This window comes from Azomonas macrocytogenes, assembly GCF_014191985.1.
GTDB lineage: Bacteria > Pseudomonadota > Gammaproteobacteria > Pseudomonadales > Pseudomonadaceae > Azomonas > Azomonas macrocytogenes.
In genome coordinates this window covers 173,015-228,036 of the sequence record NZ_JACHXI010000001.1, presented here as the reverse complement: position 1 = coordinate 228,036, position 55,022 = coordinate 173,015, and the positions used below count along the sequence as shown (strand labels likewise).

The 55,022-nt window shown below is 60.0% G+C and carries 63 protein-coding genes and 1 pseudogene (2 of these 64 running past the window's edge); 59 read left to right on the top strand and 5 right to left on the bottom strand.

The genetic code is table 11. The features are described 5' to 3' along the window. From mltG to FHR87_RS01060, 5 genes are all read left to right on the top strand, one after another. Positions 1-20, top strand: the 3' end of a protein-coding gene (gene mltG, locus FHR87_RS01080; RefSeq protein ID WP_183164844.1) for an endolytic transglycosylase MltG. Its footprint begins 1,066 nt before the window's first position; 20 of the gene's 1,086 nt are visible here — the last part of the coding sequence; the start codon falls outside the window, past its left edge; its stop codon occupies positions 18-20. Continuing rightward, positions 17-652, top strand: coding sequence for a dTMP kinase (gene tmk / locus FHR87_RS01075; RefSeq protein WP_183164843.1), 636 nt, complete (start codon positions 17-19; stop codon positions 650-652). The genes mltG and tmk overlap by 4 nt, the downstream gene beginning before the upstream one ends. Beyond that, a complete protein-coding gene (locus FHR87_RS01070) occupies positions 645-1,622 on the top strand; it encodes a DNA polymerase III subunit delta' (RefSeq protein WP_183164842.1) in 978 nt (325 codons plus the stop codon). The genes tmk and FHR87_RS01070 overlap by 8 nt, the downstream gene beginning before the upstream one ends. 39 nt (positions 1,623-1,661) lie before the next feature. Then, a complete protein-coding gene (locus FHR87_RS01065; RefSeq protein ID WP_183164841.1) occupies positions 1,662-2,018 on the top strand; it encodes a PilZ domain-containing protein in 357 nt (118 codons plus the stop codon). 117 nt (positions 2,019-2,135) lie between these two features. Further along, on the top strand, positions 2,136-2,918 hold the full coding sequence (locus FHR87_RS01060) for a TatD family hydrolase (protein WP_183164840.1): 783 nt from the start codon (positions 2,136-2,138) through the stop codon (positions 2,916-2,918). A gap of 45 nt (positions 2,919-2,963) precedes the next feature. Here FHR87_RS01060 and FHR87_RS01055 read toward each other — a convergent pair whose 3' ends face one another. Continuing rightward, positions 2,964-4,097, bottom strand: coding sequence for an aminotransferase class V-fold PLP-dependent enzyme (locus FHR87_RS01055; RefSeq protein ID WP_183164839.1), 1,134 nt, complete (start codon positions 4,095-4,097; stop codon positions 2,964-2,966). A gap of 188 nt (positions 4,098-4,285) precedes the next feature. Between FHR87_RS01055 and FHR87_RS01050 the strand changes: the two genes are divergently transcribed. Together FHR87_RS01050 and FHR87_RS01045 are read left to right on the top strand one after the other, a co-directional pair. Then, positions 4,286-4,888: a DUF4823 domain-containing protein gene (locus tag FHR87_RS01050; RefSeq protein WP_183165117.1), complete on the top strand. Its 603-nt coding sequence runs from the start codon at positions 4,286-4,288 to the stop codon at positions 4,886-4,888. A gap of 11 nt (positions 4,889-4,899) precedes the next feature. Continuing rightward, positions 4,900-5,475, top strand: coding sequence for a DUF1285 domain-containing protein (locus tag FHR87_RS01045; RefSeq protein WP_183164838.1), 576 nt, complete (start codon positions 4,900-4,902; stop codon positions 5,473-5,475). 48 nt (positions 5,476-5,523) lie between these two features. Here FHR87_RS01045 and FHR87_RS01040 read toward each other — a convergent pair whose 3' ends face one another. Further along, a complete protein-coding gene (locus FHR87_RS01040) occupies positions 5,524-7,179 on the bottom strand; it encodes an electron transfer flavoprotein-ubiquinone oxidoreductase (protein ID WP_183164837.1) in 1,656 nt (551 codons plus the stop codon). 510 nt (positions 7,180-7,689) lie between these two features. On the opposite strand from FHR87_RS01040, the gene FHR87_RS01035 reads away from it, so the two are divergent. The 5 genes from FHR87_RS01035 to FHR87_RS01015 all read left to right on the top strand — a co-directional run bounded on the left by FHR87_RS01035 (position 7,690) and on the right by FHR87_RS01015 (position 11,634). Next, positions 7,690-8,439, top strand: coding sequence for an electron transfer flavoprotein subunit beta/FixA family protein (locus tag FHR87_RS01035; RefSeq protein WP_183165116.1), 750 nt, complete (start codon positions 7,690-7,692; stop codon positions 8,437-8,439). Then, complete coding sequence (locus FHR87_RS01030) at positions 8,440-9,369, top strand: electron transfer flavoprotein subunit alpha/FixB family protein (RefSeq protein ID WP_183164836.1); 930 nt, start codon at positions 8,440-8,442, stop codon at positions 9,367-9,369. 293 nt (positions 9,370-9,662) lie between these two features. Next, entirely contained in the window at positions 9,663-10,499 is an 837-nt protein-coding gene (locus tag FHR87_RS01025) for a substrate-binding periplasmic protein (protein ID WP_183164835.1), read from the top strand. Between the two features lie 23 nt (positions 10,500-10,522). Further along, positions 10,523-10,852, top strand: a complete 330-nt coding sequence (locus FHR87_RS01020) for a DUF4398 domain-containing protein (protein WP_183165115.1) — start codon at positions 10,523-10,525, stop codon at positions 10,850-10,852. Continuing rightward, positions 10,849-11,634, top strand: a complete 786-nt coding sequence (locus tag FHR87_RS01015; RefSeq protein WP_183164834.1) for an OmpA family protein — start codon at positions 10,849-10,851, stop codon at positions 11,632-11,634. The genes FHR87_RS01020 and FHR87_RS01015 overlap by 4 nt, the downstream gene beginning before the upstream one ends. Before the next feature lie 68 nt (positions 11,635-11,702). Here FHR87_RS01015 and FHR87_RS01010 read toward each other — a convergent pair whose 3' ends face one another. Beyond that, a complete protein-coding gene (locus FHR87_RS01010; RefSeq protein WP_183164833.1) occupies positions 11,703-11,885 on the bottom strand; it encodes a DUF2897 family protein in 183 nt (60 codons plus the stop codon). Between the two features lie 130 nt (positions 11,886-12,015). Between FHR87_RS01010 and pyrF the strand changes: the two genes are divergently transcribed. From pyrF to FHR87_RS00835, 35 genes and pseudogenes are all read left to right on the top strand, one after another. Continuing rightward, positions 12,016-12,711: an orotidine-5'-phosphate decarboxylase gene (gene pyrF, locus FHR87_RS01005; protein WP_183164832.1), complete on the top strand. Its 696-nt coding sequence runs from the start codon at positions 12,016-12,018 to the stop codon at positions 12,709-12,711. A gap of 134 nt (positions 12,712-12,845) precedes the next feature. Beyond that, positions 12,846-13,172 (top strand): flagellar hook-basal body complex protein FliE, encoded by a 327-nt coding sequence (gene fliE, locus FHR87_RS01000; protein WP_183164831.1) that lies wholly within the window; start codon positions 12,846-12,848, stop codon positions 13,170-13,172. Between the two features lie 13 nt (positions 13,173-13,185). Beyond that, positions 13,186-14,961, top strand: coding sequence for a flagellar basal-body MS-ring/collar protein FliF (gene fliF, locus FHR87_RS00995; protein ID WP_183164830.1), 1,776 nt, complete (start codon positions 13,186-13,188; stop codon positions 14,959-14,961). Next, complete coding sequence (gene fliG / locus FHR87_RS00990) at positions 14,954-15,970, top strand: flagellar motor switch protein FliG (protein ID WP_183164829.1); 1,017 nt, start codon at positions 14,954-14,956, stop codon at positions 15,968-15,970. The genes fliF and fliG overlap by 8 nt, the downstream gene beginning before the upstream one ends. A gap of 7 nt (positions 15,971-15,977) precedes the next feature. Then, on the top strand, positions 15,978-16,787 hold the full coding sequence (gene fliH / locus FHR87_RS00985) for a flagellar assembly protein FliH (protein ID WP_183164828.1): 810 nt from the start codon (positions 15,978-15,980) through the stop codon (positions 16,785-16,787). Then, positions 16,777-18,129 (top strand): flagellar protein export ATPase FliI, encoded by a 1,353-nt coding sequence (gene fliI / locus FHR87_RS00980; protein ID WP_183164827.1) that lies wholly within the window; start codon positions 16,777-16,779, stop codon positions 18,127-18,129. Before fliH ends, fliI begins: the two co-directional genes overlap by 11 nt. Before the next feature lie 12 nt (positions 18,130-18,141). Continuing rightward, positions 18,142-18,597: a flagellar export protein FliJ gene (gene fliJ, locus FHR87_RS00975; protein WP_183164826.1), complete on the top strand. Its 456-nt coding sequence runs from the start codon at positions 18,142-18,144 to the stop codon at positions 18,595-18,597. A gap of 130 nt (positions 18,598-18,727) precedes the next feature. Beyond that, positions 18,728-19,033: an STAS domain-containing protein gene (locus tag FHR87_RS00970; protein ID WP_183164825.1), complete on the top strand. Its 306-nt coding sequence runs from the start codon at positions 18,728-18,730 to the stop codon at positions 19,031-19,033. Further along, complete coding sequence (locus FHR87_RS00965) at positions 19,033-20,739, top strand: ATP-binding SpoIIE family protein phosphatase (protein ID WP_183164824.1); 1,707 nt, start codon at positions 19,033-19,035, stop codon at positions 20,737-20,739. The genes FHR87_RS00970 and FHR87_RS00965 overlap by 1 nt, the downstream gene beginning before the upstream one ends. A 3-nt stretch (positions 20,740-20,742) precedes the next feature. Beyond that, positions 20,743-21,078, top strand: a complete 336-nt coding sequence (locus tag FHR87_RS00960) for an Hpt domain-containing protein (RefSeq protein ID WP_183164823.1) — start codon at positions 20,743-20,745, stop codon at positions 21,076-21,078. 99 nt (positions 21,079-21,177) lie between these two features. Beyond that, a complete protein-coding gene (locus FHR87_RS00955) occupies positions 21,178-22,464 on the top strand; it encodes a flagellar hook-length control protein FliK (RefSeq protein ID WP_183164822.1) in 1,287 nt (428 codons plus the stop codon). A 128-nt stretch (positions 22,465-22,592) separates the two neighbouring features. After that, entirely contained in the window at positions 22,593-23,120 is a 528-nt protein-coding gene (gene fliL / locus FHR87_RS00950; RefSeq protein WP_183164821.1) for a flagellar basal body-associated protein FliL, read from the top strand. A gap of 15 nt (positions 23,121-23,135) precedes the next feature. After that, entirely contained in the window at positions 23,136-24,107 is a 972-nt protein-coding gene (fliM, locus tag FHR87_RS00945; protein ID WP_183164820.1) for a flagellar motor switch protein FliM, read from the top strand. A 37-nt stretch (positions 24,108-24,144) separates the two neighbouring features. Beyond that, positions 24,145-24,618 (top strand): flagellar motor switch protein FliN, encoded by a 474-nt coding sequence (gene fliN, locus FHR87_RS00940; RefSeq protein ID WP_183164819.1) that lies wholly within the window; start codon positions 24,145-24,147, stop codon positions 24,616-24,618. Position 24,619: 1 nt separating this feature from the next. After that, a complete protein-coding gene (fliO, locus tag FHR87_RS00935) occupies positions 24,620-25,042 on the top strand; it encodes a flagellar biosynthetic protein FliO (RefSeq protein WP_183164818.1) in 423 nt (140 codons plus the stop codon). A 5-nt stretch (positions 25,043-25,047) separates the two neighbouring features. Next, entirely contained in the window at positions 25,048-25,806 is a 759-nt protein-coding gene (gene fliP / locus FHR87_RS00930) for a flagellar type III secretion system pore protein FliP (RefSeq protein ID WP_183164817.1), read from the top strand. An 11-nt stretch (positions 25,807-25,817) separates the two neighbouring features. Further along, on the top strand, positions 25,818-26,087 hold the full coding sequence (fliQ, locus tag FHR87_RS00925) for a flagellar biosynthesis protein FliQ (protein ID WP_183164816.1): 270 nt from the start codon (positions 25,818-25,820) through the stop codon (positions 26,085-26,087). Between the two features lie 10 nt (positions 26,088-26,097). Further along, positions 26,098-26,874: a flagellar biosynthetic protein FliR gene (fliR, locus tag FHR87_RS00920; RefSeq protein ID WP_183164815.1), complete on the top strand. Its 777-nt coding sequence runs from the start codon at positions 26,098-26,100 to the stop codon at positions 26,872-26,874. 12 nt (positions 26,875-26,886) lie between these two features. Then, positions 26,887-28,023: a flagellar biosynthesis protein FlhB gene (gene flhB, locus FHR87_RS00915; protein WP_183164814.1), complete on the top strand. Its 1,137-nt coding sequence runs from the start codon at positions 26,887-26,889 to the stop codon at positions 28,021-28,023. A 209-nt stretch (positions 28,024-28,232) separates the two neighbouring features. Next, positions 28,233-28,337: pseudogene (locus FHR87_RS00910) on the top strand (hypothetical protein); the annotation flags it as partial. A 243-nt stretch (positions 28,338-28,580) separates the two neighbouring features. Continuing rightward, positions 28,581-30,701: a flagellar biosynthesis protein FlhA gene (gene flhA / locus FHR87_RS00905; protein ID WP_183165113.1), complete on the top strand. Its 2,121-nt coding sequence runs from the start codon at positions 28,581-28,583 to the stop codon at positions 30,699-30,701. A 14-nt stretch (positions 30,702-30,715) separates the two neighbouring features. Continuing rightward, positions 30,716-32,071, top strand: coding sequence for a flagellar biosynthesis GTPase FlhF (flhF, locus tag FHR87_RS00900; protein ID WP_183164813.1), 1,356 nt, complete (start codon positions 30,716-30,718; stop codon positions 32,069-32,071). An 88-nt stretch (positions 32,072-32,159) separates the two neighbouring features. Next, entirely contained in the window at positions 32,160-32,996 is an 837-nt protein-coding gene (fleN, locus tag FHR87_RS00895; protein ID WP_338021216.1) for a flagellar synthesis regulator FleN, read from the top strand. Further along, positions 32,993-33,736: an RNA polymerase sigma factor FliA gene (locus tag FHR87_RS00890; protein WP_183164812.1), complete on the top strand. Its 744-nt coding sequence runs from the start codon at positions 32,993-32,995 to the stop codon at positions 33,734-33,736. The genes fleN and FHR87_RS00890 overlap by 4 nt, the downstream gene beginning before the upstream one ends. A gap of 51 nt (positions 33,737-33,787) precedes the next feature. Then, positions 33,788-34,162, top strand: a complete 375-nt coding sequence (locus tag FHR87_RS00885; RefSeq protein WP_183164811.1) for a chemotaxis response regulator CheY — start codon at positions 33,788-33,790, stop codon at positions 34,160-34,162. A gap of 21 nt (positions 34,163-34,183) precedes the next feature. Beyond that, positions 34,184-34,975, top strand: a complete 792-nt coding sequence (locus FHR87_RS00880) for a protein phosphatase CheZ (protein ID WP_183164810.1) — start codon at positions 34,184-34,186, stop codon at positions 34,973-34,975. Between the two features lie 11 nt (positions 34,976-34,986). Then, positions 34,987-37,257: a chemotaxis protein CheA gene (locus tag FHR87_RS00875; protein ID WP_183164809.1), complete on the top strand. Its 2,271-nt coding sequence runs from the start codon at positions 34,987-34,989 to the stop codon at positions 37,255-37,257. A 57-nt stretch (positions 37,258-37,314) separates the two neighbouring features. Continuing rightward, on the top strand, positions 37,315-38,418 hold the full coding sequence (locus FHR87_RS00870; protein WP_183164808.1) for a protein-glutamate methylesterase/protein-glutamine glutaminase: 1,104 nt from the start codon (positions 37,315-37,317) through the stop codon (positions 38,416-38,418). A gap of 9 nt (positions 38,419-38,427) precedes the next feature. After that, on the top strand, positions 38,428-39,168 hold the full coding sequence (locus FHR87_RS00865; RefSeq protein ID WP_183164807.1) for a flagellar motor protein: 741 nt from the start codon (positions 38,428-38,430) through the stop codon (positions 39,166-39,168). Positions 39,169-39,172: 4 nt separating this feature from the next. Beyond that, positions 39,173-40,009 carry a flagellar motor protein MotD gene (gene motD, locus FHR87_RS00860; RefSeq protein ID WP_183164806.1) on the top strand — a complete coding sequence of 279 codons (837 nt, stop codon included), beginning with the start codon at positions 39,173-39,175 and terminating at the stop codon, positions 40,007-40,009. A gap of 46 nt (positions 40,010-40,055) precedes the next feature. Beyond that, a complete protein-coding gene (locus FHR87_RS00855; protein ID WP_183164805.1) occupies positions 40,056-40,844 on the top strand; it encodes a ParA family protein in 789 nt (262 codons plus the stop codon). 93 nt (positions 40,845-40,937) lie between these two features. Continuing rightward, a complete protein-coding gene (locus FHR87_RS00850) occupies positions 40,938-41,741 on the top strand; it encodes a CheW domain-containing protein (RefSeq protein WP_183164804.1) in 804 nt (267 codons plus the stop codon). Between the two features lie 93 nt (positions 41,742-41,834). Then, on the top strand, positions 41,835-42,317 hold the full coding sequence (locus tag FHR87_RS00845) for a chemotaxis protein CheW (protein ID WP_183164803.1): 483 nt from the start codon (positions 41,835-41,837) through the stop codon (positions 42,315-42,317). Between the two features lie 3 nt (positions 42,318-42,320). After that, entirely contained in the window at positions 42,321-42,725 is a 405-nt protein-coding gene (locus FHR87_RS00840; protein WP_246335745.1) for a DUF2802 domain-containing protein, read from the top strand. A gap of 179 nt (positions 42,726-42,904) precedes the next feature. Next, positions 42,905-43,345: a rhodanese-like domain-containing protein gene (locus FHR87_RS00835; protein ID WP_183164802.1), complete on the top strand. Its 441-nt coding sequence runs from the start codon at positions 42,905-42,907 to the stop codon at positions 43,343-43,345. On the opposite strand, the gene FHR87_RS00830 is transcribed toward FHR87_RS00835, so the two are convergent. After that, positions 43,326-43,670, bottom strand: coding sequence for an EscU/YscU/HrcU family type III secretion system export apparatus switch protein (locus FHR87_RS00830; protein WP_183164801.1), 345 nt, complete (start codon positions 43,668-43,670; stop codon positions 43,326-43,328). The two genes, FHR87_RS00835 and FHR87_RS00830, sit on opposite strands and share 20 nt — an antisense overlap. Further along, positions 43,667-45,205, bottom strand: a complete 1,539-nt coding sequence (fliK, locus tag FHR87_RS00825; RefSeq protein ID WP_183165109.1) for a flagellar hook-length control protein FliK — start codon at positions 45,203-45,205, stop codon at positions 43,667-43,669. The genes FHR87_RS00830 and fliK overlap by 4 nt, the downstream gene beginning before the upstream one ends. A 563-nt stretch (positions 45,206-45,768) precedes the next feature. On the opposite strand from fliK, the gene ccmA reads away from it, so the two are divergent. The 12 genes from ccmA to FHR87_RS00765 all read left to right on the top strand — a co-directional run. Beyond that, the gene (ccmA, locus tag FHR87_RS00820) at positions 45,769-46,425 is read left to right on the top strand and encodes a cytochrome c biogenesis heme-transporting ATPase CcmA (protein WP_183164800.1); all 657 of its coding nucleotides are present in this window, start codon (positions 45,769-45,771) and stop codon (positions 46,423-46,425) included. Continuing rightward, positions 46,422-47,093 carry a heme exporter protein CcmB gene (ccmB, locus tag FHR87_RS00815; protein ID WP_183164799.1) on the top strand — a complete coding sequence of 224 codons (672 nt, stop codon included), beginning with the start codon at positions 46,422-46,424 and terminating at the stop codon, positions 47,091-47,093. The genes ccmA and ccmB overlap by 4 nt, the downstream gene beginning before the upstream one ends. Positions 47,094-47,157: 64 nt before the next feature. Continuing rightward, positions 47,158-47,913 carry a heme ABC transporter permease gene (locus FHR87_RS00810; protein ID WP_183165108.1) on the top strand — a complete coding sequence of 252 codons (756 nt, stop codon included), beginning with the start codon at positions 47,158-47,160 and terminating at the stop codon, positions 47,911-47,913. Then, a complete protein-coding gene (gene ccmD / locus FHR87_RS00805; protein WP_183164798.1) occupies positions 47,910-48,086 on the top strand; it encodes a heme exporter protein CcmD in 177 nt (58 codons plus the stop codon). Before FHR87_RS00810 ends, ccmD begins: the two co-directional genes overlap by 4 nt. After that, entirely contained in the window at positions 48,083-48,550 is a 468-nt protein-coding gene (gene ccmE, locus FHR87_RS00800; RefSeq protein WP_183164797.1) for a cytochrome c maturation protein CcmE, read from the top strand. The genes ccmD and ccmE overlap by 4 nt, the downstream gene beginning before the upstream one ends. After that, a complete protein-coding gene (locus FHR87_RS00795; protein WP_183164796.1) occupies positions 48,547-50,529 on the top strand; it encodes a heme lyase CcmF/NrfE family subunit in 1,983 nt (660 codons plus the stop codon). Before ccmE ends, FHR87_RS00795 begins: the two co-directional genes overlap by 4 nt. Next, complete coding sequence (locus FHR87_RS00790) at positions 50,526-51,056, top strand: DsbE family thiol:disulfide interchange protein (RefSeq protein ID WP_183164795.1); 531 nt, start codon at positions 50,526-50,528, stop codon at positions 51,054-51,056. Before FHR87_RS00795 ends, FHR87_RS00790 begins: the two co-directional genes overlap by 4 nt. Further along, positions 51,053-51,520 carry a cytochrome c-type biogenesis protein gene (locus FHR87_RS00785; protein ID WP_183164794.1) on the top strand — a complete coding sequence of 156 codons (468 nt, stop codon included), beginning with the start codon at positions 51,053-51,055 and terminating at the stop codon, positions 51,518-51,520. Before FHR87_RS00790 ends, FHR87_RS00785 begins: the two co-directional genes overlap by 4 nt. Continuing rightward, positions 51,517-52,716, top strand: a complete 1,200-nt coding sequence (gene ccmI, locus FHR87_RS00780) for a c-type cytochrome biogenesis protein CcmI (protein ID WP_183164793.1) — start codon at positions 51,517-51,519, stop codon at positions 52,714-52,716. Before FHR87_RS00785 ends, ccmI begins: the two co-directional genes overlap by 4 nt. Positions 52,717-52,775: 59 nt before the next feature. Next, entirely contained in the window at positions 52,776-53,189 is a 414-nt protein-coding gene (locus FHR87_RS00775; RefSeq protein WP_183164792.1) for a hypothetical protein, read from the top strand. Between the two features lie 125 nt (positions 53,190-53,314). After that, positions 53,315-53,611, top strand: a complete 297-nt coding sequence (locus FHR87_RS00770; RefSeq protein WP_183164791.1) for a flagellar protein FliT — start codon at positions 53,315-53,317, stop codon at positions 53,609-53,611. A gap of 145 nt (positions 53,612-53,756) precedes the next feature. Beyond that, positions 53,757-55,022: the 5' portion of a sigma-54 dependent transcriptional regulator gene (locus tag FHR87_RS00765; RefSeq protein WP_183164790.1), read on the top strand. 204 nt of this gene lie beyond the right edge of the window; 1,266 of the gene's 1,470 nt are visible here — the first part of the coding sequence; it begins with the start codon at positions 53,757-53,759; its stop codon lies off the right edge, out of view.

The following is a 55,022-nucleotide window of genomic DNA, read 5'->3' as shown; positions in this document are numbered from 1 at the left end:
CCAGTGAGACCCCCGAGTGAAACAAGGACTCTTCATCACCCTGGAAGGCCCCGAAGGGGCAGGCAAAACAACCAATCGCGACTATCTGGCTGCGCGTCTACGCGCCCATGGCGCCGCTGTGGTGTTGAGTCGTGAGCCGGGTGGTACTCCGTTGGCGGAGCAGATTCGCGAGTTGCTGCTGGCGCCGAGCGACGAATCCATGGCTGCCGATACCGAGCTGCTATTGGTTTTCGCCGCTCGTGCGCAGCATCTGGCCCGAGTTATCCGGCCGGCGCTGGAGCGCGGTGCAGTAGTGTTATGTGATCGCTTTACGGATGCCACTTATGCTTATCAGGGGGGAGGTCGTGGTCTTGCGCAAGATCGTATTGCTCTGCTGGAGCGCTTTGTGCAAAACGAATTGCGGCCCGATCTCACATTGTTGTTCGATCTGCCGGTAGAAATAGGGCTCGAACGTGCGGCAGCCCGTGGGCGATTGGATCGTTTCGAGCAGGAGGGCAAGGTGTTTTTCGATGCGGTGCGAAGTGCTTATCTGGAGCGTGCTCGGCATGCTCCCGAGCGCTATCGGATTCTGGATGCGGCACAGCCCCTGGCCATGGTTCAGGAAAGCATCGAAGCCTTGCTGCCGGAACTTCTGGCTCGCCTGCATGGCTGAGTACTCTTGGCAGGCTGGCTTGTGGCAGCGGCTGGCTGGCCGTTCCCAACATGCCCATGCCTATCTCCTGCATGGCCCGACTGGTATCGGCAAGCGTGATCTGGCCGAGCGGTTGATGGCCTTGCTGCTGTGCCAGCAGCCGCAGAATCATGCCCCTTGTGGGCAATGCAAGGCTTGCCTGCTTTTGGCAGCAGGAACCCATCCGGATCTATTCATCCTCGAACCGGAGGACGTCGATAAGGTCATTCGAGTCGATCAGGTTCGCGAGTTGGTGGATTTCGTCGCCCAGACTCCGCAATTGGGGGGGCGCAAGGTGGTTTTGCTGGAGCCGGCCGAAGCAATGAACCTGAATGCGGCCAATGCACTGCTGAAAAGCCTGGAAGAGCCTTCTGGCAATACCCAGTTGCTGCTCGTCAGCCATCAGCCGAGCCGGTTATTACCGACCATCAGGAGTCGTTGTATCCAGCAGGCTTGTCCGCTGCCGCGAACCGGGGAAAGCCTGGCGTGGCTGGCAACTTCTCTGCCTGAACTCTCAGTAGAGGAGCGCGAGACGCTGTTGCAACTGGCTGCAGGTTCGCCGCTGTTGGCGTTCAAGCTCTACAGGCAAGACGTATTGAGCATGCGTGCCCAGGTAGTCGATGGCATCAAGAAATTACACAAGCAGCAACAGTCACCCAGCCAGTTGGCTGAGAGCTGGAATACGTTGCCGCTGGTATTGCTGTTCGACTGGTTCTTTGAATGGTCCTTGCTGATCTTGCGCTGGCAATCGAACGCCAGTGAAGTTGGTAGTCAGGATATGGCCAAGGTAATTCAGTATCTGGCGGAAAAATCGTCCCAGGCCCGGGTTATTGCCATGCAGGAATGGCTGCTGGCGCAACGACAGAAAGTATTGGCCAAGGCGAATCTGAACAAAGTACTGCTGCTCGAAGCGTTGCTGGTACAGTGGGCAAATCTGCCAGTCAGGAACTAGACTAAAGGTGTCTTCACATCGTTTAGCTGGAAATAACAAATGAGTCTGCCGCCAAATCTGGGTCAGCGTAACGGTATCCTATCGCTGACCATCAAGGATACATCCGCGCTTTACGCAGCCTATATGCCATTCATCAAGCGCGGCGGCCTGTTCGTTCCTACCAGTAGAAGCTACAGGTTGGGCGATGAGGTCTTCCTGTTGATGAGCCTTTTAGACGAACCGGAGAAAATCCCGGTCAGCGGCAAGGTTGTCTGGATTACGCCGAAAGGGGCCCAGGGTAATCGTGCGGCGGGTATCGGTGTGCAGTTCAGCGAGAGCGACAGTGCTGTGTGCAGCAAGATAGAAACTTATCTGGCTGGTACGCAAAAATCGGATCGGCCAACACACACCCTGTAGCTTTGTACTTTTTCCCGTGACCATTCAGATGTACTGCTGCCTCGCTTATCGAGGGTGGGTACGTGGTCGCTTTACTATAAATCCGACTTGTTCGAGCCTTTCATCCCGGTGGTTTCCATGCTGGTAGATTCTCATTGCCATCTCGATCGTCTTGATCTGGCCATCCACGGCGGTTCTCTCGACGCTGCCCTGCAGGCCGCCCGAGGGAAAGGTGTGGGCCATTTTCTCTGTATCGGCATCAATGCCGCCAACACCGCAACAGTCAAGTCTTTGGCCGAGCGCTACGAAGATGTCGACTGTTCGGTTGGGATTCATCCTCTGGACCTGGAGCCAGATTTCGATCCCGCGCTGGACTGGCTGCTGAATGAAGTCAATCACCCGCGAGTGGTGGCGATTGGTGAAACCGGGCTGGATTACCATTACGACCCGCAATCCGCCGAGCGGCAGAAACGCTCCTTTCTTCTACATCTGAATGTGGCGCGTATGACTGGCAAGCCAGTGATCGTGCATACCCGCGCCGCTCGCGCCGATACGCTGGAGCTATTGAAAGAGGCTGCTTTACCCCAAGCGGGGGTTTTGCACTGCTTCACCGAGGATTGGGCGATGGCCAGGTCCGCCCTGGACATGGGGTTCTATATTTCCTTTTCCGGCATCGTCACCTTTCGCAACGCCGAAGCCTTGCGCGAGGTTGCGCGCCGCGTCCCTGAAGATCGCCTGCTGGTAGAAACCGATTCACCGTACCTGGCGCCGGTTCCTTACCGGGGCAAACCCAACCTGCCGCAATATGTCCATGAGGTCGCTGCGTTTCTGGCCGAGCTGCGTGGTGTTGGCCTGGAGCAGTTTGCCGAGCACACCACCCGTAATTTCAAGCGTTTGTTTCCGCTCGCCAGGGTTGCTTGAGCAGATCGGCTTTGCGGTCCAGAGCCGATCTGTGGGGCGGGCCGGTCAGCCTTTGGCGAATGCTTTCAGCAGAGCCAGGGTTTCGTCGATCACTGGTAGTGGCGTATAGAAATGCGGCGAGAAGCGGATGCCGCCGCCACGCATGGCGCAAACCACCTGTTCCGTTCTCAGTCGTTCGAACAATGCCTGCTTGTCCCAGCCGGCGAGGCTGAAGGTGAGGATGCCGGCGCGCCGAGATGGATCGACCGGGCTCAGGAGTTCCACTCCAGCAATCGTTTTCAACTGCTGCTGCAGGTAGCTGGTGCGCTCGGCCAATTCCCGAGCCACTTGCGGCATGCCGACTTCTTCAAGCAGCGAGAGGCTGGCTTCCAGCGCTATGCTGCCCAGCATGTTGGGGCTGCCGCATTCAAAGCGTCGGGCGGTTTTGGCGGGTTGCCAGTCGCGTCGGTCGTAGTCGCCGGCATTTTCCAGCATGTGCCAGCCGTATTCGTGCAGTTTCAGTTGTTCCCGCAGCTCGCGGCGGCAATAGAACACGCCCAGTCCTTCCGGGCCGAGCATCCATTTGTGGCCATCGGCCATAGCAAAGGCGCAGCGATTGGCTTGCACGTCGAAAGGTTGTGCGCCCAGTTGCTGGATGGCATCGATACAAAGCAGCACGCCGCGCTGCTCGCAGCCGCTGCCCAGTCTTTCCAGATCCAGGCGCAGGCCGCTGCCGTACTGCACAGCGCTGATCGACATCAGGCGAACCCTGGGGCCGCAGGCTGCCAGCAGCGCAGCCTCGGGATCGTTGCCTGTGAGGGCGACCTCGATCACTTCCACACCCTGGGGGCGCAGGGCTTCCCAGACTACCCGGTTCGATGGGAATTCCTCGTTGCTGATGACGATTTGGTCGCCGCTCTTCCAGTCCAGTCCGAAGGCGACGAAAGACAAGGCTTCCGAGGTGTTTTTCACCAGCGCTACATCCGCGGTGCTCGGTGCGTTCAGCAAGCGCATCAGGCGTTCGCGCAGGCGCTGCTCCAGCTTCAGCCATTGCGGGTAATCGCGTGCGCCGATCTGCAGGTTCTGTTCGGCAAAGGCGGCGACGGCAAGCGCTGCACGTTTCGGCCAGGGAGCCACGGCAGCATGGTTCAGGTAGCGCAGGCCGGTGGCCTGGGGAAATTCGTCGAGCGAGAGATTCATGAGGGCTCCGGGCAGGTCAGGATCGCCTGGGATGATACTCCATCGGTTGCGATGGTCTGCTGGTGGCGCGCATGTTGCGCGGAGATCTGGGAGCCAAGGATTCCGTTTTGCATGTGAGTGGTGGCCTGGATATTGCCATTGGCTATGAATATGCCGGTTTCCCGACGTCCGGTAAGGAGACAGATCACATGCGGATTGCGCCCTTGGCCTTGTTGCCGTTCTGCCTGGCTGGTTGCATGAATGTCAGCGATATGGCGCAGGGCACGCGTTATCACCTGAGCGATGCTGGCATTCTCGATCACAGCGAGACCCGCCGGGCCAGCAATTGGCGGCTACAGCCCGACTCTTCCATCTATATCGCCCAGGGCCATTTCGTACCGCCGGGCAATGCCTATCCACGCTCGAACGTAGTGGCTGAGGAAGCGTTCAAGGGGTTCGTCGAATATTTTCCCCTGGTGCAGCGCGCGCCCGGTCCGCTCGGCCTGGACGAAGCCTGGAACCAGGCGACTGTGGCTGGTGCCAACTACATACTTTATGTTCGCTTTGCCGCAGCGGATGATCGGATCGGCAGCTACGACGAATGGAACAGCCAGCGTGCGGTCGATCGGCTGGGGGTCGATAGCAGTGTGATCCAACTGATGGTGTTCGAAACGGGAACCCGCTATCTGGTGGATGCCGCGCGTATCCGCAGCCGTGGCGGAATCCTGTCTATCTATGACGCAAGGCCGGAAGATCTGCTGAGGCCGCCACTCGACGAGTATGCCCGGCATCTGCTCGGCCTTTCTCGTTGACGGAGGCAGCTATGTCCGATTCGACCTTTTCCGGCAAGGCCCCGGATTTATTGGGGCAACTCCCTGCAAGTACCGATGGGAAACCGGCACCGGTACATCTATGGAACCCGCCGTTTTGTGGTGATCTGGACATGCGCATTGCACGGGACGGTACCTGGTATTACCTGGGGACGCCGATTGGGCGGCCAGCGATGGTCCGGCTATTTTCGCGGGTGATCCGGCGCGATGGGGAGGCTTACTTTCTGGTAACTCCGGTGGAGAAGGTGGGTATTCAGGTTGAAGATGTGCCTTTTGTGGCGGTTCGCCTGGAAGCCTCTGGGCAAGGCGAAGAGCAGGTGCTGGTATTCACCACCCATGTCGGGGATGAGGTTATGGCAGGTCCTGAGCATCCTATTCGCATCGAACTCGATCCCGAGACCCAGGAGCCGTCGCCCTACGTGCATGTAAGAGCCAACCTGGAGGCCCGGATTCATCGAAATGTTTTCTACCCGTTGGTCGAACTGGCCGTGCCAAAGGATATTGAGGGGCAAGGCTGGCTGGGTGTCTGGAGCCAGGGCGTGTTTTTCCCGATTGGTCCTGTAGAGTAAAAAACAATTGTTATATAAGGAAAAAGGCCCGGGCGGGCCTTTTCGCGTTTACATGTTGGGATAGTTCGGCCCGCCGCTGCCTTCCGGTGCGACCCAGGTGATGTTCTGTGCCGGGTCCTTGATGTCACAGGTCTTGCAGTGCACGCAATTCTGCGCGTTGATCTGGAAGCGCTTGCTGCCATCGTCCTGGTTCACGATTTCATACACACCGGCCGGGCAGTAGCGCTGGGCTGGCTCGTCGAACTGCGGCAGGTTCTGTTCGATTGGAATATTCGGATCGGCCAGTCTGAGGTGAACCGGCTGGTCTTCCTCATGATTGGTATTGGACAGAAACACCGAGCTCAACTTGTCGAAGCTGAGCTTGCCATCGGGTTTGGGGTATTCGATCTTCTTCGCGTCGGCGGCCCGTTTCAGGCAGGCATGATCCGGCTTTCTGTCGTGCAGCGTGAACGGAAACTTGCCGTCGAACAGATTCTGGTCGATGAAGTTGAAGGCACCGCCATAAACAGCCCCCCACTTGTGCAGCGCTGCGCCGAAATTGCGGCTGCGATACAGCTCTTCGTACACCCAACTGCTCTTGAAGCTGTCGGCGTAGGCGGTCAACTCTTCGCCTCCGGCGTTACCCGCGAGCAATGCATCGGCGATGGTCTCGGCGGCGAGCATGCCGGATTTCATCGCTGTGTGGCTGCCCTTGATCTTGGCGAAGTTCAGGGTGCCGGCATCGCAGCCGATCAGGATACCGCCCTTGAAGGTCATTTTCGGCAGGGAGTTCAAGCCGCCCTTGGTGATCGACCGGGCGCCGTAGGCAACGCGCTTGCCGCCTTCCAGATACTGGCTGATGACAGGGTGGTGCTTGTAGCGCTGGAACTCGTCGAATGGCGACAGGTAGGGATTGCTGTAGGAGAGATCCGCGATCAGACCGACTGCCACCTGGTGGTTTTCCAGATGATAAAGAAAAGCGCCGCCAGGATTCTGGTCGTTCAGCGGCCAGCCTGCGGTATGTACTACCAAGCCCGGTTGGTGCTTGGCCGGGTCGATGTCCCAGAGCTCCTTGATGCCGATGGCGTAGTGTTGCGGGTCGACCTGGGCGTTGAGCTGGAAGCGCTTGATCAGTTGCTTGCCAATATGGCCACGGCTACCTTCGGCGAACAGCGTGTACTTGGCGCGTAACTCCATACCCGGCGTATACACGCCTTCCTTGGGGTTGCCCTGGCGGTCCACGCCCAGATCGCCGGTAATGATGCCGCGCACCACGCCCTGATCGTCGAGCAGCGGCTGCTGGGCCGCGAATCCCGGGTAGATCTCGACGCCAAGGTTTTCTGCCTGCTGGGCCAGCCAGCGGCACAGGTTCCCGAGGGAAATGATGTAGTTGCCGGTGTTGTGCATGGTCTTGGGAACCAGCTTATTCGGTAGCTTGGTGGTGTGCTGCGGGCCGGTGAACAGATGGATATCATCCTGTTTCACCGGTGTTTCCAGTGGCGCACCGAGTTCCTTCCAGTCAGGAAACAGCTCGTTCAAGGCGCGTGGTTCGAAGACTGCGCCGGAAAGGATGTGGGCACCGACTTCGGAACCTTTCTCAACCACGCAAACGCTGATGTCCTGGCCGGCTGCCGCGGCCTTCTGCTTCAGCCGACAGGCCGCCGACAAACCGGCTGGGCCGGCGCCGACGATGACCACGTCGAACTCCATATATTCGCGTTCCATAGGCTGTCTCCTGCTCAAGGCTTTTCTGGCGGCTGTTCACGGGGTGGACTGGACATCTCGAAACGGAACTGGAAGCCGTCCCGGTCGAGGCACTGCGCCACGCCCGGGCAGGTGAAACTTGAGCGTGGAGCGTTCATTCGCCGCATCTAGTGACCAGGCCTTGCCCGATTTTCCGTGTCCGGAATCCGCTTTGCCGGATCGTGAACAGCGCTTATAGGGGACTGATCGCCGCAGCGATCAAGTCAAAGCCCGGCAGTATATATGTCCCTTCGAACAGCCTCCAAGGTGAACGTTTAGTCGAATTTCGCTACCGCTCCAGCCGAATTGCCGCAGGCTTCTGTCAAATGCGCAGGCTCGATGGCACCTCCAGGGTTTATTGACCCCCTCAGGTCCTGCAGTCAAGATACTGGCCGTTCGCGCTCGCCCAGCGAGTTGTCAAGGGTCCGGGTCATGAGCCTGGCCCGGTTCGCCTCGGCGCAATCCAACCTATTTGAAGGAGACGAGGAATCTATGAAGGTTCTGGTGGCTGTCAAACGAGTGGTCGACTACAACGTCAAGGTCCGCGTCAAGCCGGATAATTCCGGCGTCGATCTTGCCAACGTCAAGATGTCGATGAATCCTTTTTGCGAAATCGCCGTGGAAGAGGCTGTTCGCCTGAAGGAAAAGAAGGTGGCGAGTGAAATCGTCGTGGTTTCCATCGGCCCGAATGCCGCTCAGGAGCAACTGCGCACCGCCCTGGCGTTGGGCGGTGATCGCGCCATCCTGGTCGAAACCAACGACGAACTGGGTTCCCTGGCCGTGGCCAAGCTGCTCAAGGCTGTGGTGGACAAGGAGCAGCCGCAGCTGGTCATCCTCGGCAAGCAGGCCATCGACAGCGACAACAACCAGACCGGCCAGATGCTCGCCGCGCTGACCGGTTACCCGCAAGGTACCTTCGCTTCCAAGCTGGAAGCCGACGGCGACAAGATCAAGGTCACCCGCGAAATCGACGGCGGCCTGCAGATCGTCGAGCTGGCGCTGCCTGCCGTCATCACTACCGACCTGCGCCTGAACGAGCCGCGCTACGCCTCACTGCCGAACATCATGAAGGCCAAGAAAAAGCCGCTGGACATCCTCAAGCCAGAGGATCTGGGGGTTTCCCTGTCCTCCAGTATCAAAGTGCTGAAGGTCGAAGCGCCAGCCGAGCGCAGTCCCGGCATCAAGGTCGCGTCCGTGGCCGAACTGGTGGAAAAACTGAAAAACGAGGCGAAGGTGATCTAAATGGCAATCCTGGTTATCGCAGAACACGACAACGCGGTCCTGGCTGCCGCTACCCTGAATACCGTCACCGCCGCCCAAGCCATCGGTGGTGATATCCACGTACTGGTCGCTGGTTCCGGTTGCACGGCTGCTGCTGAAGCGGCGGCCAAGATCGACGGTGTGTCCAAAGTCCTGGTGGCTGACGATGCGATCTACGCCCATCAGCTACCGGAGAATATCGCGCCGCTGATCGTCGGTCTGGCCAAGGGGTATTCTCATGTCCTGGCACCGGCCAGCACCAACGGCAAGAACTATCTGCCGCGTGTGGCTGCGCTGCTGGATGTCGACCAGATCTCCGACATTATTGCCGTGGAAGGCGCCGATACCTTCAAGCGTCCGATCTATGCGGGCAACGCTATCGCCACCGTGCAATCTTCGGCGCCGATCAAGGTAATCAGCGTGCGCACCACCGGTTTTGATCCCGCAAGTGCCCAGGGTGGTTCGGCAGCGATCGAGCAGGTTGCCGCCGCCGGCGATGCCGGCAAATCCACATTCCTCGGCGAGGAAGTGGCCAAGTCCGACCGTCCCGAACTGGGCTCTGCCAAAATCGTGATTTCCGGTGGGCGCGGCATGTTGAGCAGCGACAACTTCCAGATGCTCTACACGCTGGCCGACAAGCTGGGTGCTGCTGTCGGTGCCTCGCGTGCAGCTGTGGACGCCGGTTTCGTGCCGAACGATCTGCAGGTCGGCCAGACTGGCAAGATCGTCGCGCCGCAGCTGTATATCGCGGTAGGAATTTCCGGGGCCATCCAGCACCTGGCCGGGATGAAGGATTCCAAAGTGATCGTGGCGATCAACAAAGACCCGGAGGCCCCGATTTTCCAGGTCGCCGATTACGGTCTGGTGGGCGACCTGTTCGAAGTGATTCCGGAGCTGGAAAAGCTGGTCTGAACCCGTACCATGCTTGCTGCAATGGAAGCCGCTGGAGGCTAAGAACCTGTTCACGATCTGCTGCGCGTCGGCCAAACGGCGTTGAAAATGGCTTCGGAATGCTCATTTACCACTCGTAAACTCCGCTTCCTCAGCCATTTTCGCCTTGTCTGGCTCTAGCTCGCGAGATCGTGAACAGGCTCTAAGAAGGTTGGAAAGCTGATCTTCGTTCAGCCTCCAGCCTTCGATAAAGCCCGCTCATGCAGCGGGTTTTTCTTTGACTATCCCTTCGGTCCTGAAAAGGAAGTTCTTGCATGACGTTGGCTTTTATCCTGCGGTATGGGACATGCGTACTCATGCTGATGCTGCCGTTGCTGGCCAGTGCCGCCGGCAAGTGTGAGCGTATCGTTGCCACCGGCGCGGCGGATAATCCGCCGTTTCTCTGGCGCGACCCGCAGCAGCCCGAGCGTCTGCTCGGGGCCAATGCTGAGCTGTTGCAGCGGCTTGCCGATTCGCTCGGACTGAAGCTGGACCTGCTGTATAGCGGCGATGCGAGCCAAGCGCTGGACGAGGTTCGCTCCGGCCGGATCGATGTATTGCTCGATGCTCGTCAGGTGGCTGACCGCTTACCGGAGGGGATGGACTTTATCTATCCGACCATTGCGCAACTGCAGGTTTCGCCCTGGATCGCCAAGGCACGGCCATTCGACTATGCCGGACAGGAAAGCCTGATCGGACACAAGGGCGTCCTTGCCGGGGCAACGGGGTTGGGCCAGCCATTTGACGCGTTTGCTCGCGAATACCTGGATCTGCGAACCGTTGCCGATACAGCCAGTGCCGTGAATGAGCTGGTCGCAGGCAATGCGGATTACCTGCTCCTGGAGCGCTATTCGGCTGCCGCCATGCAGATGGCGAGAGGGCAAGCGGATGAATTGATCATGCTGGAACCACCGATTCTGATGTACGACATGCATCTGGCCATCTCTCATGAGTCAGCCTGCAATGATTCATGGCTGCGCAGTCAACTAGCGTTGAAAATGGCCGAACTGCAAGCTACCGGGCTGCCGCAAGAATTGCTGAAAACAAACCTTGAACGCTGGCTCGAACGGCAAAAGACCTCAGGCGTTGTGAATCAGGACCCGTTGCCGTGAAAGCATATGTATTTCCTGTCTGCATGGCAGGTCTTTTAGTACTGGCTGGCTGTGCCAGCGATCCGGCCCCGGCCGAGCAGTTGCGCCTGAGTGAACAGGTGATCGCGCAAGCCAGGGCCGTCGGTGCTGTTGGGGAAGTAGGCGAGCTGGCCATGGCTGAAAGCAAGCTGGCCCAGGCTAGGAGTGCCCTGGCCGATGGGGAAAACAGGCAGGCCCGCCTGCTCGCCGAGCAGGCGGAACTGGATGCGCGCGTGGCGGAGGCAAAGCTGCTCGACATAAAAAGCCAGGAGCAGCTGGACAGCCTGAATCAGCATATCCGGCGCCTGCGCTCGCAGGCGGGAGGTGCGCGGTGAGCGCGTTGCGTTATGCAGCCCTGCTGGGAGGGCTGCTGGGCCTGGCAGGTTGTACCGGGCTACAGCAGGATAAGGATCAGGCCTTGCGTGCGGCGCAAGCCGATTTTCTAGCGATCAGGGACGATACCTATGTCCTGCGCAGTGCGCCGCGCGAGGTACAGCGTGCCGCAGAGACACTGGTGCATGCCCAGCGCTTCTCTGGTTATTGGGGTGGCGCCGAGGATGCGATTCATTATGCATACCTGAGCCGGCGCTATAGCGAGATCGCCTTGTTGCAGAGCCGGGTCGAGCGTAACCAGGAGCAGATCGCCCGTCTGGAAAGAACCATCGATCATCTGCAGTTTGCCTTGCGTGAAAGCGCACCGGCATTCGACGAACAGAGGATCGACTTGGCGGCCGAGGAATCGAACCGTGGGTTACTCGTTACCCTGGATGATGTCCTGTTTGCCGATGGCAGTTTCCGGCTCAACCGGTCGGCTAACCGGATCTTGCTCCGATTGGCTCGGTTTCTTCAGTTCAATCCGTTGCGCCGCGTACGTGTCGAAGGCTACGCCGACAACCGTGGCGACGCTGACGATAACCTGACGCTATCACGCAAGCGGGCTCAGGCCGTGGCCGATATGCTCATTGATCTTGGGGTCGACCCGGAACAGGTCGAAAGAGTGGGTTATGGCGAGCGCTTCCGGGTCGCCGACAACGCTTCTGGTAGAGGGCGCGCACGTAATCGCCGGGTCGAAATCATTTTTTCCGACGAGCAAGGGGCTTTCAGCATTCCACGCTGAACACGGTCGTGCGTGATGGTCACGATTTTGCTGATGCGCAAGCCGGTCGGGCTTGCGTACCTTTTACTTCAGCGGTCGCGTTCGCGTTTTTCGCGTTCTTCCTCGGCGTCCAGTTGTGCGTTGCGCTTGGCGATGCGCTCCTTCTGCTCCTGCGTCAGGGGAATGCGCTGGGCCGTCTTGCGCAGCATCAGCAGGCTGCCGATGATCGAGCCGAGCGTGACCAGGATTATCAACCAGATGTACCACGGCATAGGAATTCTCCAACTATCGGGATACTGCGTGTTCCGTTGCGAGAGCGGCGGGTTGGTCCGGCTTGCTCACAGGAGGCAATCGGGAGGTTTTCTGCGACAATGCACGCCGCTTTTGTTCGAGACCATACCCATGACCTGCCAGACTCCGCTTATCGTCGCGCTCGACTGCCCTTCCCATGATGCCGCGCTGGTGATGGCGGAACGACTTGACCCGACGCTCTGCCGGGTCAAGGTCGGCAAGGAGCTGTTCACCCGTGCCGGGCCCGCCATCGTCGAAGCGCTGCAGCATAAAGGATTTGAGGTTTTTCTGGACCTCAAATTCCATGACATCCCCAATACCGCTGCCCTGGCTGTCGAGGCTGCTGCCGAACTTGGGGTCTGGATGGTCAATGTGCATTGCTCGGGAGGGCTGCGGATGTTGACAGCCTGCCGTGAAATCCTTGAACGCCGTGGTGGCAAACGCCCGCTGCTGATCGGCGTCACGGTACTGACCAGCATGGAGCAGGCCGACTTGCGCGATATCGGCCTGGATGTCGAGCCGGCACGGCAGGTGCTGCGTCTGGCGGGGCTGGCTGAACGGGCCGGTCTGGATGGTCTGGTCTGCTCGGCGCAAGAGGCTGCGGCACTCAAGCAGCAATTTGCTCGGTTGCAACTGGTCACACCGGGTATTCGTCCCGCCGGTAGCGCCGCAGACGATCAGCGCCGTATCCTCACGCCGGCCCAGGCTCTGCGCGCTGGAGCGGATTTTCTGGTGATCGGTCGGCCGATCACCCAGGCCAGCGACCCTGCCCAGGCATTGACTGCCGTTGTCGCAGAATTGAGCTGATTGTTCGTTTTCCCCGCCTGCGCGCAGCGCCGGCAGCTTGACCTTGCGATCTTCGCGGATTTGGCATCCTTGTTGCGTTTACTTGCTGGCACGGCGCAAAGCGTCAAAAAAATGCAGGTGTCGAGGGTCGCTAGATGGAGCAGGGTGTTCAATTCAATCGTTTGCTGCTGGAAATGCGCTCCATGCACATGGAGGCCATGGCGCGTGCCAGGCCGGAGGTGGCTTCACCGGTTGAAAATCCCGACTTTGCCGACCTGCTCGGCCAGGCCATCGGCAAGGTCAACGCAACCCAACAGGCTTCGAGCCACCTGGCCAGCGCCTTCGAGATGGGGCAGGGCGGTGTCGATATTACCGATGTGATGATCGCCTCACAGAAAGCCAGCGTTTCCTTCCAGGCTGTGACCCAGGTACGCAACAAGCTGGTCCAGGCTTATCAAGACATCATGCAAATGCCGGTTTGAGGCGGATTGAATCATGGCTGACGCGGCAAGCAGTAACGTTCCTGTGCCAAGCGGTGCCGGCGACTCACGCAAATCCTTGCTGGGGCTGGCTTTTCTGGACAACTTGGCGGAAATCTCCATGCTGCGCCAAGTCGGCCTGCTGGTCGGGCTGGCAGCCAGTGTAGCCATCGGGTTCGCCGTCGTGCTCTGGTCGCAGCAGCCTGACTATCGTCCGTTGCTGGCAAGCCTTGCCGGCATGGATACCAACCGGGTGATGGAAACCCTTTCCGCTGCGGATATTGCCTATACGGTCGAACCCAATTCCGGTGCCTTGCTGGTGAAGGCCGACGATTTGGGACGGGCACGCCTGAAGCTGGCCGGTGCTGGTATCGCCCCGGCCGACAGCAACGTCGGTTTCGAGATTCTTGACAAGGATCAGGGCCTGGGTAGCAGCCAGTTCATGGAGACCACCCGCTATCGCCGTGGCCTGGAAGGCGAGTTGGCGCGAACCATTTCCAGCCTGAACAATGTGAAAGGCGCCCGTGTGCACCTGGCCATTCCAAAAAGCTCGGTGTTCGTCCGCGACGACCGCAAGCCCAGCGCTTCGGTACTGGTGGAACTCTATCCGGGGCGGACTCTGGAGCCGAGCCAGGTCATGGCGGTCGTCAATCTGGTGGCGACCAGCGTGCCCGAGCTCTCCAAGTCCCAGGTCACGGTGGTGGACCAGAAGGGGACGCTGCTGTCCGACCAGCAGGAGCTGTCCGAACTGACCATGGCCGGCAAGCAGTTCGACTACAGCCGTCGCCTGGAGAGCGTCTACACCCAGCGCGTGCAGAACATGCTGCAGCCTGTGCTCGGCAACGGCCGCTACAAGGCGGAAGTTTCCGCCGATGTGGATTTCAGCGCAGTGGAATCGACTGCCGAGACCTTCAACCCCGAGCAGCCGGCGCTACGTAGTGAGCAGAGCGTCAACGAGCAGCGCCAGAGCGGCCAGGGCGGCCCGCAAGGGATTCCCGGTGCGCTGAGCAACCAGCCTCCGGGAGCTGCTTCGGCGCCCGAGACGACCGGCCAGCAGACCGCGGCGGCCGGCCCGGTAGCGGCCGGCCAGCCATTGGTGGACGCCAATGGCCAGCAGATCGTCGATCCGGCCACCGGCCTGCCGATGCTGGCCCCTTATCCGTCCGACAAGCGCGAGCAGGCCACCCGCAACTACGAGTTGGATCGCTCTGTCAGCCATACGCGCCAGCAGCAAGGCCGCTTGCGCCGCTTGTCGGTCGCCGTGGTGCTGGACGACCGAATGCATGCCGACGCCAATGGACAGGCGGTGCGCACTGCCTGGAGTGCCGAGGATTTGGCACGCTTCACCCGGCTGGTTCAGGATGCCGTGGGCTACGATGCCAGCCGGGGCGACAGCGTCAGCGTGATCAACACGTCCTTCGCGCCCGAAGTTGCCGAAGCGGACCTGGATATTCCTTTCTATACGCAGCCCTGGTTCTGGGACATCGTCAAGCAGGTCCTCGGAGCTCTATTCCTCCTGGGGCTGGTATTCGGTGTGTTGCGCCCCGTGTTGAAGAACCTGGCCGGTGAAAAGCCTGAATTGGCTACTGCCAGCCCAGCCAGTGACGAGCTGGACGAAGAACTGGATGATCTACCTGGCGACCGGGTCAGCCTGAGTGGACCGCAAGCGATCCTGTTGCCCGGTCCGACCGAGGGCTACGATGCCCAGCTCAAGGCAATCAAGAGCCTGGTGGCCGAGGACCCGGGGCGAGTGGCCATGGTCGTGAAAGAGTGGATCAACGCCAATGAATAATAATCGCGCTGCAGACAAGCTGAACAAGGTCGACAAGGCCGCTATCCTGCTGCTTGCGCTGGGTGAGAGTGACGCCGCCCAGGTGTTGCGCCACCTCGGGCCGAAGGAGGTCCAGCGGGTAGGAACCGCCATGGCCCAGATGGGCAATATCCAGCGCGAGCAGATCGAAACGGTGATGAGCGAATTCGTCGAGCTGGTCGGCCACCAAACCAGCCTCGGAATCGGCTCCGATAGCTACATTCGCAAAATGCTCACCCAGGCCCTGGGCGACGAGAAGGCCGGCGGCTTGATCGACCGTATCCTGCTCGGTGGCAATACCAGCGGTCTGGACAGCCTGAAATGGATGGAAGCCCGCGCTGTCGCCGATGTCATTCGCTACGAGCATCCGCAGATCCAGGCCATCGTCATTGCCTACCTGGATCCCGACCAGGCCAGCGAGATCCTGTCATATTTCGACCCCAAGGCCAGGTTGGACATCATCCTACGCGTTTCTTCGCTGCATACCGTGCAGCCGGCCGCGCTCAAGGAGCTCAATCAGATCCTCGAGAAGCAGTTCTCCGGCAACTCCAATACCAGCCGTACCGCCCTGGGTGGCGTCAAGCGTGCTGCAGATATCATGAACTTCCTGGATAGCTCGCTCGAAGGCCAATTGATGGAAGCCATCCGTGAAGTGGATACGGATCTTTCCGGCAAGATCGAAGACTTGATGTTCGTCTTCGGTAACCTGGCCGATGTCGATGATCGTGGCATTCAGTCGCTGCTGCGCGAGATATCTTCCGATGTGCTGGTAATGGCACTCAAAGGCGCCGACGATGCGATCCAGGAAAAGTTTTTCAAAAACATGTCCAAACGTGCTGCCGAATTGCTGCGTGACGATCTGGAGTCGAAAGGACCGGTGCGGGTCAGCGATGTGGAAGCTGCGCAGAAGGAAATCCTGACCGTCGCCCGGCGCATGGCCGATGCGGGAGAGATTTCCCTGGGTGGCAAGGGCGGCGGTGAAATGATCTGAGTTCCCCATGAGTAAAGACGATTCCAGCGAGTTGATCCGTGGACGGGATCTCGGCGTGTTCGACCGCTGGGCGTTGCCCAGTTTCGATCCGCCCGCAGAGCCCGCCGCGGCGGAAGAAGCCGAGCCGGATGAAACCGCACAGACCGAGGTCGAGGCCGATCCCGAGCCGGTCGGCGAAATCGAGGATGTTCCGGTCGAGCAAGTCAAACCGCTGACGCTCGAAGAGCTGGAAGCCATTCGTCAGGACGCCTACCAGGATGCCTATAACGAGGGATTTGCCACGGGAGAAAAGGAAGGTTTCCATGCCGGCCAGCTCAAGGCCCGGCAAGAAGCCGAGGCAACCCTGGCACCGTGCCTGCAGAATCTGGAGCGACTGATGGGACAGCTCATGGAGCCGATCGCCGATCAGGATCGCAACCTCGAACACGCCATGCTCACGTTGCTGGGGCAGTTGGCCCGCCAGGTGATCCGCCGCGATCTGCTGGCCGATTCGAGCATGATCGCCCACGTCTTGCGCGAAGCGCTCAAGCTGTTGCCGATGGGGGCGCAGAATATCCGTATCCACGTCAACCCGCAGGACTTCGAGCAGATCAAGGCACTGCGCGAGCGCCACGAAGAGAAATGGCGAATCCTTGAGGACGACGAATTGCTGGCCGGTGGTTGCCGGATCGAAACCGAGCATAGCCGGATCGATGCCAGTATCGAGACGCGTCTTGCGCAGGCCATCGAGCAGTTATTCGAGCAGCAACGGGAAAACGCCACCAATCCGCCCGCTGCGGATCTGAGCCTGGAACTGGGGGGCGACGATGCGCCTTGAGCGGGTCAGTTTCGCCCGCCGCTTCGAGACTTACCTCGGTGCCTTGGAGCTGCCCAGCCAACCGATCCTCGAAGGACGCCTGCTGCGCATGGTCGGGCTGACGCTTGAGGCTGAGGGCCTGCGCGCGGCTGTAGGCAGCCGCTGCCTGATCGTCAATGACGACCAATACCAGGCGCGCCAGGTCGAGGCCGAGGTCATGGGTTTTTCCGGTGGCAGGCTTTATCTCATGCCGGTCGGCAGTCTGGCCGGAATTGCACCCGGCGCCCGGGTGGTGCCAGTGCCCAATACCGGTCGTTTGCCCATGGGCAGCTCGATGCTCGGTCGGGTACTCGATGGCGCTGGCCGGGCGCTGGACGGCAAGGGAGGGATGAAGGCCGAGGACTGGGTGCCACTGGAAGGACCGACGATCAACCCGCTCAAGCGTCATCCGATCGACGAGCCGCTGGATGTGGGCGTGCGCAGCATCAACGGTCTGCTTACAGTCGGGCGCGGGCAGCGTCTGGGGCTGTTTGCCGGTACTGGCGTCGGCAAGAGCGTTCTGCTTGGCATGATGACCCGTTTTACCGCGGCGGACATCATCGTGGTCGGGTTGATCGGCGAGCGTGGTCGCGAGGTCAAAGAGTTCATCGAGCATAGCCTTGGCGAGGAAAGCCTCAAGCGCTCGGTAGTAGTTGCCTCGCCAGCAGACGAGGCACCGCTGATGCGTTTGCGGGCCGCCATGTATTGCACACGAATCGCCGAATATTTTCGCGACAAAGGCAGGAATGTACTGCTTCTGATGGATTCGCTGACCCGTTTTGCCCAGGCCCAACGTGAAATCGCCCTGGCCATCGGCGAGCCGCCGGCGACCAAGGGCTATCCGCCGTCGGTGTTCGCCAAACTGCCCAGCCTGGTGGAGCGGGCCGGTAATGCGGAGCAGGGCGGCGGCTCGATCACCGCCTTCTATACGGTCTTGTCCGAGGGCGACGATCAGCAGGATCCGATCGCCGATGCGGCGCGCGGTGTGCTCGACGGTCATATCGTATTGTCTCGCCGGCTGGCGGAAGAAGGGCATTACCCGGCCATCGATATCGAGGCGTCCATCAGCCGGGTAATGCCGCAAGTAGTGGATGCCGAGCAGGTGAAGAACGCTCAGCATTTCAAGCAGTTGTGGTCCCGTTACCAGCAGAGTCGCGATCTGCTCAGTGTGGGTGCCTATGTGCCGGGTGGCGATCCGAAAACCGATCTGGCTATTTCATTGCAGGCCGAAATGTCGGCGTTCCTGCGCCAGGGACTCAATGAAAGCGAAACACTGGCACAAAGCACGACACGTTTGTCCACATTGCTGGTCGCCAAGCGCTAAGGAGGCTTGCCTGTGGCATCCAGTACCGCTGAACGCCTGCAACCTGTAATCGAAATGGCCGAGCGCGCCGAGCGCGAGGCGGCCAGGAAGCTTGGCCAAGGCCAGGTTCTGTTGACCCAGGCCGAAGACAAGCTCGGCGAGTTGGAGCGTTACTACCGCGATTATCAGCAGCAATGGTTGAGCCGGGGCAGCAGTGGTGTTTCCGGGCAATGGTTGATGAATTACCAGCGCTTCCTGGCGCAGATGGAAGTCGCCGTTACCCAACAGCAGCGCAGCGTTGCCTGGCACCAGGACAATCTGGACAAGCTGCGCCGGCAATGGCAACAGCGCAATGCCCGCCTGGACGGGCTGCGCAAGCTGGTGGAGCGTTACCTGCGGCAGGCCCGTGTTGCGGCTGACAGGCATGAGCAGAAAGTGCTCGACGAATTCTGCCAGCGCCTGGCCGGCAGGCGACCAGGAACCGAATGATTACGGATCCTGAATCGTTGCTGCCGGTCTATCTGAGTGATACATCTCAATTGCAAGAGAGTCGCCTGGGTTTGCCGAAGGACTGCCTGTACACTAGGCACTGCGAGACGAACCCTTTCAGGAGAATCGCATGACCATCGTTTCACACCCTTCGGCCGATGGGGATGAGTTGATCATTGCCATTCCAGGGCGTTTCGATTTCAACAAGCACCAGGATTTCCGCGATTGCTACCGATGTGCCGGAATCCACCCCAAGCGCTATGTGATCGATTTCGCCAATACCACCTATCTGGACAGCTCGGCGCTCGGCATGCTGTTGCTGCTGCGCGATTTCGCCGGCGGCGACGAGGCCGATATCCGCTTGATCAACTGTGGCTCCACAGTGCGCGAGATATTGTCCATTGCGAGCTTCGAGCAGCTATTCGAGATCGCTTGATGGCCTATGCCGGGCTGTCCATCCTGGTCGCCGATGACAGCCCATCCGACCAATTGATTCTTTCCGCCTTGCTCGAGCGGTGCGGGCACCGCGTCCTGATCGCAGCCAATGGCGAAGAAGCCGTGGCACTGTTTCGCGAAGAGCATCCGCAAATCGTCCTGATGGATGCGCAGATGCCGATCATGGACGGTTTCCAGGCGGCCCGGGAGATCAAGCGGCTGGCCGGCGATGAACTGGTGCCGATCATTTTCCTGACCTCGCTGGTAGAGAACGAGGCGTTGGTCAATGCGCTCGGAGCGGGAGGCGATGACTTTCTTTCCAAGCCCTACAACCCGATCGTTCTCGATGCCAAGATCCAGGCCATGAATCGCTTGCGCGTGCTGCAAACCACCGTTTTGCAGCAGCGGGATCTGATTGCTCGCCAGCACCACCAATTGCTCAACGAGCAGCGCCTGGCCAAGCAGATTTTCGACAAGGTGGCGCATAGCGGTTGCCCGAATGTCCCGGGTATCCGCTACCGGCAATCGCCCCTGGCACTGTTCAATGGCGACTTGTTGCTGGTGGCGCAGACACCGACCGGTGCCCTGCATGTTCTGCTGGGGGATTTCACCGGGCACGGCCTGCCTGCAGCCGTGGGGGCGATGCCGCTGGCGGAAACCTTCTACGGCATGACCAGCAAGGGATACAGCAGTGCCGATATCCTCTGCGAACTGAACGGCAAGCTTGGTCGCATCCTGCCGGTCGAGATGTTCTGTTGCGCGATGCTGCTGGAAATCGACCTGCAGCATCAGTTGCTGAAGGTGTGGAGCGGTGGCATGCCGGCCGGTTTTCTACTGAGCCGCAACGGCCAGCGACATGAGCTGGTATCCCGCCATTTGCCGCTGGGCGTGCTGGAGTCGGCGAAGTTCGATAGCTGCTTCGAGGCTTGTCCGATCATGCCGGGCGACCGCCTGGTGCTGCTTTCCGATGGGGTGCTGGAAACCCGCAATGCGCAGGGCGAGCCCTTTGGCATGGGGCGCTTGCGGGCTATTCTGGACTGCGCCCATGATTCCGGTTTTTTTGACACTATCCAGCAGGCTTTGCTGGATTTTCACGGTCAGGCGCAGGATGACCTGAGCCTGGTCGAGATTGTTCTGGATGAAGCACTGAGGCTGGCGCCGCTAGCCTATTCTTCCGCGCCCTTGCCGGGGGCAAGTCCACTGGACTGGTCAGTGGGGTTCGAGCTGGGTGCCGAAGCCCTGCGCACATTCAATCCGCTGCCACTGTTGCTGCAACTGATCTTGCAGGTACGCGAGCTGGCAGACCAGGCTGGAGCCATTTATACCGTGCTGGCGGAGCTCTATTCCAATGCCCTGGAATACGGAGTCCTTGAAATGGACTCCACCATAAAATGCGATGCCGAGGGGTTTGGTCATTATTACGCGTTGCGGCATCAGCGCCTGCATGCGCTGACCCAGGGATTTGTCGGTATCGAGCTGCGCTTCCGGCGCACTCCGACAGGTGGCGTGCTGAAAATCACTATCCGCGACAGCGGGGCTGGATTCGATGTCGACCGGATAATCACCAAGCGATGTTCGCTGCTTGGCCTGCGCGGGCGCGGCCTCAAGCTGGTTCGGCAATTATGTACGCGCTTCGAGTGGCAGCCTGATGGACGTGGATTGAGCGCAGAATTCGACTGGTCTTGCGACACCTTGACTGAGGGATGACCTTTGCCAGACGTTCATCTGGATGACAGTACGTTGAACAACTTGAAATTGATCATGGGCGACCGGCTCGCTGCGCTCGTCGACACCTATGTCGCCGATTCGGAAAATCGCCTGAAGCTGCTGGAGGAAGCTTATACCGACCAGCAGCTTGGCGAGCTGCGCCGGCTTGCCCACAGTCTCAAAGGCAGCAGCAGCAATATGGGGGCCAGCAGCCTGGCCAACCTCTGTCATACGCTGGAGCAGCTGGCCAGGGATGCGGAGGTAAGTGATATTGCACAGATAGTCGAGCGTATACAGCGAGAGTTCATGGTCGTTCGCGAGCTGCTGAAAGGCTTGTGAATATCCCAACTGCTGAAATACACCTGTCGGTTATTTGTCGTTTTTGCGGCCTGGAACTTGCTTGGTGTCGAGCAACTCGATTCCTGTCCGGAAAGCGCCATGTCTGTCTCGCCTGATCTATCGATTACTCCTGCTGTTGATGCTCGCCGGATGCCCAAGGCCCCCACGTATAGCGCTGAGGGTGGCAAGGATAGGGCAGTAGATTTCGCCGCAGTCTATGCCAACGAGCGCCAGACCAGGGCCACCAACAGCAATGAAGCGGCTGCCGGATCGCGTCACGCAAATGCCGCGGAACGCCCAGGGCAACGAGAATCGGCCGATGTTAACCGTGATGCTGGCAGCAGTGCGGCAGCGGTTACCACCAGCGAGGATGACGAATCGTCTACAGTCGCTTCGGAAAAAGACGAAGCGGATCGCGATCAGGCCGACCCGGATGCTGCGATGCTGCCGGGGTTACCCATGGCCGCGACGGACCCAGCGTTGTCCGGTCAGTCTATGTCTGGCCTGCAGGATGAGGGGGCAGCTTCGATAGCCCAGGGAATGGAGCCTTCCTTGGTTTCGTCTCAAAGTGAATCCTTGCCTGGCGACGATTCCCTGGCACAGGCAAGCGGGGTGGCTGTTGCAGTCGAAGCAACCAGGGGTGACATAAACTTGACGGCTATGGCGGCGGCTACCACGAAGGGTGCTCCTGCCGATTCGGCTGTATCGCTGCAACAATTGGCTGCTGCCAGCGATCAACAAGGCGAAAGCGTCAGCGTGCTACCACTGGCGGAATTTTCCTTATCCACAGTTGCCGATGCGGATATTTCAACGACCGATCGCGACGATTTGCCGGGCAACGATTTGCCCGGCGAAGCCGCCGGATCAAGGTTCGATAACCTGATCCAGGGGGCTTCCCTGCATGACAATGTGCCACAGCGGTCGGCCGTTCCGATTCCCGGCCCGCCGCTGGCGATGCAACAGCCAGGCTGGAGCGAGGGCGCGGTCGAGCGGGTCATGTGGATGTCGAGCCAGAACCTGAAGTCTGCCGATATTCAGCTCGACCCTGCCGAGCTGGGGCGAATGGAGGTACGCATCGAGCTCGACAAGGACCAGGTGCAGGTGACCTTCGCCAGTCCGCACGCGGGCGTGCGCGAGGTCGTCGAAGGGCAGGCGCAGCGCCTGCGCGATATGTTCAACCAGCAAGGCATGCAGCTTCTCGATGTCAATGTTTCCGACCAGTCACTGGCACGTGGTTGGCAGGGGGAGCAGGGCAGTGAGCGGCAACAGGGCGGCTCCGTGTTGGCTGGCTCTGTTGCGGATGGAGAAGAACTTGTCATCGGCAGCGCGGAGATAGCGTCAGGCCGGTCGGAAACAGGCCATGGTCTGGTCGATTACTATGCCTGAGCATTAAGCCATGATCCGGTTCCTGTGGGGCGGCCGGCTTCGGCGCAGCCCTGCGTTTCACGCCGAAATTTCGATAGATCCCAATTCCTACTTCCATAAGTCGAGGCTTGCAGTGACGGATTCCCGGTATGGCTAAGAGACAGGTGCCCAAGGTGCCCGGTAGTGACTCGGCGGGGAGTAAAAGCAGATGGAAGCTCATCATCGTCATGGTGATCGCCCTGTTGGCGGTGATCGCTGCATCGGTGGCGGCTACCTGGTTTTTCCTGGCGAACAAAACTGTCGCCGAACAGGCGGCCGGGTCCGAGCATGCCACCGAGGTGGCGGCCCCGGTAAGGCAGGTTGCGATCTACCAGGTGCTGACGCCTGCATTTGTCGTGAATTTCAAGCAGGATGGGCGACAGCGCTACCTGCAGGTCAGCGTTGCCCTGATGGGACGGGATCAGGTGGCAATGGATGCGTTGAAAGAGCATCTGCCGCTGCTGCGCAACCGGCTGGTGATGCTCTTTTCCAGCCAGGATTTCGCAACCTTGATGACCCCGGTAGGCAAAGAGATGCTGCGCCAGCAGGCTACCGCCGGGATTCAGGAGCAGGCACAGAAAGCGCTCGGCAAGCCGGTCGTCGAACAAGTGCTGTTCACCAATTTCGTTTTGCAATGACGAGGGCTTTTCCGCATGGCCATGCAAGACCTTCTTTCGCAGGATGAAATCGACGCACTCCTGCACGGTGTCGACGACGGTCTGGTCGAGACCGACAGCGATATCGAACCGGGAGGGATCAGGACCTACGACCTGACTACCCAGGATCGTATCGTTCGCGGTCGCATGCCGACCCTGGAGATGATCAACGAGCGTTTCGCCCGCTATACCCGGGTCAGCATATTCAATTTGCTGCGGCGTTCGGCCGAGGTGGCGGTGGGCGGCGTGCAGGTCATGAAGTTCGGCGAATACGTACACTCGCTCTATGTTCCGACCAGCCTCAATCTGGTGAAGATCAAGCCCTTGCGCGGGACTTCATTGTTCATCCTGGACGCCAAGCTGGTTTTCAAGCTGGTCGATAACTTCTTCGGTGGCGACGGTCGCCACGCCAAGATCGAAGGGCGCGAATTCACGCCAACCGAATTGCGCGTGGTGCGCATGGTGCTCGATCAGGCCTTCGTCGATTTGAAGGAAGCCTGGCGGGCAGTGCTGAGCGTCGATTTCGAATACATCAACTCCGAGGTGAATCCGGCGTTGGCCAACATCGTCAACCCCAGCGAAGTCGTGGTCGTATCGACGTTCCACATCGAGCTGGATGGCGGTGGCGGTGATATGCACATCACCATTCCCTATTCGATGATCGAACCGATCCGCGAGCTGCTGGATGCCGGTTTCCAATCGGATTTGAGCGATCAGGACGAACGTTGGGCGAAAGCGCTGCGCGAGGACATTCTCGACGTCAAGGTGCCGTTGGCCGCTACGGTCGTACAGCGTCAGATGAAACTGCGCGACATCCTGAACATGCAGCCGGGTGATGTCATTCCGGTCGTGATGCCTGAGAACATGATCATGCGCGCCAATGGCGTTCCGGCCTTCAAGGTCAAGCTGGGGGCGCATAAGGGCAATCTGGCCTTGCAGGTGTTATCGCCCATCAATGTTGTGCGTTGAATTCCCTGTCCAATTTCGTGGCGATCGAGGTTTCGCAATGGCAAATGAGAAAGACCCCATGTCTACCGAGGAAAAGGCCCTGGCCGACGAGTGGGCTGCTGCGTTGGAGGAAGCTGAGGGTGCCAGCCAGGCTGATGTCGATTCATTGATGAATGGGGATAGCCGGATGGCTCTGGTGTCGGAATCCCGGGCGCCTATCGAAGAATTCGGCAGTGCGCCACCAGCGAACAACCCGCACCAGACGCTGGAAGGGCCGAACCTGGAAGTGATCCTGGATATCCCGGTGAGTATTTCCATGGAGGTGGGCAGCACCGAAATCAGCATCCGCAATCTGCTCCAACTCAACCAGGGCTCGGTCGTCGAGCTGGATCGCCTGGCTGGCGAGCCGCTGGATGTGCTGATCAACGGTACTCTGATCGCCCACGGCGAAGTCGTCGTGGTGAATGAGAAATTCGGCATCCGTCTCACCGATGTGATCAGCCCGAGCGAACGTATCCGGAAGCTGCGCTGACATGCGCGGGCTACGCTTGGCGATCCCGGCGCTGCTGGCGCTACCGGTGATGGCCGCCGAACCTTCTGTCAGCGTTGGCGGGGCCGGATTGGATATGAGCGACCAACTGCCCCGGATGCTCCTGGGGTTGCTGGTGGTAGTGGGGATGATTGTCCTGCTTGCCTGGCTGCTGCGGCGCGTGCAGCGCCTGAATCCGCGCCACGGCCAGGTCATCAAGTTGATCGCCAGCCAGGCGCTCGGTCCGCGCGAGCGGCTGATGCTCGTGCAGGTGGGGAAACAGCAAATCCTGCTGGGTCTGAGCGCTGGCCGGATCACGCCCTTGCATGTGCTGGATGAACCGGTCGAGCTGCCCGCTGCCGAGCCGGCCACTGCCGAGTTCGCCCAGCGCCTGAAGGAATTGTTGGGCAAGGATCACAAGGACTAACCCTGATGCGCATCTGGCGCCTTTCTCTGTTACTGCTGCTGAGCCTGCTGGCACCGTTGGCCCTGGCCGCTCCGAACGATCCGCTGTCGATCCCGGCCATTACCCTCGGCAGCAATGCCGAAGGCCAGCAGGAATATTCGGTCAGCCTGCAGATCCTGCTGATCATGACGGCGCTAAGCTTCATCCCGGCGTTCGCCATGCTGATGACCAGCTTTACGCGGATCATCATCGTGTTTTCCCTGCTGCGCCAGGCGATGGGGCTGCAGCAGACGCCCTCCAACCAGATCCTCATCGGGCTGGCCATGTTCCTGACACTGTTCATCATGGCGCCGGTGTTCGACCGGATTAACCGGGACGCCCTGCAGCCTTACCTTGGCGAGCAACTGCCGGCCCAGGAAGCCATCGCCCGCGCCCAGATACCGCTCAAGGATTTCATGCTGGCGCAGACCCGTGAAAGCGACCTGGAATTGTTCATGCGCCTGTCGCGGCGGACCGATATCGCTTCTCCCGATGCCGCGCCGCTGACCATCCTGGTACCGGCTTTTGTCACCTCTGAACTGAAAACAGCGTTCCAGATCGGCTTCATGCTGTTCATTCCCTTTTTGATCATCGACATGGTGGTGGCCAGCGTGCTGATGGCGATGGGGATGATGATGCTCTCGCCGCTGATCATTTCCCTGCCGTTCAAGATCATGCTGTTCGTGCTGGTGGATGGCTGGGGGTTGATCATGGGAACGCTGGCCGGCAGCTTCGGCACGTTTTAGGAGAATGGCGCATGACCCCGGAACTGGTGGTGGACCTGATTCGCGAAGGGCTCTGGCTGACGACAGTGATCGTCGCCTTGCTGGTGTTGCCAAGCCTGGTGGTCGGCTTGATCGTGGCCATGTTCCAGGCCGCCACGCAGATCAACGAGCAGACCCTGAGCTTCCTGCCGCGTCTGCTGGTGATGCTGGTGACGCTGATTTTGGCCGGCCCCTGGCTGCTCAATCAACTGATGGAATTCACCCGGCAACTGGTCCAGAACATTCCCCTGATAATTGGCTGAGCGCATTGGCATGTTCGAACTGAGCGATACACAGATCGGCGGCTGGGTCGGCCAGTTCATGCTGCCGCTGTTTCGGGTCGCGGCGTTGCTGATGAGCATGCCGGTCATTGGTACTCAGGTGGTTCCAGTACGGATTCGGCTTTACCTGTCCCTGGCCATCACCCTGGTTCTGGTGCCCGCGCTGCCAGCCATGCCGCAGGTCGATGCGCTCAGCCTGCAAACCCTGGTACTGATCGCCCAGGAAGTGCTGATCGGCGTCATGCTGGGCTTCGCCCTGCAGCTGTTCTTCCAGCTGTTCGTTCTCGCCGGGCAACTTCTGGCAACCCAGATGGGGCTGGGGTTCGCCTCAATGATGGATCCGGTGAACGGTGTATCGGTACCGGTGCTGGGGCAATTTTTCAATGTGCTGGTAGTTCTGTTGTTTCTGACCATGAACGGCCATCTGGTAGTCCTGGACACGCTGGCCGAAAGCTTCACCAGTCTGCCGGTAGGAGAGGCGTTGTCCAGCGAGCACTACTGGGCGGTCGCTACCAGACTGGGCTGGGTCTTGGGCGCTGGCCTGCTGCTGGTGTTGCCGGCCATCACAGCGCTGTTGGTGATCAATCTGGCATTCGGCCTGATGACCCGTGCTGCACCGCAGCTGAATATCTTCAGCATCGGTTTGCCGCTTACCCTGGTCCTGGGGATGGTGATCGTCTGGGTTGGGCTGGCCGACATCTTTGCCCAGTACCAGGTTTTCGTCACGGATGCGCTGCAGTGGTTGCGCGAGTTGATCCGGGCACCTTGAGCGGAGAGCGGCATGGCCGAGAATGAAAACGGCGCTGACAAAAGCGAGGAACCCACCGAGAAACGGCGCCGGGAGGCAAAGGAGAAAGGCCAACTGGCGCGCTCGCGCGAGTTGGGTACCGTAGTCGTCACGCTGGGCGGAATCGGCGGGCTTTTGATCTCTGGTGGCAGTATCGGTCAGAGCCTGATAGCCGTGATGCAGGGCAGCTTCGACCTGCCTCGCGCAACCCTCCTGGACGAGAGCGCCATGAGCATGCTGCTGGTTGCCAGCGGCCTGCTCGTGCTCAAGGCACTGCTACCGTTTCTGCTCGCGCTATCGGTTGCTTCGATTGCCGGCGCAGTTTCCCTGGGCGGCTGGCTGTTTTCCGGTCAGGCGCTGGCACTGAATTTCAGCCGCCTGAATCCTGTGTCCGGCCTGCAACGGATGTTTTCGAGCAAATCGCTGGTGGAGCTGCTCAAGGCACTGGCGAAGTTTCTGGTGGTCTTGCTGGTCGCGCTGGCCGTGCTTTGCGCTTATGCGGAAGACCTGATCTCGATTGCCAAGCAACCGCTTGAAACGGCCATCCTGCACAGCATGGAGATTGTCGGCTGGAGTTCTTTGTGGATGGCGTGCGGCCTGATCCTGATCGCGGCCGTGGACGTGCCGTACCAGCTCTGGGACAACCGGCAGAAGCTGATGATGACCAAGCAGGAAGTGCGTGACGAATACAAGGATTCCGACGGCAAGCCCGAGGTCAAGTCGCGCATTCGCCAACTGCAGCGCGAAATGCTCCAGCGGCGCATGATGCAGGCCGTCCCGGAAGCCGATGTGGTCATCACCAACCCGACCCACTTCGCCGTGGCGCTCAAATACGACGCGACCAAGGCCAGTGCGCCGCTACTGGTGGCCAAGGGCGGCGACTTCATGGCGCTGAAGATTCGTGAAATAGCCCAGGAACACCAGGTGATGGTGATGGAATCGCCAGCCCTGGCCCGAGCCGTCTACCACTCCACCGAAATCGACCGGGAAATCCCCGCCGGGCTCTATCTGGCGGTGGCCCAGGTGCTGGCCTACGTCTACCAACTGCGCCAATACCAGGCCGGCAAAGGCCGCCGGCCCGATCCGCTACGGGACGTGCCGATCCCGGCGGATTTGCGGCGGGACGAGTAAAGGGGAAGCCAATAGGGCGGGTGAAACCCGCCATGCCATATTGTTAGGTCTGGATGCCAGTGGCGGGTTGCACCCGCCCTACAAGACTTGCCAATCACGGCGGATTTACGGCGGGACGAGTAAAGGGGAAACCAGTAGGGCGGGTGAAACCCGCCATGCCATATTGTTGGGTCCGGATGTCAGTGGCGGGTTGCACCCGCCCTACAAGGCTGGCCTACGTCTATCAACTGCGCCAATACCAGGCCGGCAAAGGCCGCCGGCCCGATCCGCTACGGGACGTGCCGATCCCGACGGATTTGCAGCGGGACGAGTAAAGGGGAAGCCAGTAGGGCGGGTGAAACCCGCCATGCCATATTGTTGGGTCCGGATGCCAGTGGCGGGTTGCACCCGCCCTACAAGGCTGGTGATTGGCTCATGGGAGAAGCCGAATAAAAACGGCTTCGGGCTTCAGCTAAATTTCCCGCCTTTTCATCCCGCTCACAGGTTGGACTCCTTCTTGCACTTACCTCTCTCATAACCTGATGGCGTCAAAAATCCGTTTCGGTTTGGGGGAAGATGTGGATCGCTCGCAACTGATCGCTGTGCGCAACAATATTGCCGGGTTCGGACGTGGCAATCTTGGTGTGCCGCTGCTGGTGCTGGTCATGCTGGGAATGATGACGTTGCCGATACCGGCTTTCCTTCTGGATGTGTTTTTTACCTTCAATATTGCGTTGTCGATCGTCGTCCTGCTGGTCAGCGTGTATGCCATGCGGCCACTGGATTTCGCGGTGTTTCCGACCATCCTGCTGGTTTCGACCTTGCTGCGTCTGGCGCTCAATGTGGCGTCCACGCGAGTGGTACTGCTCCATGGACAGGATGGGCACGATGCCGCCGGTAAGGTGATCCAGGCTTTCGGCGAGGTGGTGATCGGCGGTAACTATGTGGTCGGCGCGGTGGTGTTCGCGATCCTGATGATCATCAATTTCGTGGTGGTCACCAAGGGCGCGGGGCGGATCTCCGAGGTCAGCGCGCGGTTTACCCTCGATGCGATGCCAGGCAAGCAGATGGCCATCGACGCCGATCTCAATGCCGGTCTGATCGATCAGGCCGAGGCCAAGAAGCGCCGTTCGGAGGTGACTGCCGAAGCCGATTTCTACGGCTCCATGGATGGTGCCAGCAAGTTCGTGCGTGGCGATGCCATCGCTGGCCTGCTGATTCTCTTCATCAACCTGATCGGTGGCATGGCCATCGGCATCCTGCAGCACGGTATGCCGGTCGCCGAGGCTGGCCGCATCTATGCGCTGCTGACCATGGGTGACGGTTTGGTGGCGCAGATTCCTTCGCTGCTGCTGTCCACTGCGGCAGCGATTCTGGTCACCCGGGTGACCAGTTCCGAGGATATGGGTCAGCAGGTCAATCGACAGTTGTTCGATTCGCCCAAGGCGCTGGCCGTAGCCGCCTTGATCCTGATTGCCATGGGCGTGGTTCCGGGCATGCCGCATATTCCGTTCATAGGGCTCGGCGCTATGGCCGCGGGTGGTGCCTGGTGGATCTGGCAGCGTCAGCAGCAGGTCCGGGCGCAAGCCGAGCAGGAGGTCCGCAAGCAGCAGGAAAGCCTGCCGGCGCAGCGCGCCGCGGAGACTCGTGAGCTGGGCTGGGAGGATGTGATGCCGGTCGATATGGTTGGTCTGGAGGTTGGTTACCGGTTGATTTCCCTGGTCGATCGTAACCAGGGAGGGCAGTTGCTGACCCGAATCAAGGGGGTACGCAAGAAACTGTCGCAGGATCTGGGCTTTCTCATGCCGTCGGTCCATATTCGCGACAATCTCGACCTGCTGCCCAATGCCTACCGCCTGACCTTGATGGGCGTGACTGTGGCCGAAGCCGAGATTTATCCGGATCGCGAAATGGCGATCAACTCCGGCCAGGTGTTCGGCCAGTTGAAGGGTATCGCCACCCAAGACCCGGCGTTCGGTCTGGAGGCGGTCTGGATCGAGGCCAGTCAGCGCGATCAGGCGCAATCCCTGGGATATACCGTCGTGGATGCCAGTACCGTAGTCGCCACCCATCTGAATCAGATCCTGCACAAGCATGCCCACGAACTGCTTGGCCACGAGGAGGTCCAGCAGCTTATGCAGTTGCTGGCCAAGGCCTCGCCCAGGTTGGCCGAGGAGCTGGTGCCCGGATGCGTTTCCCTGTCCACGTTGCTCAAGGTGTTGCAGGCGTTGCTGCAGGAGCAGGTGCCGGTCCGCGATATTCGTACGATTGCCGAGGCCATCGCCGCAATGGGGGCCAAGAGTCAGGATCCCGTCGTCCTGGTCGGCGCCGTGCGAGTGGCGCTGTCCCGTGCCATCGTCCAGAACATTGTCGGGTTGGAGTCGGAAATCCCGGTCATTACGCTGGAGCCGCGCCTGGAGCAGATCCTGCTGGGCAGTTTGCAGAAAACCGGTCAGGGTGCCGACGACGGTATGCTGCTGGAGCCGGGGATGGCCGAGAAATTGCAAAGCTCCCTGGTAGAGGCGGCACAGCGTCAAGAAATGCTCGGCAAGCCAGTGATTTTGTTGGTTGCCGGGCCGATCCGGATGATGATGTCGCGCTTCGCCCGAGTGGTCGTACCCAATATTCAGGTACTGGCCTATCAGGAGATACCGGACAACAAGCAGGTCACCATCGTTGCGACGGTGGGGCAGAAGTAACCAAGGGGTAGGCCATGCAGGTCAAACGTTTTTTCGCCGCCGATATGCGTCAAGCCATGAAGTTGGTGCGTGATGAACTGGGTGCCGATGCCGCGATTATCGGCAACCGCCGGGTCGCTGGCGGTATCGAGCTGACGGCTGCCCTGGATTACCCGCTGCAGCCGGCTGAACCGGTCAAGCCCAATGCCGCTCTGGAGGCGGAGTTGCGCAAGACGCAGGCGATCATTGCCACTGCCCAGGCCAGGTTGTCCCTGCCGGAAGGGTTGACGGCGAAAAAGGATTGTCAGCTTTTTGGCGAAAGGCTGGACGATTTCAAGAACGACTTCACTGGCGCCGATCACGTTGCAAACCGGGTTGCCGAACCCGCGCCGGAAGTCGTCGGGCCTGCTCCGGTGGCTCCCCACGCCTATGAGTCTGCCAGCCAGGATGCCCGAGGCCTCGATATCGTTCGCTCGGAACTACACGGTTTACGCGAGTTGCTTGAAACCCAGCTGGGCTCCATGGCCTGGAGTAATATGCAGCAGCGCCAGCCCAATCAGGCCTTCCTGTGGCGTCGCCTGCAACGCATGGGGCTGCCGGCAACGGTCGCGCACGATCTTCTGGCCAAGGTCGCCGGGATCGCCGAGTCGCAGCAGGCCTGGCGGATGCTGCTGGCGCATTTCGCCCAGGCTGTCGATGTCGTGCGGGACGATCCAATGGATGAAGGCGGGGTCATCGCGCTGGTCGGCCCGGCAGGCGTTGGCAAGACCACTACGCTTTCCAAGCTCGCCGCGCGGCATGTACTCCAGCACGGCTCGCAGAGTATTGCGATAGTGAGCATGGACAGTTTCCGTATCGGCGCCCAGGAGCAATTGAAAACCCTGGGGCGGATTCTCAATGTGCCGATCATTCCAGTAGGTGCCGACCAGTCGTTGACCCAGGCTCTGGCACCGTTGGCGCAGAAGAAGGTCGTGCTGATCGATACCGCGGGTTTGCCTGCGGCCGATCCGGCTTTCCGGTTGCAACTCGAAGCATTGGCGAGCCGTGGTCTTCGTTCGAAAAACTATCTGGCGCTGGCTGCCACCAGCCAGGCTCAGGTACTCAAGGCTGCCTGGCACAGCTACAAGCAATGTAGACTGGCGGGCTGCGTCATAACCAAGGCAGATGAGGCGAGCACGCTTGGCGAAGTGCTCGGGTTGGCCATCGGCCAGCGGTTGCCGATAGCCTATTTTACCGATGGCCCGCGCATTCCCGATGATTTGCATCGGCTGCGGGCGCATCAGTTGGTCAGCCGGGCGGTCAGCCTGCAACTGGCCGAAGAACCGAGCGAGGACACCATGGCTGCTATGTTTGCCAGCTTTTATAACGACTTATCACGCAAGGTCGGCTAGTCCGATAGCCATGATAACTAACACAACGCTATTTTGCGCACCGATGGCCGCCCGCTCGGCGACCTTCGCGGCCAGGCGACAAGGTGAAGTGGATCTTATGGGAATGCACCCCGTGCAGGTGATCGCAGTGACTGGCGGCAAGGGTGGCGTCGGCAAAACGAATGTATCGGTCAATCTATCCCTGGCCCTTGCCGAGCTGGGACGCCGGGTCATGTTGCTGGATGCCGATCTTGGCCTGGCCAACGTCGATGTGCTGCTTGGTCTGACGCCGCGCTATACGCTGGCCGATGTAATTGCCGGTGAATGCGATCTGCGTGATGTCCTGCTGCAGGGACCAGGTGGCGTACGCATCGTCCCGGCGGCTTCGGGCACGCAGAGTATGGTCAATCTGTCGCCTGTACAGCATGCCGGTCTGATCCGGGCATTCAGCGAGATTGCCGACGATCTCGATGTCTTGATCATCGATACGGCGGCCGGTATCGGTGATGGGGTGATCAGCTTTGTGCGTGCTGCCCAGGAAGTGTTGCTGGTGGTGACCGACGAGCCCACTTCGATCACCGATGCCTATGCGCAGATCAAACTGCTCAGCCGGGACTATGGCATGAGCCGTTTCCGCGTACTGGCCAACATGGCCCATACCCCGCAGGAAGGGCGCAGCCTCTTCGCCAAGCTGACCAAGGTGACCGAGCGTTTCCTGGACGTGGCGCTGCAGTATGCGGGGGCCGTGCCCTACGATGAGTCCGTGCGCAAGGCTGTGCAGAGGCAGCGTGCTGTCTATGAAGCCTATCCGCGTTCGAAGTGCTCCCTGGCTTTCCGGTCCATCGCCCAACAGGTCGATACCTGGCCGTTGCCGGTCAATCCGAGAGGGCATCTGGAATTCTTCATCGAGCGTCTGGTGCAGCCTGCCGAAGGCCATTCAGCATGACGACAGCCGGACTTCGTATGTACTCAAAGGCCCAGGCGAAGGATGGGCAATATCGACTTGTCGAACAGTACGCTCCACTGGTCAAACGGATTGCCTATCACCTGCTGGCGCGCCTGCCGGCCAATGTGCAGCTGGATGATCTGATCCAGGCCGGCATGATCGGCCTGCTCGAAGCGTCCGGCAAATACGATTCCGGCAAGGGTGCCAGTTTCGAAACCTATGCGGGCATCCGCATTCGTGGCGCCATGCTCGACGAAGTCCGCAAAGGCGACTGGGCTCCACGCTCGGTGCATCGCAATTCGCGCCTGGTCGCCGAAGCGCTTCGTGCCGTTGAGGCGCGTACCGGGCGAGACGCTAAAGATCAGGAGGTCGCAGCCGAACTCAAGATGAGTCTCGACGAGTACTACAGCATTCTCGGTGACACGCAGGGTAGTCGGTTGTTCAGCTTCGACGATCTGTTTCGGGCAGGGGAGCACGACGAGCTCGGTGAAGACCCGGACAGCGCTCACCCGGAGCCGTTCCGCGATCTTGAGGACGAATGCTTTCGCAAGGCTCTGGCCGAAGCCATCGACGGCTTGCCCGAGCGCGAAAAACTCGTGTTGTCGCTTTACTACGATGAGGAATTGAACCTGAAGGAAATCGGGCAAGTACTGGGGGTCAGTGAATCGCGGGTCAGTCAATTGCATAGCCAGTGTGCTGCGCGCCTGCGTGCCCGTCTGGGAGAATGGCGGGCTGGTTGATTACGCTGTTCGGCTGAGTACAGGATTTTGGAGATTGTTTTGGACAAGAATATGAAAATCCTCATCGTCGACGATTTCTCGACGATGAGACGGATCATCAAGAACCTTCTGCGCGACCTGGGGTTTACCAATACCGCCGAAGCCGACGACGGCACCACGGCCTTGCCGATGCTGCAGAGCGGCAGTTTCGATTTTCTCGTCACCGACTGGAATATGCCGAGCATGAGTGGCATCGACCTGTTGCGGGCGGTTCGCGCCGATGAGCGCCTCAAGCAGATACCGGTGCTGATGGTGACGGCCGAAGCCAAGCGGGACCAGATCATCGAAGCGGCGCAGGCCGGTGTGAATGGTTATGTGGTCAAACCTTTCACCGCCCAGGTTCTGAAGGAGAAGATCGACAAGATCTTCGAGCGCGTCAACGGCTGATGTTACTGCCGAGAGGGCTGTATGCCATACGATGAAAAATCCATCTCGGATTTCGAGGCAACCTTAAAGTCCCACGCTCGCCAATTGGTCGAAAGCCTGGAGCAAGGTCGGTTCGGCGAAGCGGTAGAGATGATTCACCGCCTCAACCAGGCGCGTGACTATGGTTTGTATGTCGAAGTCGGAAAGCTCACCCGGGAGTTGCACAATGCGATCGTCAAGCTGGACCTTGACGCGCGCTACAAACATGGCGAGCCATCGCAGATGGCCGATGCCAACGACCGGCTTTCCTATGTGGTGGAAATGACTGAAAAGGCTGCCAACCGCACCATGGATCTGGTGGAAGAATGCATGCCGCTGGCCGATTACGTCAGCCAGGAGGCACAGAGCCTGGCTACCGACTGGAAGCGTTTCATGCAGCGCGAGATGAATGCCGACCAGTTCCGCGACCTGACCAGGCGTATCGATCAATTCCTTTCACGCAGCCTGGACAGTGGAGAACAGCTTTCCGGGCACCTGCGCGGCATCCTGCTGGCCCAGGATTTCCAGGATCTGACCGGACAGGTGATCAAGCGTGTCACCCAGCTCATTACCGAAGTGGAAGTCAATCTGCTGCAACTGGTAGTGATGGCCGGCAAAGTGGATCGCTTTGCCGGTATCCAGCACGATCATGAGCAAATGCGTACCGAAAGGCAGATGAGCGATAAAAAAGTGCCGTCGCGGGGTGAAGGTCCGCAAATACATGCCGATAAGCGTGACGATGTCGTTACCGGGCAAGACGATGTCGATGATCTACTTTCGAGTCTTGGATTTTAGGGGATGCCGGTATGAGCTTCGACGCCGACGAAGAAATCCTCCAGGATTTCCTGGTTGAAGCGGGCGAGATTCTCGAGCGGCTTTCCGAACAACTGGTCGAGTTGGAAAGCCGCCCCGATGACACGGAGCTGCTGAATGCGATTTTCCGTGGTTTCCATACCGTCAAGGGGGGCGCCGGTTTCCTGCAACTGCACGAACTGGTGGAATGCTGCCACGTTGCTGAAAACGTGTTCGATATTCTGCGCAAGGGTGAACGGCGCGTCGATTCCGAACTGATGGACGTGGTGCTGCAGGCACTGGATGCCATCAACGCGATGTTTGCCCAGGTGCGTGAGCACCAGCCGCCGACCCCGGCCAGTGCGCAACTGCTGGCAGCCCTTGCCCGGCTGGCGCAGCCGGGCGGCGAGGTCATGGCTGCTCCTGTCGCGGTCGACGTGCCGGTGGCGGCAATCTCCGGGCCTGTCGGTGCGGCGAAGCCGGATGAGTCCGGGGATATGACCGATCATGAATTCGAGCAGATGCTCGATTCGATTCGCGATCCGGCGACTGCCATCGAGACGTCCCGCGCGGACTCCGGGTCGGCTGGCGAGATCACGGATGAGGAATTCGAGGCGTTGCTTGATCAGTTGCATGGGCCGGGTAAATTCTCCGGCGAGGCGAGCGGTAGTGAGTCCGGTGAAAAGGTTTCGCCTGCCAGCGGTGCCGACGAGCAGATCACCGAAGACGAGTTCGAGGCGCTACTCGACCAGTTGCATGGCAAAGGCCGGTTCGCGGCTGTGCCGGCCGAGGCAACGGCCGGTGCTGGCGAGGCTGCCGTTAACGAGGCTGCTTGCGCAGCGGTTGCCGATTCGATTGCTGCCGGTTCTGCGGTGACGGGTGAGCCAACTGCCGAGGCGATTACCGAGCAGGAATTCGAAGCATTGCTCGATCAATTGCATGGCAAGGGCCGCTTCGGCGATGTCCCGGCGGCGAGCGATACCGCAGCGGGCGTCGCGCCAGTATCTGCGGCGGCTGTCGCGCCGAGCAAGCCTGCCGGGCGGCCGCTGGCTTCGCCGGTAGAGCCTGGCCACACGCCAACGGCAGCCGATAAACCCGCTACGGCTTTCGGTAGCGAAGCCGAAACCACTGTGCGCGTCGATACCGCACGGCTCGACGACATCATGAACATGGTTGGTGAACTGGTACTGGTGCGTAATCGCCTGGTCCGGCTGGGGGCCAACAGTGGTGATGAGGCCATGGCCAAGGCCGTGTCCAATCTCGATGTGGTCACGGCCGATCTGCAGGCGGCGGTGATGAAGACCCGGATGCAGCCGATCAAGAAGGTTTTCGGCCGCTTTCCCCGCTTGGTCCGCGATCTGGCACGCAGTCTTAGCAAGGAGGTGCGCCTCGAACTGGTGGGTGAGGATACCGATCTCGACAAGAATCTGGTCGAGGCGCTGGCCGATCCGCTGGTGCACTTGGTGCGCAATGCCGTGGACCATGGCATCGAAGCGCCCGCCGAGCGTGAGTCAGTTGGCAAACCACGTTCCGGCCATGTCGTGCTGTCCGCCGAGCAGGAAGGCGATCACATCCTCCTGATGATCGCCGATGACGGCAAGGGCATGGATGCCAACCTGTTGCGGGCCAAGGCTGTGGAGAAGGGCATGCTGGAGCGGGATGCGGCCGAGCGCTTGAGTGACCTGGACTGCTTCAATCTGATTTTCGCGCCCGGCTTCTCGACCAAGAGCGAGATTTCCGACGTTTCCGGTCGTGGCGTAGGCATGGATGTGGTGAAAACCAAGATTGCCCAGCTCAACGGCACGGTCAACGTCTTCTCGCAGAAGGGCCAGGGTTCGAAGATCATCATCAAGGTGCCGCTGACCCTGGCCATCATGCCGACCCTGATGGTCATGCTCGGTACCCAGGCATTCGCCTTTCCGCTGGTCAGCGTGAACGAGATTTTCCATCTCGATCTGTCGCGCACCAATGTGGTGGATGGCCAGGAGGTGGTGATCGTCCGCGACAAGGCCTTGCCGCTGTTTTATCTCAAGCGTTGGCTGGTGCGTGGCAAGCCCTGCACCGAGCAGCGCGATGGCCATGTCGTGATCATCAGTGTCGGCACCCAATCCATTGGCTTTGTGGTCGATCAACTGGTCGGGCAGGAAGAGGTCGTCATCAAGCCGCTGGGCAAGCTGCTGCAAGGAACCCCCGGCATGGCTGGAGCAACCATCACTGGCGATGGGCGCATCGCGCTGATCCTGGATGTTCCCGGCATGCTCAAGCGTTACGCCCGGCGCGCCTGAGCGGGCACCCGGATCGCCAAGGCGGCTTCGGGCCGCCGTCCTTAGGAGTCCTGCTTCATGTCAGTCAAGGTTCTGGTCGTAGATGACTCCGGCTTTTTTCGCCGGCGCCTTACCGAGATCTTCTCGTCCGACGCCGGTCTCGAAGTCGTCGGCACGGCCAGCAATGGCCGGGAGGCGATAGAGCAGGCGCTACTGCTGAAGCCGGACGTCATTACCATGGATTACGAGATGCCACTGATGGATGGTATCTCGGCGGTCAGGCAGATCATGCAGCGCTGTCCGACCCCTGTCCTGATGTTCTCGTCGCTCACGTGCGAAGGAGCGCGCGTCACGCTCGATGCTCTGGACGCCGGTGCGGTCGATTATCTTCCGAAGAGTTTCGAAGACATTTCCCGCAATCCGGAAAAGGTCAAACAGTTGCTTTGCGAAAAGGTAAAGGATATCGCTCGCAGCAATCGCCGGCTGTCGGCCTTTTCCGGCACGGCGGCGCTGTCGTCCGGGTTTGCGGCCACGGCACGCACAGGTGCGCCGCTGGCGCCGGCCAGGCGTACGGACTCGGCGCTGGCGGCTTCCAGTCTTTGCGCAGCGCCCAGGCGCAGGGCTTACCGGTTGGTCACCATCGGCACCTCGACTGGCGGCCCGGTGGCCTTGCAGCAGGTCTTGACCCGGTTGCCGGAGAATTTTCCCGCTCCGCTCATTTTGGTCCAGCATATGCCGGCAACCTTTACCAAGGCGTTCGCCGAGCGTCTGGATAAACTCTGTCGGATTGAGGTCAGGGAAGCCGCTGACGGCGATCATCTGCGGCCCGGTCTTGCGCTGCTGGCGCCTGGCGGCAAGCAACTGATGCTCGATGGGCGTGGCGTCGTGCGTATCCTGCCGGGAGACGAACGATTGAATTACAAACCCAGTGTGGATATCACTTTCGGTTCGGCGGCCAAGGTTTTCCAGGATAAGGTGCTCGCCATCGTACTGACCGGCATGGGCGCCGATGGCCGCGAGGGGGCACGCCTGCTCAAGGCGTGCGGTAGCCAGGTCTGGGCCCAGGATGAGGCCAGTTGCGTGATTTATGGAATGCCCATGGCCATCGTCAAGGCTAATCTTCACGACGCCATTTATAGTCTCGATGACATCGGCCAGCGTCTGGCCGATGCCTGCCAGTAGAGTCTTTGCATGGATATCTTGAGCATCATCGGGCTGGCTCTGGCGTTCGTTGCCATCATCGGCGGAAATTTTCTCGAGGGCGGTAATGCCGCGGCCCTGCTCAACGGTGCGGCGGCATTGATCGTCTTTGGCGGCACCCTGGGCGCGGTGTTGCTGCAAACGCCCTTGAACGTGTTTCGCCGTGCCCTGTATCTGGCGCGCTGGATTCTCTTTCCGCCGCGTATCGAGCTGGCGTCCGGTATCGCCCGCGTGATCGGCTGGAGCCAGATCGCCCGCAAGGAAGGCCTGCTGGGGCTTGAGCCGGCTGCCGATACCGAAGCGGACGCCTATGCGCGCAAAGGTCTGCAGCTGCTGGCCGATGGCGTCGAACCGGCGGTGATCCGCGCCATCATGGAGGTCGATATCGACACCCAGGAAAGCCGCGATCTGCGTGCCGCCCGGGTATTCGAAAGCATGGGCGGCTACGCGCCTACGGTCGGCATCATCGGTGCGGTGATGGGGCTGATTCATGTGATGGGGAATCTGGCCGAGCCTTCCCAACTGGGTGGCGGTATCGCCGTGGCTTTCGTGGCGACCATTTACGGCGTCGGTTTCGCCAACCTGCTGCTGTTGCCCATGGGCAACAAGCTCAAGGGCGTGGTGCAGCAGCAGACGCGTTATCGGGAAATGCTCCTCGAAGGCTTGCTGTCGATTGCCGAAGGCGAGAATCCACGTTCCATCGAGCTGAAGCTGCAAGGCTTCATGGATTGATGCCATGAGTCGACGCAAACGTTCCGAAGAATTCCCGAACCACGAGCGCTGGTTGGTTTCCTACGCCGATTTCATTACGCTGCTATTCGCCTTCTTTGTCGTGATGTATTCGATTTCCTCGCTTAACGAGGACAAATACAAAATCATTGCCGAGTCTCTGGGGGACGTTTTTATGCAGGCGGAGCGTCCGGCCCAACTGATTTCCGTCGGCGAAGAAACACCTCGCGCTATCGCCCAGGAGCCAGAGGGAGTTTCCGGGCAAATCCAGGATCCTTTGGAAGGTATTGCCCAGAGTCTGCGCCAGGCGTTCGGTGGCATGCTCGCGGATGGCCGGCTCAAACTGCGTGGTAACGAAACCTGGTTGGAAATCGAGCTCAACTCCAGCCTGCTGTTTTCCAGTGGCGATGCCATTCCCAACGACTCGGCTTTGCTTCTGATCGAAGGAATCGCCAAGATTCTTGCGCCCTACCGGAACCCGATCAAGGTGGAAGGCTATACCGATAACCTGCCGATCAGCACCGCCAGCTACCCGACTAATTGGGAATTGTCCGCGGCTCGTGCTGCCAGCGTCGTACGGCTACTGGCTGCCCATGGTGTCACGCCTGCCAGACTATCGGCTGTGGGCTATGGCGAATATCAGCCCGTGGCGGATAACCGTAATGCGCTGGGTCGAGCACGCAACCGGCGCGTCGTGCTGGCGATTTCGCGCGATCTGGATATTCCTCGGCTTTCCAGTACGTTCGATACGGCTATGCCGCCAGATGTTGGCATGCAACCTGCTGAAATCCTTGGTACTCAAGGAGCCGTTCCGGATTCCGTCAATTCCCCGTCGTCCCGATAGGCAAATCCACTACCGGCTTGCCGTCCGGTTGGAAGGAAAATCAGCGATGAAAATCTGGGCTGTAGCCAATCAGAAAGGTGGAGTGGGCAAGACCACTACAGCCGTTGCCCTGGCCGGGTTGCTGGCCGATATGGGCAGGCGCGTGGTTATCGTCGATCTGGACCCGCATGGATCGATGACCAGCTACTTCGGCTACGATCCCGATCGCCTCGAGCGCAGCGCCTTCGAGCTGTTTCGCCAGCAAGGTGCCGTACCGCAAGGGCTGGCTGCCGAACTGCTGCTTGATACCAGTCACGAACATATCTCCCTGCTGCCGTCGAGCACCGTATTGGCGACACTGGAGCGCCAGGCGCCGGGGCAAAGCGGGTTGGGGCTGGTGGTCGGACGTGCCTTGACGCAGCTCTGGAAGCGTTTCGACCATGCCCTGATCGATAGCCCGCCGCTGTTGGGGGTGCTGATGGTCAACGCCCTGGCTGCCAGTCAACAGTTGATCGTGCCGGTGCAGACCGAGTTTCTTGCGTTGAAAGGGCTCGAACGCATGACCAACACCCTGGCGATGATCAATCGCTCACGGCGCCAGCCCTTGCCGCATACCATTGTCCCGACCCTGTTCGACCGGCGCACGCAAGCCTCGACGGATACGCTCAAGGTGTTGCACGCCCATTACGCGGAACACCTGTGGCCGGCCTTCGTTCCGGTCGATACCAGGCTACGGGGCGCCAGTCGTGCCGGGCTTACTCCTTCCCGCTACGATTCCGGTAGTCGCGCCGTACTGGCTTACCGGGCATTGCTCAAGTATTTGCTGGCGGCGCAGACAACCTGTGAGGTTGCCTGAGATGTCCGGGCAAAGACTTTTACCTGAGGTATCCGGCCGCTTGCGAACACTATCGATGGATCATTACCCACCTGTCTTGCCGAGAGGCGTCGCATGAGTCGTATACCGACGGCCATTCCGCCACAGGTGGCTTTGCAATCCTACCTGGATGATCTGCTGCAGGAAGCCACCGATCCTGCTGGCAGCGATGCGCCGCTGTCGGCGGAATCGGTAAGCCATGAAGAGTTCGCCGCGGCGGTGCGGGAAGAACGCCTGCGTGATGGCTGGCAAACGCGTAATGAGCAGCGTTCCAGTGCTGCACCGCTCATCCAGACCGCTGTATCCGGCGCGCTGCCTGTTCCGCTTTCTGGCAGACCGCAGAGCGCTGCTGCAAACGCTGCCGCAGGCGAACCGGAGTCCTTGCCCATTTATGCGCGACCGGTCTGGAGCGAGGCTCCCTTCGAATGCCTGTTGTTCGACGTGGCTGGGTTAACGCTGGCCGTACCGCTGATTTGCCTGGGCTCGATCCATCCCTTGAAAGACGAAGAACTGACCCCTTTGTTCGGCCAGCCAGACTGGTTTCTTGGCATCCTGCCGCGCCGGGCGGGCAATCTGAAGGTCGTGGATACTGCTCGCTGGTTGCTGGGCGAGCGGTATCGGGAGGCTTACCGCCAGGGACTCAAGTACCTGATTTCGCTACAGGGATGCGAGTGGGGGTTGGCAGTTCATCAGGTAAGCCATTCGATCCATCTGGAGGCGCGGCAAATCAAGTGGCGTACGCAACGCAATCAGCGCCCCTGGCTGGCCGGAACCGTCATCGACCGGATGTGCGCCTTGCTGGATGTCGCGGTGCTGGCCGAACTGATCGCTGCCGGGGGTGAGCGCGACAGCCTGGCGGGAAATCCGCCGCGAACATGATCGATGACACGCCCTGAATGATCGCCGGTCCGGCGCTGACCGGTGCGCAAGGGAAATCGACTGCCCAGGCAGTCTTACTAGAAGGCCGATTACATGAAAATGACTTCCTCCGTTCAGAGTGCCGATGATCCGGTCCTGCAATGGGTCACCTTTCATCTGGACAACGAAACCTACGGGATCAACGTGATGCAGGTCCAGGAGGTGTTGCGCTATACCGAAATCGCGCCGGTACCAGGTGCTCCCGGTTACGTCCTGGGGATCATCAACCTGCGTGGCAATGTGGTCACGGTGATCGACACACGCCAGCGCTTCGGCCTCGACCCGGTGCCGGTGGCGGATAACACCCGCATTGTCATTATCGAGGTTGAGCGCCAGGTGGTCGGCATTCTGGTGGACAGCGTGGCTGAGGTGGTTTACTTGCACCAGTCGGAAATCGAAACCGCACCCAACGTCGGTAATGACGAGTCGGCCAAATTCATCCAGGGCGTTTGCAACAAGAATGGCGAATTGCTGATTCTGGTCGAACTGGAAAAGCTGATGAGCGACGATGAATGGTCTGAAATAGAGAACCTCTGACTCATGTCTCTGCTCTTGCTCGTACAACTACTTGCAGTTTGCTGCCTCGTCTTGGCCGGCCTTGGCGGCTGGCTGTTTTTTCGCCAGAAATCGCAGCAAAAGCAATACACCGAGTTTGCGGCGAAGTACGAGCAGCTTGTACTGAAATTGACTCGAAGACTTGATGTAGGTGAAGAAATCAATATCCGTATCGGTGAAGAATTGCGCGAACTGCGTAGCATCGTCATGCCGCTGTCGGAACGGATCGGCCAGTTGGAGCAGCGCGACCCAGGCAGTCTGTCTTTCAGCCAGGCAGCGCACCTGATGAATCTTGGCGTCAGTGTCGAGGATCTGAGCCAGACCTGCGGTTTGACCCGGGCCGAGGCTGAATTGATGAGTCGGTTACACGAAAAGCGTAGTTCGAGCTGATCGGCCAGGCGGTTGCCGGACGATGATCTTTTTCCGACCTAATCGCCCATGGGGCACCGGCCCGAAGTTTGCGTGTTGTGTTGACTATTTAGCCGGATATCGGCGCAGTGGCCGAATCCTTGCCTCTACGTATGCTCTCGAAGCTGACATCAAGTTGGTCGAATAATCCAGGAGAAGTCATGTCTCGCATCCTGATCTTCGCGGTGTTTTTGATTCCCGGTTGGCTGTCGGCGCAGGAAATCCCCAGGCGAATCAAGGATGTCGCGACAGTGAATCTTTTCCAGGCCAAGCAGCTCTACGACAAGGGGGCGGTATTTGTTGATATCAGGCCGACTCCCGAGTGGAGCTGGGGGCATGTGCATGGCGCAGTACACCTGGATTTCTACGACGAATTCGGCAACCTCGAAGAAAAGCGCTGGCCCCGGGATGTTCCCCTAGTCATTTATTGCGATAGCGATCTGTGCGAAAACGGCGCAGCAGCGGCCGGGCTTGCAGCGACCTGGGGCTACCGGCACGTTTACTACTTTCGCGATGGCTATTTTGCCTGGCAGTTGGCCGATCTTCCGCAGGGCAAGGGAATGGCCGGCGAACTGGTTTCGCTCAGTGCTCAGGTGCGTTGAGCTGGGGAAGATCGGCCAGGGCGGCAGTTGGTTGTTCATCGCTGGCAAAGCCAGCTGGACATTTTCCCTTGAGGTGCCAGGCGAACGCGATGATTTCAGCGATACAACGATACAGCGCTTGCGGAATCGCATCGCCCAACTCCAGTTGCGCCAGCAGGCGTACCAGTTCGGCATTCTCGTAAATGGGAACCTCATGCTCCCGGGCGAGGGCGAGAATGGCCTCGGCCAAGTCGGCATCGCCCTTGGCGGTGAGGCTGGGGGCACTGATGCCATCGTAGCCGAGGGCTACGGCCTGGCGTCGATCTGCCTGTCTATCGTTATTCATGCTGTCTCATCCACGAAGCGTTGCTCCAGTGTGGTGCGCGGAGTCTGCGTCGGGATGCCCTGGCGACAACTCAACTCGCCCACGTTCAGACCGGCCTGAAGCAGGCGCTGGCGGAGATTGTCCAGCTCGCTCGATACGAGTTGCGCCGTATGCGGCTGCTCGGCCCAGAGCTGGCTGGAAAGGGTGCCATCGAGCAGTTGGGCCTGGACTTGCAGCAGCCCCAAGGGGGAAACGTCGAAAGCCAGTTCTATTTTCCAGAGGATGCGGGATTCGTTTTTGTTCCGCTCCTGCTGGCTGGCAGGTGCGGACTCTTCCTCGCGTTGTATCCAGGCCTGCAGGGGGACGATGTCGTTGCCGTTACGCATGGGGATTTCCAGTTGCCAGGTCGTCTGGGTCAAGCCTTCTGGCGTGGTCTGAGTCTGGGCAAGGCTCGCAAGCTGGTGGGTCTGCAGGCGGGAAATGGCCGCGCTGGCCAGTTTCAGCAAGGACTCCAGATCGCGGTTGTCGCCGAGTCCTGGCAGCAGCCGGTTGGGTAACGGAAAGTCGAGAGCCTGTTGGCGCGAAGACGCGCCAAGCGCTCCCAGCATCTGCCGGGCCAGGGCGGGAAGCGCCTGGGCCATACCGCTGCTGATCTGGGCGAAGGCCTGCGGCGAGCTTCCCGGCAAATTGGGCGGCAGTTGGGCGATCAGGCGCAGCAGGCCGGCTTTTAGATCGTCCTGGGTATTTTCCGTTTGTCCGGCCAACAGTTTCGTTTCGAAAAACAGGCCGCTTTCCTGTAGCGTTTTTGCCAGTACCCGAGCGTCGGTCAGTTGCTGCATGTCCGGTAGCAGGGCCAATAGCCGGTCGGCTGCCTGGCGCGAGGCGGGCGGTAAGTCATCTGTGGTTTGCAGCGCATCGAATAACGGCAGAAGCGAAGCTTGCCGGGCAAATTGAGTGTTTAGCTGATGGCTGAGTTCCAGCCGGTCCTGCTGGTCACCCAAAGGCACGAAGGTCAGTGCCAGATTATCGCGTACCTGCGCCGTCAACAGGCTGCCGACCGGTAATGGCCGACTGGACTCCATGATGAGCCGGCGCCCGGCCAGCGGCGTGTCGAGCAGATCGACCACTATTTTGAACGTCTTTGTCGCGCCTTGTATGTCCGCTTGGCTGGCCACTACTTTGGCCTGTAGCCGGGTGCCTGGCGGAACCCGTTCACTATCGAGGCTTTCCAGGGGTTGCTGCAAGGCCGGCTGCAGACTGGCCAACAAGCGGTTTTGCGCAAGTGCCGTAACCGTGTAGGCACTGCCCAGCGAAACGGGGGCCGGGCTGGTGGCATTCAACGTGGCCTGGCGACCATTATCCAGGGTCAGGCGCAGCGCTATCTGGAAATCCTGGGCCGCCTGGCGAACTTCGACGACTTCAGCTACCGAGCTCTCGCCGATGGCCAGAAGCCCTTGCAGCGGCTGGACCAGTTTCAAGGCCAGCTCCGTCGAAAGGCTTGCCGGACGCGGAGCATGGGGCTGGGCGAGTGGTTGGGTTGCCTTGATTTCGCTCATCTGAATATCGCGAGTCTCTTCGATACTTTCTACTGGCAGAAGATGGGTATCGCTCGTTGTATCGAAACGGGTATAGACCACATCGGGAGCGGTCTGCCGAACATTATCTCCTACCGGTTGCAGCAGGAACTGGAAATCCGGCACCGGCGCTCGGGCTCCGATACTTTCCGCTTTTGCGTCGCTGGCAAGCAAGGCGTGTCGCAGCGCCTGTAGCTGCGCTGCCGGATCGACAGCCTGGGTAACTGTCCGGATGATCGTTTGAGTCGCCTTGATGCCAATCATGGAGGTATCGAAAACCTTTGCCTGATGGGGAGTGCCATGGGTCGATCGGAATCGGGGCAGGTGACACAAAATGGATCTCGCTTCCAGACCCTTCGTCAGTCTGTGGCCGGCTTTGCCAGCCTGGCGAAGCTGTAACCTTCGAGGAATGAAGCGAGCATGTATAATCGCGTGACATTCGATTCGCTCGTTCCTCTGTAACGGCCGGATCTTTTTCATCTTGAGCAGTCGACGGGCTTCGGGTCCGCTTTCAGGCAGCAGTACACTCGAGACCAACAGCCCCGATGTCAGATTCCGCTCCGCCCATTCCTTTTCTTGCCACTGTAGGCCTCGCTTGCGAGCGTGATCGTCGGTTGCTGTTCGATCAGCTCGAGCTGCACCTGCAACCGGGAGACATGCTGCAGGTAGCCGGCCCCAACGGCAGCGGCAAGACAAGTTTGCTACGTTTGCTGGCTGGCCTGATGCCGCCTACCGAAGGTTCTGTGTTGCTGGCCGGTAAGCCGCTGGCGGCGCAGCGTACGGAACTGGCGCGCAGCTTGCTCTGGATTGGCCATGCAGCCGGGATCAAGGGGTTGCTGAGTGCCGAAGAGAATCTCGCCTGGCTGGGTGCACTGAACCGGTGCGGCTCGACCTCTCGCGAGGCGATCTGGACGGCGCTGGCCGAGGTCGGGCTACGCGGTTTCGAGGATGTGCCTTGCCATACGCTATCCGCCGGCCAGCAGCGCCGGGTCGCGCTGGCCAGGTTGTATCTGGCGCCGCCGCCGCTCTGGATTCTCGATGAGCCTTTCACCGCTCTCGACAAGGCTGGCGTGGCCCAGGTGGAAATCCACCTGGCCCGGCATTGCGAGCAGGGTGGAATGGTTGTGTTCACCACCCATCACAGCCTGACGGAGAAAGCCCGGAATTTTCGTGAGCTAGACCTGGGATTGCGCGCCGCATGAGCAACGTTTTTCTGCTGCTGGCCATGCATGAGGCCCGGCTGCTCTGTCGGCGCCCGGCTGAGCTGGCCAACCCGCTGGTGTTCTTCGCCATCGTGATTGCACTCTTTCCGCTGGCGGTGGGGCCGGAAACGCAACTGCTGCAGGGTATTTCACCGGGGTTGCTCTGGGTCGCGGCGCTGTTGGCCGTGCTGCTGTCTCTGGACGGCCTGTTCCGTGGCGATTTCGAGGACGGTTCGCTGGAGCAGTGGATCGTGTCGGGTTATCCCTTGCCGTTGCTGGTGCTGGCCAAGGTCCTGGCGCACTGGCTGTTTTCTGGGTTGGCACTGGTGTTGCTCGCACCTTTGCTCGGTTTGATGCTCGGTCTGCCAGCCAGTGCCTTGCCCGTGCTGGTGCTGTCCCTGATGTTGGGCACGCCGGTCCTGAGCCTGCTCGGAGCGGTCGGGGCGGCCCTGACCGTTGGGCTCAAGCGCGGAGGCCTGTTGCTCGCCCTGTTGATCCTGCCGTTGTACGTGCCAGTGCTGATTCTTGGCAGCGGGGCACTGCAGGCAGCCTTGCAAGGCTTGCCTGCGACCGGTCATTTGCTGTGGCTGGCCAGCCTGGCCGCATTGGCGGTCACCCTGGCACCTTTCGCCATCGCTGCCGGGCTGACCATCGGAGTGGGCGAATGAAGTCGATAGCCCTTGGCATGGATCTGGCCGATAACCCGATTTCTGGTATGAGAATCCAATGACGATGAGCTGGACGTGGTTGCACAAACTGGGTTCGCCCAAATGGTTCTATGAGATCAGTGGGCGCTGGCTGTCCTGGCTGGCCTGGGCGGCGGCGTTGCTGATCGGCATCGGCATCGCCTGGGGGCTGGCCTTCGCCCCGGCGGATTACCAGCAGGGCAATAGCTTTCGCATTATCTACATCCACGTACCGGCGGCATTTCTCGCTCAGTCGATCTACGTCATGCTGGCCGTGGCTGGGGTGGTCGGGCTGGTCTGGAAGATGAAGCTGGCCGATGTCGCCTTGCAGCAGGCCGCGCCCATCGGTGCCTGGATGTGTTTCGTCGCACTGTTGACCGGTGCCATCTGGGGCAAGCCGACTTGGGGCGCCTGGTGGGTCTGGGATGCGCGCCTGACGTCGATGCTGATCCTGCTGTTTCTGTATTTCGGCATCATTGCCCTGGGGCAGGCGATCGGTAATCGTGATAGCGCGGCCAAGGCTTGCGCGGTATTGGCGATTGTCGGCGTGGTGAATATCCCGATCATCAAATACTCGGTCGAGTGGTGGAATACCTTGCATCAGACGGCCACTTTCAAGTTGACGGAGAAACCGGCGATGCCGGTCGAGATGTGGTTGCCGTTGCTAGTCCTGGTCATCGGCTTCTATTGCTTTTTCGCGGTTGTGCTGCTGCTGCGCATGCGCCTGGAAGTACTCAAGCGCGAATCGCGCAGTGCTTGGGCCAGGACCGAAGTTGCGGCGCTGGTGGAGCGACGGTCATGAGTTTTTCATCTTTCGCTGAATTTCTCGCCATGGGCCGGCATGGCCTGTATGTCTGGTCGTCCTTCGGCATCACTCTGGTGGTGTTGGCGCTGAATGTGGCACTGCCGCTATTGGCGCGGCGGCGTTATCTGCAGGAAGAGGCGCGGCGTATGCGCCGGGAGGAAATGCAGTGAATCCTGTGCGTAAGAAGCGCTTGTTCATCGTGCTGGCGATTCTCGCCGGGGTGGGAATTGCTGCGGCGTTGGCGCTTTCTGCCTTGCAGCAGAACATCAACCTTTTCTACACACCGAGCCAGATCGCCCAGGGCGAGGCTCCGGCAGGCGCCCGGATTCGTGCCGGCGGGCTGGTGGAGAAAGGCTCGCTCGAACGCGGCCAGGATTCGCTGACGGTCTCCTTTCGTGTGACTGACGGTATTGCAACCGTCACGGTGCGTTATCAGGGCATCCTGCCCGATCTGTTCCGCGAAGGGCAGGGTATCGTGGCCCTGGGGCGGGTCGATGCCAATGGCGCCCTGCTGGCCGACGAGGTGCTGGCCAAGCATGACGAGAACTACATGCCGCCGGAAGTAACCCAGGCGCTGGAGCAGAGCGGCATGCTCAAACACTACGAGACAGCCAACCGGGAGACGCCGAAATGATTCCGGAACTTGGTCATCTGGCGATGATCCTGGCCCTCTGCATGGCAATCATACAGGGCACTTTGCCGTTGATTGGCGCCTGGCGCGGTGATCGGCTGTGGATGGGGCTGGCGCAGCCGGCGGCCTGGGGACAATTCGCCTTTCTGCTGTTTGCCTTCGCCTGTCTGGCCCAGGCTTTCCTGGCCGACGATTTCTCCGTTACCTATGTAGCGGCCAACTCCAACAGCGCCTTGCCCTGGTACTACAAACTCAGCGCGGTTTGGGGCTCCCATGAGGGCTCGCTCTTGCTTTGGGCCCTGATTCTCGGTGGCTGGACCTTCGCCGTATCGGTGCTATCCCGCCAATTACCGGAGGACATGCTGGCCCGGGTGCTGGGTGTGATGGGGTTGATCAGTATTGGTTTCCTGGCGTTTCTGATCGTTACTTCCAACCCTTTCGAGCGCCTATTACCGCAAGCGCCGGCTGATGGGCGCGACCTCAATCCATTGCTGCAGGACTTTGGCCTGGTGGTGCATCCACCGATGCTCTACATGGGCTACGTCGGTTTTTCCGTGGCTTTCGCCTTTGCCATCGCCGCGCTGCTCGGTGGTCGGTTGGACGCCGCCTGGGCCCGTTGGTCGAGGCCCTGGACGCTGGTTGCCTGGACTTTTCTCGGGATCGGCATCGTGCTCGGCTCCTGGTGGGCCTATTACGAGCTCGGCTGGGGCGGCTGGTGGTTCTGGGACCCGGTGGAAAATGCCTCGCTCATGCCCTGGTTGGTGGGCACGGCGCTGCTGCATTCGCTGGCCGTGACCGAGAAGCGCGGGTTGTTCAAGAGTTGGACGGTACTGCTGGCCATCGCGGCCTTTTCACTCAGCTTGCTAGGCACCTTCCTGGTGCGTTCCGGTGTGTTGACCTCGGTGCATGCCTTCGCCACCGATCCCGAGCGCGGCGTGTTCATCCTGGCGTTCCTGCTGCTGGTGGTTGGCGGTTCCCTGACGCTGTTCGCGCTGCGGGCGCCGGTGGTCAAGAGCCGGATCGGTTTCGCCCTGCGCTCGCGGGAAAGCCTGCTGCTGGTGAATAACCTGATTCTGGTGGTCGCTACCGCGACCATCCTGCTCGGCACGCTCTATCCGCTGCTGTTGGATGCTTTGTCCGGTACCAAGCTGTCCGTCGGTCCACCGTACTTCAACACCTTGTTCCTGCCATTGATGGCCCTGCTGATGTTCACCCTGGCGGTGGGCGTGTTGTTGCGCTGGAAGGATACGCCGCTGCAATGGCTGCTCGGCATGCTGATCCCGGTGCTGCTCGCCAGTGTGGCGCTCGGCATGCTGGCTTCACTGTGGTTCGACGATTTCTATTGGTCAGTGCTGGCGGTCAGTTTGCTGGCTGCCTGGGTGATACTGGCCGGCTTGCGCGACCTGCTTGGCAAGATCCGCCACAAGAGCGTGCTGCAAGGCCTGCGTAGCCTGACGCCAAGTTACTGGGGAATGCAGTTGGCCCATGCCGGCGTTGCCATCTGCGCACTCGGCATCGTGTTGAGCACCCAGCAGAACGTAGAGCGCGATTTGCGCATGGCGCCCGGTGATGTGCTGGAGTTGAGTGGCTATCGCTTTGGTTTCGAAGGAACCACCCATGCAGAAGGCCCCAACTATGTATCCGACAAAGCCAGCATCCGGGTTAGCAAGGAAGAGGGTAGCGAGGTAGCGGTATTACATCCGGAAAAACGCCTCTACCTGGTCCAACGCATGCCGATGACCGAAGCGGGTATCGATGCCGGCCTGACGCGTGATCTCTACGTGGCCCTGGGCGAGCCTTTGGAAAATGGTGCCTGGGCGGTGCGCGTACATATAAAACCCTTTGTCCGCTGGATCTGGCTGGGTGGTTTGCTGATGGCTTGTGGCGGGGCGCTGGCGGCCAGTGACCAGCGTTATCGCGTCAAGGTCAAGACGGGCGTACGCGCGGCGCTGGGAATGAGCAATCGAGGCGTTCAAGCATGAAACGAATTCTGCTGTTATTGCCGCTGGCGATCTTTCTGGCCGTTGCGGTATTTCTCTATCGGGGCCTGTTTCTGAATCCGGCCGAACTGCCGTCAGCCCTGATCGGCAAACCAGTGCCGGCGTTTTCCCTGCCTGCGGTCGACGATCCGCAGCGAATACTGAGTGCGGCTGACCTCCAGGGGCGGCCAGCATTGCTGAACGTCTGGGCAACCTGGTGCGTGGCCTGCAAGGCCGAGCATCCGGTACTGAACAAACTGGCCGGGCAAGGCATTCTAATTCATGGCATCAATTACAAGGATGACAATGCCGCCGCCCGGAAATGGCTCGAACAATTCCATAATCCCTACCAGCTCGATATCCGTGATGAGCAGGGCAGCCTTGGGCTGGATCTTGGCGTGTATGGCGCGCCGGAAACCTTCTTCATCGACAAGCAGGGCATCATCCGTCACAAGTATGTAGGCGCTATCGATGAACGTGTCTGGCGCGAGCAGCTCGCTCCGCTCTATCAGGAGTTGGTCAACGAATGAAGCGAGTGCTTGCGACCATTTTGCTGAGCCTGGCGCTGACCAGCCAGGCGGCCATCGATACCTATCAGTTTGCCGACGAGGCCGAGCGCGAGCGCTACCGTACGCTGACCGAAGAGTTGCGCTGCCCCATGTGCCAGAACCAGAATATCGCCGACTCCAACGCCCCGATCGCCATGGATCTGCGCAAGGAGATCTTCCGCATGCTGGGACAAGGCCAGAGCAACGAGCAGATAGTCGACTACCTGGTGGCGCGCTACGGTGATTTTGTCCGTTACAAGCCGCCGTTGAAGGCGGATACGCTGCTGCTCTGGTTTGGCCCTGCTCTATTCCTGTTGATCGGTTTCGGGGTCTTGCTGTTCGTTGTCCTGCGCAAGCGGCGTACGGCGACCGGCGCGGCGGATCAAACGCTTTCCCAGGCCGAGCGCAAGCGGCTCGCCTCCTTGCTGGATAATCGCAACCCATGATCGATTTCTGGATCGGTGCCAGCCTGTTATTGCTGGCCGCCCTGGCTTTTTTGCTGATTCCCCTGTGGCGTGGTCGTCGCGCCCAGGCCGAACAGGATCGGACGGCGCTGAACGTCGCCCTGTATCAGGAACGCCTGAGCGAACTGCAGGCCCAGCGTGAGATGGGCGCCCTCGATGCCGGACAGTTGGAGATTGCCCAGGCGGAAGCCGGGCGAGAATTGCTGGAGGATACCGAAAGTGCCCGTGAGCGGCCCGACACCTCGTTGGGCAGGACTATTCCTCTGCTCGCCATCTTGCTGGTGCCGGTGCTCGCCATCGGCCTGTATCTGCACTGGGGAGCCAGCGATCAGCTTGAACTGGCTCGTGAATTCGCCAGGCAACCGTCGTCCATGGCAGAGATGACTGTGCGCCTCGAACGGGCCGTCCAGCTGCAACCGAATTCCGCCGAGGGGTGGTATCTGCTCGGTCGCACCTATATGGCCCAGGAGCGTCCCGCCGATGCGGCGCGCGCGTTCGAGCAGGTAGTAAAACTGAGCGGACGCCAGCCGGAACTGCTTGGGCAATGGGCTCAGGCACTGTATTTTGCCGAAGGCCGCCAGTGGACCGAAAAGCTGCAGGTACTTGCCGACGAAGCTCTGCAGGGAAACCCGAACGAGCCGACCACGCTTGGCCTGCTGGGTATTGTCGCCTTCGAAGCCGAGCGTTTCGAGGCCGCGGCCGACTACTGGCAGCGCCTGGTATCCTCGCTGCCTGAGCAGGACCCGTCGCGTGCAGCGATCCAGAGTGGGATCAACCAGGCCCGCGCCAGGCAAGCCTTGCCGGGTGCAACAGCAACGGACTCCGCATCGGTCGCAGCGCAGTTGCGTATCAGGGTAAGTCTGGCTGCATCGCTCGGTAAGCGAGTCAAGCCGGACGATAGCGTATTCGTCTTTGCCCAGGCTGCGTCCGGTCCGGCAATGCCATTGGCGGTGAAACGGCTCAAGGTGGCCGATCTGCCGGCTGTCGTGACGCTCGGGGATGGCGATGCAATGATGGCACAATTGAAACTGTCCGATTTCCAGCAGGTCCGACTGACTGCTCGCATATCCCGATCCGGCGATGCCACCAAAGGCGAATGGAAAGGCGAAAGCGAACCGTTGGCAGTGAGCGGCCAGCTTGTACAACTGAGTATCGACCAGCCCGACAAGCAGCCTTGAGGATGTTGTCGGCATATTTCGAGAACATGATGAATCGACGTTCGATCCCTGCCAAATCAATGCGTAGCTCGATCGGTACCGGGGCCGTGCTGACTTTCGCTCTCCTGGTTTCGGCCTGCAGCAGTCAGGCGCCCCGTCCGGACGCACCGCCGGCAACACCTGCCCCGCAAACGACTCCCTCACAACCGCCACGAACGCCGGGGCCGATCATCTCGCCGCCGCCGGTACAGACCACGCCCGTACCGTCCAAGCCGAGTACGCAACGGAGCCATCCACGCTATGCGCCGCCACCAGGCGTCGCATCCTACTGGGATAACAATCTGGGCGTTTATGTGGTGAAGGGACGCGACCTGTATTATCGCCAGCGTCTCTTTTATCGCTTCGACGGTGACTGGCAGTGTTCCTCACGCCCCGATGGCCCCTGGGAGTCCGTGGCGTTACCGAGCGTTCCACCTGGGTTGCGCAATCGCTGAAACATTGCATCCTGGCTACTAAAGTCGGGCCCGAACAGGTCGATACACAGAGAAGTTGCAGCAAGCATGGCCCGTTGGAGCATGCCGCATCGGTCTTGAAGGGGCCGGAACCCTGGAGTAGTCATATGAACGCTTCCGTCGAACAACTCGCCGCAACCAGTGGCGCCTTACGTAATGCCTTGCAGCGGCAAGACTGGACCGCCATTGGTGAATTGGATCGGCATTGCCGTCTGGTCGTCGAAGGGCTTCTGCGCGAGCCGCAGCGCAACGAAGTCTCACTGCGTGCCGCCTTGCAGGAGTTGCTGGATCTTTACCGGGAGTTGGTGGGCATCTGCCAGCATGAGCAGCAGAAAATCGCCGGTGAGTTGATCCAGATAAAGCAATCTCACGAGAGAGCCAAGGTATATCGTTTGTTTGGTTGAGACATCGCTCCCATTTTCGGGTATGTCATAAAATTGACCATTTGATCCTTTTGGTCTTAACTACCGACCTAATTATATATGTCTGCGGTAAACGTCCTTTTCGACGCGAACCCGGGCTTCACCGGTTCTGGAAAGCGAAAAACGGATGTGGCGTGAAAACAAGATTCTGTTGATCGACGACGACAACGAACGTCGGCGCGATTTGGCAACGATTCTGAATTTTCTTGGCGAAAACCACGTGATCTGTACGAGCGACAACTGGTCAAATACCGTTGCCACTCTTTCCTGCGAAGATTTCCTTGGCGTGATGCTTGGCCAGGTTGAGCACCGCGGTGGTCATGGCGAATTGCTCAGGCAATTGGGCAAATGGAGCGAGAATCTTCCGCTGCTGCTGATCGGCGAGACCTCTATGGTCGACTGGCCGGAAGAGCAGCGCCGCAAGGTCCTGGCCACCCTGGAAATGCCGCCGAGTTACAATAAACTGCTGGATTCCTTGCACCGTGCCCAGGTCTATCGCGAAGTGTACGATCAGGCCGGATTACGGGGTGTACAACGCGAGCTGGATCTGTTCCGTAGCCTGGTGGGCACCAGCCGGACCATCCAGCAGGTGCGGCAGATGATGCAGCAGGTGGCCGATACCGAAGCCAGCGTATTGATTCTCGGCGAGTCGGGCACCGGCAAGGAAGTGGTCGCGCGCAATCTTCATTATCACTCAAAGCGCCGCAATGCTCCCTTCGTTCCGGTGAACTGTGGTGCGATTCCGGCCGAATTGCTGGAAAGCGAGCTGTTCGGTCATGAAAAGGGTGCCTTTACCGGTGCGATCACTTCGCGCGCAGGTCGTTTCGAGATGGCCAATACCGGAACGCTGTTCCTCGACGAAATCGGTGATATGCCTTTGCCGATGCAGGTAAAGCTCCTGCGGGTGTTGCAGGAGCGTACCTACGAGCGAGTCGGTAGCAATCGCACGCAGAATGTCGATGTACGCATCATCGCCGCGACCCACAAGAACCTGGAAAAGATGATCGGCGATGGTAGCTTTCGTGAGGATCTCTATTACCGCCTGAACGTCTTCCCTATCGACATGCCGCCATTACGCGAGCGGGTCGAAGATATCCCGCTGCTGATGAACGAATTGATTTCGCGTATGGAGCATGAGAAGCGTGGTTCGATTCGCTTCAATTCCGCTGCGATCATGTCGCTTTGTCAGCACGACTGGCCGGGCAATGTACGCGAACTGGCCAACTTGGTCGAGCGCATGGCCATCATGCATCCTTATGGGGTCATCGGTGTGATGGAGTTACCGAAGAAGTTTCGCCATGTGGACGATGAGGACGAAAAATTCGCGACGGCGCTGAGCGAACAGATGGAAGAACGGGCCGCGATCTCGGCGCCAGCCGGCGGCTATGAGTCC

Bases quoted from the DNA above. Each gene is read 5' to 3' on its own strand.
- fliP (WP_183164817.1), top strand. From the start codon at position 25,048: ATGCGCATCTGGCGCCTTTCTCTGTTACTGCTGCTGAGCCTGCTGGCA.
- fliM (WP_183164820.1), top strand. From the start codon at position 23,136: ATGGCCATGCAAGACCTTCTTTCGCAGGATGAAATCGACGCACTCCTG.
- fliE (WP_183164831.1), top strand. From the start codon at position 12,846: ATGGAGCAGGGTGTTCAATTCAATCGTTTGCTGCTGGAAATGCGCTCC.
- ccmD (WP_183164798.1), top strand. From the start codon at position 47,910: ATGAGTTTTTCATCTTTCGCTGAATTTCTCGCCATGGGCCGGCATGGC.
- FHR87_RS01055 (WP_183164839.1), bottom strand. From the start codon at position 4,097: ATGAATCTCTCGCTCGACGAATTTCCCCAGGCCACCGGCCTGCGCTAC.
- pyrF (WP_183164832.1), top strand. From the start codon at position 12,016: ATGACCTGCCAGACTCCGCTTATCGTCGCGCTCGACTGCCCTTCCCAT.
- FHR87_RS00785 (WP_183164794.1), top strand. From the start codon at position 51,053: ATGAAGCGAGTGCTTGCGACCATTTTGCTGAGCCTGGCGCTGACCAGC.
- fliH (WP_183164828.1), top strand. From the start codon at position 15,978: ATGAGTAAAGACGATTCCAGCGAGTTGATCCGTGGACGGGATCTCGGC.
- FHR87_RS00835 (WP_183164802.1), top strand. From the start codon at position 42,905: ATGTCTCGCATCCTGATCTTCGCGGTGTTTTTGATTCCCGGTTGGCTG.
- FHR87_RS00855 (WP_183164805.1), top strand. From the start codon at position 40,056: ATGAAAATCTGGGCTGTAGCCAATCAGAAAGGTGGAGTGGGCAAGACC.
- ccmB (WP_183164799.1), top strand. From the start codon at position 46,422: ATGAGCAACGTTTTTCTGCTGCTGGCCATGCATGAGGCCCGGCTGCTC.
- fliL (WP_183164821.1), top strand. From the start codon at position 22,593: ATGGCTAAGAGACAGGTGCCCAAGGTGCCCGGTAGTGACTCGGCGGGG.
- ccmI (WP_183164793.1), top strand. From the start codon at position 51,517: ATGATCGATTTCTGGATCGGTGCCAGCCTGTTATTGCTGGCCGCCCTG.
- FHR87_RS01040 (WP_183164837.1), bottom strand. From the start codon at position 7,179: ATGGAACGCGAATATATGGAGTTCGACGTGGTCATCGTCGGCGCCGGC.
- flhF (WP_183164813.1), top strand. From the start codon at position 30,716: ATGCAGGTCAAACGTTTTTTCGCCGCCGATATGCGTCAAGCCATGAAG.
- FHR87_RS00955 (WP_183164822.1), top strand. From the start codon at position 21,178: ATGTCTGTCTCGCCTGATCTATCGATTACTCCTGCTGTTGATGCTCGC.
- FHR87_RS00790 (WP_183164795.1), top strand. From the start codon at position 50,526: ATGAAACGAATTCTGCTGTTATTGCCGCTGGCGATCTTTCTGGCCGTT.
- FHR87_RS01010 (WP_183164833.1), bottom strand. From the start codon at position 11,885: ATGCCGTGGTACATCTGGTTGATAATCCTGGTCACGCTCGGCTCGATC.
- fliF (WP_183164830.1), top strand. From the start codon at position 13,186: ATGGCTGACGCGGCAAGCAGTAACGTTCCTGTGCCAAGCGGTGCCGGC.
- FHR87_RS01025 (WP_183164835.1), top strand. From the start codon at position 9,663: ATGACGTTGGCTTTTATCCTGCGGTATGGGACATGCGTACTCATGCTG.
- fliI (WP_183164827.1), top strand. From the start codon at position 16,777: ATGCGCCTTGAGCGGGTCAGTTTCGCCCGCCGCTTCGAGACTTACCTC.
- FHR87_RS01065 (WP_183164841.1), top strand. From the start codon at position 1,662: ATGAGTCTGCCGCCAAATCTGGGTCAGCGTAACGGTATCCTATCGCTG.
- FHR87_RS01060 (WP_183164840.1), top strand. From the start codon at position 2,136: ATGCTGGTAGATTCTCATTGCCATCTCGATCGTCTTGATCTGGCCATC.
- FHR87_RS00850 (WP_183164804.1), top strand. From the start codon at position 40,938: ATGAGTCGTATACCGACGGCCATTCCGCCACAGGTGGCTTTGCAATCC.
- fliO (WP_183164818.1), top strand. From the start codon at position 24,620: ATGCGCGGGCTACGCTTGGCGATCCCGGCGCTGCTGGCGCTACCGGTG.
- FHR87_RS00885 (WP_183164811.1), top strand. From the start codon at position 33,788: ATGAAAATCCTCATCGTCGACGATTTCTCGACGATGAGACGGATCATC.
- FHR87_RS01030 (WP_183164836.1), top strand. From the start codon at position 8,440: ATGGCAATCCTGGTTATCGCAGAACACGACAACGCGGTCCTGGCTGCC.
- FHR87_RS00810 (WP_183165108.1), top strand. From the start codon at position 47,158: ATGAGCTGGACGTGGTTGCACAAACTGGGTTCGCCCAAATGGTTCTAT.
- FHR87_RS00870 (WP_183164808.1), top strand. From the start codon at position 37,315: ATGTCAGTCAAGGTTCTGGTCGTAGATGACTCCGGCTTTTTTCGCCGG.
- FHR87_RS01070 (WP_183164842.1), top strand. From the start codon at position 645: ATGGCTGAGTACTCTTGGCAGGCTGGCTTGTGGCAGCGGCTGGCTGGC.
- fliQ (WP_183164816.1), top strand. From the start codon at position 25,818: ATGACCCCGGAACTGGTGGTGGACCTGATTCGCGAAGGGCTCTGGCTG.
- flhB (WP_183164814.1), top strand. From the start codon at position 26,887: ATGGCCGAGAATGAAAACGGCGCTGACAAAAGCGAGGAACCCACCGAG.
- FHR87_RS00865 (WP_183164807.1), top strand. From the start codon at position 38,428: ATGGATATCTTGAGCATCATCGGGCTGGCTCTGGCGTTCGTTGCCATC.
- fliK (WP_183165109.1), bottom strand. From the start codon at position 45,205: ATGAGCGAAATCAAGGCAACCCAACCACTCGCCCAGCCCCATGCTCCG.
- FHR87_RS00795 (WP_183164796.1), top strand. From the start codon at position 48,547: ATGATTCCGGAACTTGGTCATCTGGCGATGATCCTGGCCCTCTGCATG.
- FHR87_RS00970 (WP_183164825.1), top strand. From the start codon at position 18,728: ATGACCATCGTTTCACACCCTTCGGCCGATGGGGATGAGTTGATCATT.
- fliR (WP_183164815.1), top strand. From the start codon at position 26,098: ATGTTCGAACTGAGCGATACACAGATCGGCGGCTGGGTCGGCCAGTTC.
- FHR87_RS00770 (WP_183164791.1), top strand. From the start codon at position 53,315: ATGAACGCTTCCGTCGAACAACTCGCCGCAACCAGTGGCGCCTTACGT.
- ccmA (WP_183164800.1), top strand. From the start codon at position 45,769: ATGTCAGATTCCGCTCCGCCCATTCCTTTTCTTGCCACTGTAGGCCTC.
- motD (WP_183164806.1), top strand. From the start codon at position 39,173: ATGAGTCGACGCAAACGTTCCGAAGAATTCCCGAACCACGAGCGCTGG.
- FHR87_RS01020 (WP_183165115.1), top strand. From the start codon at position 10,523: ATGGCAGGTCTTTTAGTACTGGCTGGCTGTGCCAGCGATCCGGCCCCG.
- FHR87_RS00830 (WP_183164801.1), bottom strand. From the start codon at position 43,670: ATGAATAACGATAGACAGGCAGATCGACGCCAGGCCGTAGCCCTCGGC.
- FHR87_RS00890 (WP_183164812.1), top strand. From the start codon at position 32,993: ATGACGACAGCCGGACTTCGTATGTACTCAAAGGCCCAGGCGAAGGAT.
- FHR87_RS01035 (WP_183165116.1), top strand. From the start codon at position 7,690: ATGAAGGTTCTGGTGGCTGTCAAACGAGTGGTCGACTACAACGTCAAG.
- fliG (WP_183164829.1), top strand. From the start codon at position 14,954: ATGAATAATAATCGCGCTGCAGACAAGCTGAACAAGGTCGACAAGGCC.
- FHR87_RS00875 (WP_183164809.1), top strand. From the start codon at position 34,987: ATGAGCTTCGACGCCGACGAAGAAATCCTCCAGGATTTCCTGGTTGAA.
- FHR87_RS00845 (WP_183164803.1), top strand. From the start codon at position 41,835: ATGAAAATGACTTCCTCCGTTCAGAGTGCCGATGATCCGGTCCTGCAA.
- FHR87_RS00840 (WP_246335745.1), top strand. From the start codon at position 42,321: ATGTCTCTGCTCTTGCTCGTACAACTACTTGCAGTTTGCTGCCTCGTC.
- FHR87_RS00880 (WP_183164810.1), top strand. From the start codon at position 34,184: ATGCCATACGATGAAAAATCCATCTCGGATTTCGAGGCAACCTTAAAG.
- FHR87_RS01045 (WP_183164838.1), top strand. From the start codon at position 4,900: ATGTCCGATTCGACCTTTTCCGGCAAGGCCCCGGATTTATTGGGGCAA.
- FHR87_RS00965 (WP_183164824.1), top strand. From the start codon at position 19,033: ATGGCCTATGCCGGGCTGTCCATCCTGGTCGCCGATGACAGCCCATCC.
- FHR87_RS01050 (WP_183165117.1), top strand. From the start codon at position 4,286: ATGCGGATTGCGCCCTTGGCCTTGTTGCCGTTCTGCCTGGCTGGTTGC.
- FHR87_RS00775 (WP_183164792.1), top strand. From the start codon at position 52,776: ATGCGTAGCTCGATCGGTACCGGGGCCGTGCTGACTTTCGCTCTCCTG.
- fliN (WP_183164819.1), top strand. From the start codon at position 24,145: ATGGCAAATGAGAAAGACCCCATGTCTACCGAGGAAAAGGCCCTGGCC.